This is a genomic window from Streptomyces sp. NPDC127106, assembly GCF_042677605.1.
In the GTDB taxonomy this organism is placed as follows: domain Bacteria; phylum Actinomycetota; class Actinomycetes; order Streptomycetales; family Streptomycetaceae; genus Streptomyces.
Genome location: NZ_JBHXTC010000010.1, coordinates 15,948 through 71,942, shown reverse-complemented (window position 1 = coordinate 71,942; position 55,995 = coordinate 15,948). Strand labels below are relative to the sequence as shown.

The 55,995-nt window shown below is 74.1% G+C and carries 51 protein-coding genes and 1 other RNA gene; 23 read left to right on the top strand and 29 right to left on the bottom strand.

Annotated elements, in window-relative coordinates; translation table 11 throughout:
* Positions 1-424: 424 nt before the first annotated feature.
* The 8 genes from ACFVGY_RS12550 to ACFVGY_RS12515 all read right to left on the bottom strand — a co-directional run bounded on the left by ACFVGY_RS12550 (position 425) and on the right by ACFVGY_RS12515 (position 9,530).
* Positions 425-784, bottom strand: a complete 360-nt coding sequence (locus ACFVGY_RS12550) for a hypothetical protein (protein WP_385675116.1) — start codon at positions 782-784, stop codon at positions 425-427.
* 416 nt (positions 785-1,200) lie between these two features.
* Positions 1,201-1,605, bottom strand: coding sequence for a transglycosylase SLT domain-containing protein (locus ACFVGY_RS12545; RefSeq protein WP_385675114.1), 405 nt, complete (start codon positions 1,603-1,605; stop codon positions 1,201-1,203).
* A gap of 316 nt (positions 1,606-1,921) precedes the next feature.
* Entirely contained in the window at positions 1,922-2,797 is an 876-nt protein-coding gene (locus ACFVGY_RS12540) for an ECF transporter S component (RefSeq protein ID WP_385675112.1), read from the bottom strand.
* Positions 2,794-4,668, bottom strand: coding sequence for an ABC transporter ATP-binding protein (locus ACFVGY_RS12535; RefSeq protein WP_385675109.1), 1,875 nt, complete (start codon positions 4,666-4,668; stop codon positions 2,794-2,796). The genes ACFVGY_RS12540 and ACFVGY_RS12535 overlap by 4 nt, the downstream gene beginning before the upstream one ends.
* A complete protein-coding gene (locus ACFVGY_RS12530) occupies positions 4,665-5,903 on the bottom strand; it encodes an energy-coupling factor transporter transmembrane protein EcfT (protein WP_385675343.1) in 1,239 nt (412 codons plus the stop codon). The genes ACFVGY_RS12535 and ACFVGY_RS12530 overlap by 4 nt, the downstream gene beginning before the upstream one ends.
* A gap of 74 nt (positions 5,904-5,977) precedes the next feature.
* Positions 5,978-6,757, bottom strand: a complete 780-nt coding sequence (locus tag ACFVGY_RS12525; protein WP_385675106.1) for an SCO2322 family protein — start codon at positions 6,755-6,757, stop codon at positions 5,978-5,980.
* Positions 6,757-8,025: a prenyltransferase/squalene oxidase repeat-containing protein gene (locus ACFVGY_RS12520; protein WP_385675104.1), complete on the bottom strand. Its 1,269-nt coding sequence runs from the start codon at positions 8,023-8,025 to the stop codon at positions 6,757-6,759. Before ACFVGY_RS12520 ends, ACFVGY_RS12525 begins: the two co-directional genes overlap by 1 nt.
* Before the next feature lie 488 nt (positions 8,026-8,513).
* Positions 8,514-9,530 carry an MBL fold metallo-hydrolase gene (locus tag ACFVGY_RS12515; protein WP_385675101.1) on the bottom strand — a complete coding sequence of 339 codons (1,017 nt, stop codon included), beginning with the start codon at positions 9,528-9,530 and terminating at the stop codon, positions 8,514-8,516.
* Between the two features lie 303 nt (positions 9,531-9,833).
* Between ACFVGY_RS12515 and ACFVGY_RS12510 the strand changes: the two genes are divergently transcribed.
* Together ACFVGY_RS12510 and ACFVGY_RS12505 are read left to right on the top strand one after the other, a co-directional pair.
* A complete protein-coding gene (locus tag ACFVGY_RS12510; protein ID WP_385675098.1) occupies positions 9,834-11,327 on the top strand; it encodes an aldehyde dehydrogenase in 1,494 nt (497 codons plus the stop codon).
* A gap of 17 nt (positions 11,328-11,344) precedes the next feature.
* Positions 11,345-11,581 carry a ferredoxin gene (locus tag ACFVGY_RS12505; protein WP_385675340.1) on the top strand — a complete coding sequence of 79 codons (237 nt, stop codon included), beginning with the start codon at positions 11,345-11,347 and terminating at the stop codon, positions 11,579-11,581.
* Positions 11,582-11,970: 389 nt separating this feature from the next.
* On the opposite strand, the gene ACFVGY_RS12500 is transcribed toward ACFVGY_RS12505, so the two are convergent.
* Positions 11,971-12,585, bottom strand: coding sequence for a TetR family transcriptional regulator (locus ACFVGY_RS12500; RefSeq protein ID WP_385675095.1), 615 nt, complete (start codon positions 12,583-12,585; stop codon positions 11,971-11,973).
* A gap of 183 nt (positions 12,586-12,768) precedes the next feature.
* Here ACFVGY_RS12500 and ACFVGY_RS12495 point away from each other — a divergent pair, with 183 nt between their 5' ends.
* The 4 genes from ACFVGY_RS12495 (at position 12,769) to ACFVGY_RS12480 (ending at position 16,760) form a co-directional block, all read left to right on the top strand.
* A complete protein-coding gene (locus ACFVGY_RS12495) occupies positions 12,769-14,073 on the top strand; it encodes a glycosyltransferase family 4 protein (protein WP_385675092.1) in 1,305 nt (434 codons plus the stop codon).
* A 57-nt stretch (positions 14,074-14,130) separates the two neighbouring features.
* Positions 14,131-14,865 carry a class I SAM-dependent methyltransferase gene (locus ACFVGY_RS12490; protein WP_385675089.1) on the top strand — a complete coding sequence of 245 codons (735 nt, stop codon included), beginning with the start codon at positions 14,131-14,133 and terminating at the stop codon, positions 14,863-14,865.
* Entirely contained in the window at positions 14,862-15,950 is a 1,089-nt protein-coding gene (locus tag ACFVGY_RS12485; protein ID WP_385675086.1) for a prenyltransferase, read from the top strand. Before ACFVGY_RS12490 ends, ACFVGY_RS12485 begins: the two co-directional genes overlap by 4 nt.
* A gap of 120 nt (positions 15,951-16,070) precedes the next feature.
* The gene (locus tag ACFVGY_RS12480; RefSeq protein WP_385675338.1) at positions 16,071-16,760 is read left to right on the top strand and encodes a hypothetical protein; all 690 of its coding nucleotides are present in this window, start codon (positions 16,071-16,073) and stop codon (positions 16,758-16,760) included.
* A gap of 56 nt (positions 16,761-16,816) precedes the next feature.
* On the opposite strand, the gene ACFVGY_RS12475 is transcribed toward ACFVGY_RS12480, so the two are convergent.
* From ACFVGY_RS12475 to ACFVGY_RS12455, 5 genes are all read right to left on the bottom strand, one after another.
* Positions 16,817-17,827: an LLM class F420-dependent oxidoreductase gene (locus tag ACFVGY_RS12475; RefSeq protein ID WP_385675083.1), complete on the bottom strand. Its 1,011-nt coding sequence runs from the start codon at positions 17,825-17,827 to the stop codon at positions 16,817-16,819.
* A gap of 116 nt (positions 17,828-17,943) precedes the next feature.
* Positions 17,944-18,747: a DUF5336 domain-containing protein gene (locus ACFVGY_RS12470; RefSeq protein ID WP_385675080.1), complete on the bottom strand. Its 804-nt coding sequence runs from the start codon at positions 18,745-18,747 to the stop codon at positions 17,944-17,946.
* 135 nt (positions 18,748-18,882) lie between these two features.
* Positions 18,883-19,848, bottom strand: coding sequence for an N-acetylmuramoyl-L-alanine amidase (locus ACFVGY_RS12465; protein ID WP_385675077.1), 966 nt, complete (start codon positions 19,846-19,848; stop codon positions 18,883-18,885).
* Between the two features lie 137 nt (positions 19,849-19,985).
* Positions 19,986-20,633: a class I SAM-dependent methyltransferase gene (locus ACFVGY_RS12460; RefSeq protein ID WP_385675074.1), complete on the bottom strand. Its 648-nt coding sequence runs from the start codon at positions 20,631-20,633 to the stop codon at positions 19,986-19,988.
* A gap of 138 nt (positions 20,634-20,771) precedes the next feature.
* Entirely contained in the window at positions 20,772-21,845 is a 1,074-nt protein-coding gene (locus ACFVGY_RS12455; protein ID WP_385675335.1) for a polyprenyl synthetase family protein, read from the bottom strand.
* Between the two features lie 256 nt (positions 21,846-22,101).
* Here ACFVGY_RS12455 and ACFVGY_RS12450 point away from each other — a divergent pair, with 256 nt between their 5' ends.
* Positions 22,102-24,303: an acyl-CoA dehydrogenase family protein gene (locus ACFVGY_RS12450; protein ID WP_385675071.1), complete on the top strand. Its 2,202-nt coding sequence runs from the start codon at positions 22,102-22,104 to the stop codon at positions 24,301-24,303.
* Between the two features lie 23 nt (positions 24,304-24,326).
* A complete protein-coding gene (locus ACFVGY_RS12445) occupies positions 24,327-25,520 on the top strand; it encodes a beta-ketoacyl synthase N-terminal-like domain-containing protein (protein WP_385675068.1) in 1,194 nt (397 codons plus the stop codon).
* A 114-nt stretch (positions 25,521-25,634) separates the two neighbouring features.
* Here the strand turns inward: ACFVGY_RS12445 and ACFVGY_RS12440 are convergent, their stop codons facing one another.
* On the bottom strand, positions 25,635-25,997 hold the full coding sequence (locus ACFVGY_RS12440; protein ID WP_385675333.1) for a DNA-binding response regulator: 363 nt from the start codon (positions 25,995-25,997) through the stop codon (positions 25,635-25,637).
* 289 nt (positions 25,998-26,286) lie between these two features.
* On the opposite strand from ACFVGY_RS12440, the gene ACFVGY_RS12435 reads away from it, so the two are divergent.
* The 3 genes from ACFVGY_RS12435 (at position 26,287) to ACFVGY_RS12425 (ending at position 29,304) form a co-directional block, all read left to right on the top strand.
* Positions 26,287-27,141: a MaoC/PaaZ C-terminal domain-containing protein gene (locus tag ACFVGY_RS12435; protein WP_385675066.1), complete on the top strand. Its 855-nt coding sequence runs from the start codon at positions 26,287-26,289 to the stop codon at positions 27,139-27,141.
* A 128-nt stretch (positions 27,142-27,269) separates the two neighbouring features.
* Positions 27,270-28,349, top strand: coding sequence for a Zn-dependent alcohol dehydrogenase (locus tag ACFVGY_RS12430; protein ID WP_385675063.1), 1,080 nt, complete (start codon positions 27,270-27,272; stop codon positions 28,347-28,349).
* Between the two features lie 13 nt (positions 28,350-28,362).
* Entirely contained in the window at positions 28,363-29,304 is a 942-nt protein-coding gene (locus ACFVGY_RS12425; RefSeq protein ID WP_385675060.1) for a 3-oxoacyl-ACP reductase, read from the top strand.
* Positions 29,305-29,340: 36 nt separating this feature from the next.
* Here ACFVGY_RS12425 and ACFVGY_RS12420 read toward each other — a convergent pair whose 3' ends face one another.
* Entirely contained in the window at positions 29,341-30,438 is a 1,098-nt protein-coding gene (locus ACFVGY_RS12420; RefSeq protein WP_385675057.1) for a hypothetical protein, read from the bottom strand.
* A gap of 306 nt (positions 30,439-30,744) precedes the next feature.
* On the opposite strand from ACFVGY_RS12420, the gene ACFVGY_RS12415 reads away from it, so the two are divergent.
* Genes ACFVGY_RS12415 through ACFVGY_RS12405 form a run of 3 tightly spaced genes read left to right on the top strand, consistent with a single transcriptional unit; the run spans position 30,745 to position 33,631 of the window.
* Positions 30,745-31,602: a Nif3-like dinuclear metal center hexameric protein gene (locus tag ACFVGY_RS12415; RefSeq protein WP_385675054.1), complete on the top strand. Its 858-nt coding sequence runs from the start codon at positions 30,745-30,747 to the stop codon at positions 31,600-31,602.
* A complete protein-coding gene (locus ACFVGY_RS12410; protein WP_385675330.1) occupies positions 31,599-32,342 on the top strand; it encodes a zinc ribbon domain-containing protein in 744 nt (247 codons plus the stop codon). The genes ACFVGY_RS12415 and ACFVGY_RS12410 overlap by 4 nt, the downstream gene beginning before the upstream one ends.
* Entirely contained in the window at positions 32,342-33,631 is a 1,290-nt protein-coding gene (locus ACFVGY_RS12405) for a bifunctional RNase H/acid phosphatase (RefSeq protein ID WP_385675051.1), read from the top strand. Before ACFVGY_RS12410 ends, ACFVGY_RS12405 begins: the two co-directional genes overlap by 1 nt.
* A 43-nt stretch (positions 33,632-33,674) precedes the next feature.
* Here ACFVGY_RS12405 and yaaA read toward each other — a convergent pair whose 3' ends face one another.
* Entirely contained in the window at positions 33,675-34,475 is an 801-nt protein-coding gene (yaaA, locus tag ACFVGY_RS12400; protein ID WP_385675048.1) for a peroxide stress protein YaaA, read from the bottom strand.
* 222 nt (positions 34,476-34,697) lie between these two features.
* On the opposite strand from yaaA, the gene ACFVGY_RS12395 reads away from it, so the two are divergent.
* Complete coding sequence (locus tag ACFVGY_RS12395; RefSeq protein WP_385675045.1) at positions 34,698-36,146, top strand: RNB domain-containing ribonuclease; 1,449 nt, start codon at positions 34,698-34,700, stop codon at positions 36,144-36,146.
* Here ACFVGY_RS12395 and ACFVGY_RS12390 read toward each other — a convergent pair.
* Entirely contained in the window at positions 36,133-36,978 is an 846-nt protein-coding gene (locus tag ACFVGY_RS12390) for a hypothetical protein (RefSeq protein WP_385675042.1), read from the bottom strand. The genes ACFVGY_RS12395 and ACFVGY_RS12390 overlap by 14 nt on opposite strands.
* The gene (locus tag ACFVGY_RS12385) at positions 36,975-37,727 is read right to left on the bottom strand and encodes a MerR family transcriptional regulator (protein ID WP_385675039.1); all 753 of its coding nucleotides are present in this window, start codon (positions 37,725-37,727) and stop codon (positions 36,975-36,977) included. Before ACFVGY_RS12385 ends, ACFVGY_RS12390 begins: the two co-directional genes overlap by 4 nt.
* A gap of 77 nt (positions 37,728-37,804) precedes the next feature.
* On the opposite strand from ACFVGY_RS12385, the gene rnpB reads away from it, so the two are divergent.
* Positions 37,805-38,204: RNase P RNA component class A (gene rnpB, locus ACFVGY_RS12380), an RNA gene on the top strand.
* 84 nt (positions 38,205-38,288) lie between these two features.
* Here the strand turns inward: rnpB and ACFVGY_RS12375 are convergent.
* Positions 38,289-39,035 (bottom strand): bifunctional DNA primase/polymerase, encoded by a 747-nt coding sequence (locus ACFVGY_RS12375; protein WP_385675036.1) that lies wholly within the window; start codon positions 39,033-39,035, stop codon positions 38,289-38,291.
* 232 nt (positions 39,036-39,267) lie between these two features.
* Complete coding sequence (locus ACFVGY_RS12370) at positions 39,268-39,885, bottom strand: TetR/AcrR family transcriptional regulator (RefSeq protein WP_385675033.1); 618 nt, start codon at positions 39,883-39,885, stop codon at positions 39,268-39,270.
* A 109-nt stretch (positions 39,886-39,994) separates the two neighbouring features.
* Between ACFVGY_RS12370 and ddaH the strand changes: the two genes are divergently transcribed.
* Positions 39,995-40,825: a dimethylargininase gene (gene ddaH, locus ACFVGY_RS12365; protein WP_385675030.1), complete on the top strand. Its 831-nt coding sequence runs from the start codon at positions 39,995-39,997 to the stop codon at positions 40,823-40,825.
* 12 nt (positions 40,826-40,837) lie between these two features.
* Here ddaH and ACFVGY_RS12360 read toward each other — a convergent pair whose 3' ends face one another.
* Together ACFVGY_RS12360 and ACFVGY_RS12355 are read right to left on the bottom strand one after the other, a co-directional pair.
* On the bottom strand, positions 40,838-41,848 hold the full coding sequence (locus ACFVGY_RS12360) for a small ribosomal subunit Rsm22 family protein (protein WP_385675027.1): 1,011 nt from the start codon (positions 41,846-41,848) through the stop codon (positions 40,838-40,840).
* A gap of 34 nt (positions 41,849-41,882) precedes the next feature.
* The gene (locus ACFVGY_RS12355) at positions 41,883-43,301 is read right to left on the bottom strand and encodes a multidrug effflux MFS transporter (RefSeq protein WP_385675024.1); all 1,419 of its coding nucleotides are present in this window, start codon (positions 43,299-43,301) and stop codon (positions 41,883-41,885) included.
* 109 nt (positions 43,302-43,410) lie between these two features.
* On the opposite strand from ACFVGY_RS12355, the gene ACFVGY_RS12350 reads away from it, so the two are divergent.
* The 3 genes from ACFVGY_RS12350 (at position 43,411) to ACFVGY_RS12340 (ending at position 45,767) form a co-directional block, all read left to right on the top strand.
* Entirely contained in the window at positions 43,411-44,181 is a 771-nt protein-coding gene (locus tag ACFVGY_RS12350; protein WP_385675021.1) for an SDR family oxidoreductase, read from the top strand.
* A 165-nt stretch (positions 44,182-44,346) separates the two neighbouring features.
* A complete protein-coding gene (locus tag ACFVGY_RS12345; RefSeq protein ID WP_385675018.1) occupies positions 44,347-45,213 on the top strand; it encodes a PhzF family phenazine biosynthesis protein in 867 nt (288 codons plus the stop codon).
* Positions 45,210-45,767 (top strand): GNAT family N-acetyltransferase, encoded by a 558-nt coding sequence (locus ACFVGY_RS12340; RefSeq protein WP_385675015.1) that lies wholly within the window; start codon positions 45,210-45,212, stop codon positions 45,765-45,767. The genes ACFVGY_RS12345 and ACFVGY_RS12340 overlap by 4 nt, the downstream gene beginning before the upstream one ends.
* A gap of 97 nt (positions 45,768-45,864) precedes the next feature.
* Here the strand turns inward: ACFVGY_RS12340 and efeU are convergent, their stop codons facing one another.
* The 6 genes from efeU to ACFVGY_RS12310 form a co-directional block, all read right to left on the bottom strand.
* Complete coding sequence (gene efeU, locus ACFVGY_RS12335) at positions 45,865-46,740, bottom strand: iron uptake transporter permease EfeU (RefSeq protein WP_385675012.1); 876 nt, start codon at positions 46,738-46,740, stop codon at positions 45,865-45,867.
* A gap of 28 nt (positions 46,741-46,768) precedes the next feature.
* Positions 46,769-48,019: an iron uptake transporter deferrochelatase/peroxidase subunit gene (gene efeB / locus ACFVGY_RS12330; RefSeq protein ID WP_385675009.1), complete on the bottom strand. Its 1,251-nt coding sequence runs from the start codon at positions 48,017-48,019 to the stop codon at positions 46,769-46,771.
* A gap of 37 nt (positions 48,020-48,056) precedes the next feature.
* Positions 48,057-49,208 carry an iron uptake system protein EfeO gene (efeO, locus tag ACFVGY_RS12325; protein WP_385675006.1) on the bottom strand — a complete coding sequence of 384 codons (1,152 nt, stop codon included), beginning with the start codon at positions 49,206-49,208 and terminating at the stop codon, positions 48,057-48,059.
* Between the two features lie 208 nt (positions 49,209-49,416).
* Positions 49,417-50,346 (bottom strand): heme ABC transporter ATP-binding protein, encoded by a 930-nt coding sequence (locus ACFVGY_RS12320; protein ID WP_385675003.1) that lies wholly within the window; start codon positions 50,344-50,346, stop codon positions 49,417-49,419.
* Positions 50,343-51,506, bottom strand: coding sequence for a FecCD family ABC transporter permease (locus tag ACFVGY_RS12315; protein WP_385675000.1), 1,164 nt, complete (start codon positions 51,504-51,506; stop codon positions 50,343-50,345). The genes ACFVGY_RS12320 and ACFVGY_RS12315 overlap by 4 nt, the downstream gene beginning before the upstream one ends.
* 1 nt (position 51,507) lies before the next feature.
* Positions 51,508-52,551: a hemin ABC transporter substrate-binding protein gene (locus ACFVGY_RS12310; protein ID WP_385674997.1), complete on the bottom strand. Its 1,044-nt coding sequence runs from the start codon at positions 52,549-52,551 to the stop codon at positions 51,508-51,510.
* Between the two features lie 113 nt (positions 52,552-52,664).
* Between ACFVGY_RS12310 and ACFVGY_RS12305 the strand changes: the two genes are divergently transcribed.
* From ACFVGY_RS12305 to ACFVGY_RS12295, 3 genes are all read left to right on the top strand, one after another.
* Positions 52,665-54,098 carry an HtaA domain-containing protein gene (locus ACFVGY_RS12305; RefSeq protein WP_385674994.1) on the top strand — a complete coding sequence of 478 codons (1,434 nt, stop codon included), beginning with the start codon at positions 52,665-52,667 and terminating at the stop codon, positions 54,096-54,098.
* Positions 54,099-54,210: 112 nt separating this feature from the next.
* Positions 54,211-55,716 carry an HtaA domain-containing protein gene (locus tag ACFVGY_RS12300; RefSeq protein WP_385674991.1) on the top strand — a complete coding sequence of 502 codons (1,506 nt, stop codon included), beginning with the start codon at positions 54,211-54,213 and terminating at the stop codon, positions 55,714-55,716.
* Between the two features lie 24 nt (positions 55,717-55,740).
* The coding region (locus ACFVGY_RS12295; RefSeq protein ID WP_385674988.1) for a PhzF family phenazine biosynthesis protein at positions 55,741-55,995 on the top strand (255 nt) is incomplete at its 3' end.

The window sequence follows — 55,995 nt, the reverse complement described above, 5'->3', positions numbered from 1 at the left end:
GAGCTTCTTCTTGACACTCATAGTCCGCTTCCTGGACACAGACACTCCTCGATCCGATGGACGTTCTCCCCCTTCGTCCTGCATACGGCCGACCTCCCGAGCAAGTTCAGCCTTGTCGCAGCCCCACGAATCCAGCCGTGAGGCCTCCCGGGGTGCGGTGCGGACGCGCCACAGATCTCCTGGAGCCTGAACCAGGCGCAAAGAAGCAGGTCACGCCCCTGACACGCGTGAGGCTCAACGCGTGTGCGGTGCCCACGCCGACGGTTTCGCTCAGCGCGGAGGCAACGAGACCACAGACAGTCTTAAGGTTCAGTTGATCTGCCCTTAACCACCCTGGGTCACAGGAACGCGGCGCGGGAGTGCCCCCGCCGACTCGCACGGCCGGCGGAGGCACTCCCGTACACGTTCCTGCTCTGGGAAGCGGTCAGCAGCGGATGTAGCTCATGGCCACACGGGTGATGGTCTGGCCGGAGGGGGCGTAGATGTTGACGGGCGAGGAGTCGCCCTTCGGGCCGGCCCAGTCGCTGTCCCGCCAGCCACCGCCGGACAGGTAGCCGCGGACGAACGGACAGCGGCCGTCCGACTTGGTGTCGTGCACGGTGCCGGAGACCGAGGTGTTGTTGTTGCACCACTTGCCGTTGGCGTAGCCCTCGCCGGAGGAGACCGACCAGTTGGCGGTGCAGGCGAGCGCGCCGGTGTCGCCGGCAGTGGCGGACGGTGCCGTCACCGCGAGGGCGGCGACGGCCAGCGCACCGGCGGCGAGAACGCGCGGCATGTGCCTCATCACGTGACCTCCGTGGAGTCCCAGGGGCCGCCCATCGACCCCTTGACGGACAGTCAAACTAGCCGTGGGCTCGGCGGAGCGAGCCTTTCCGCGGGGATCTCCTCCCACGCTCCCGGCATGTTGGCTCAGATGCATTACGGGCCCCCGGTGCCCCCGGTCCGGGCCTCCCCAGGTTGCCGGCCTCGCCCCGGCGCGGAAGCAATCCGTCCACCGCGGCGACCGCCGATCCGCCCGATGGCGCGATAATGCCGCGACGCGGCCCGGACTCCCCTTCGGGCTCCCGGAGCACGTACGAAGCAGCGGTGGGTGGGGTTCGGCGCCGGAGGAGCCGTCTTCCGGTGGTTGGTGGCCGGATACGCAAAGACGCTCGGCCGGGAAGGTCCGGCCGAGCGTCGTCGCGTGTGTCTGCTGGTGGCTTAGTACCAGTGGTTGGCCTGCCAGAAGTTCCAGGCCTCGACCGGGGAGCCGTAGCGCTCGTTCATGTAGTCCAGGCCCCACTTGATCTGGGTGGCCGGGTTGGTCTTCCAGTCGGCGCCGGCGGAGGACATCTTCGACGCCGGCAGGGCCTGGACCAGGCCGTACGCGCCGGAGGACGCGTTGGTGGCGGTGTGGTTCCAGCCGCTCTCATGGGAGACGATCTTGTCGAAGGCGGCGAACTGGGCCGGGTCCTTGATCATCTGCTGGGCGATCGCCTTGGCGCTCGTGGGTGCGGCCTGGGCCGGAACGGCGGCCAGCAGGGAACCGGCGGCGGCGAGGCCGATCACGGTACCCGCGAGGGTCTTCTTGGAGGCGGCGATGCGGCGGATGACGGCGTGGGACACGGAGGGCCTTCCGTAGGGGACAAGATCGGTCGCGAGCACGTCACAGACGTGCGTGAGCCACTCACGCGAGGGAGAGGGGTTCGTCCCGGCGGGGGGCTCTGCGCCCCGGCCGCCTCGGCGACAACACCAGTTAGCCAGGCCGCCGCCGCCCTGGCAAAGCCCCCCGTCTACTACGGGGCCTCGCAGGTCCGCGCCGCGGACGGGGTGCTGCGGGGGTCCCGTCCGGCGCGGGAGTCGGGGATCCGGGCCGGGTGTGTGGGGGTGCCGTGAGGGCTACTAGAGCGGGCCGTATGTGACCTGGGTCCTGTGGGGCGCCTCACCGCCGGAGGCCCGGAATCTCACTTTCTGTGGCGGCTCGTATCTTTTCCTGGGTGTGTCCCGGGCCACTTTCAGCCCCTGAATCGAAGGAGACGGGCGCGTCGAACGCCGCTTTCCGAGTGGCCCGCCGCAGCGCCCTCAGCAGCGTCCCGCCGAGGGCCAGGGTCAGGACGACGGTCAGCGCGGCCCGGCCCAGATCCCAGCCCAGCGAGGTCGCCAGGCAGTACGCGAGGAACCGCGCCAGATTGGCCGCGACCGGATCCCCCGGATGGAAGGACACGCCCTGGCCCATGCCCTGCAGCAGGACCCACCCCTGCAGGTTCATGACCGTCCCGTACGCGAACGAGCCCACGAACCCGTACGCCGCCAGCATCACCAGCTCCGCCCGGCCCCGGATCCGCCCCGCACCGGGCAGCAGCCCCGCGCCCAGCGCGAACCAGCCCAGGGCCAGCATCTGGAACGGCATCCACGGCCCGACCCCGCCGGTGAGCAGGGCCGACGCGAACATCGTCACCGAGCCGAGGACGAAGCCGAAGCCGGGGCCGAGGACGCGGCCGCTGAGCACCATCAGGAAGAACATGGGCTCCAGGCCGGCCGTCCCCGCGCCCAGCGGCCGCAGGGCGCCGCCCACCGCGGCGAGGACGCCGAGCATCGCCACCGCCTTGGCGTCCATGCCCTGGTCGGCGATGGTCGCGACGACCACGCCGACGAGGAGGGGGAGCAGCGCCGCGAAGAGCCAGGGGGCGTCCTGGGAGTGGGCGAGCCCGGACTGGCGGTCGGCGAGCAGCGGCCAGCCGAACGCGGCGACGCCGATCAGGGTGACGAGGACGAGGGCGGCCGCGGCCCGCGGACCGATCCGCACGGGCCGGTTCACGGTGCTCCCTCCGGTGCAGGTGCACCTGCACCCGGGGTGGCGGACCGCGGGGCCGCGGTCGCCAGGGCCGCGGCGACCTCCGGCACGGTGAGCCAGGGGCCGGGCGCCAGGACCTTCGCCACCTGCGGTGCGAAGGCCGGCGACGACACCACGACCTCGGCGGTCGGCCCGTCCGCGACGATCTCGCCGCCGGCCAGGACGACCACCCGGTGTGCCAGCTCCGCGGCCAGCTCCACGTCGTGCGTGGCCAGGACGATCGCGCGCCCCTCGGCGGCGAGCCCGCGCAGGATCCCGATCAGCCGTGCCTTGGCCGCGTAGTCCAGGCCGCGGGTCGGCTCGTCGAGCAGCAGCAGCGCCGGCCGGCCGGTGAGCACCAGGGCGAGGGCGAGGGCCAGCCGCTGCCCCTCGGAGAGGTCGCGGGGGTGGGTGCCGTCGGCCACCTCGGGCAGCAGCGCCGACACCAGGCCCCGGCACGTTCCGGGTGCCGCCCCGGCGTCGGCGTCGGCAGCCGCGCACTCGGCGGCGACCGTGTCCGCGTACAGCAGGTCGCGGGGCTCCTGCGGGACGAGCCCCACGCGGCGCACCATCTCGGCCGGCGGGGTGCGGTGCGGCGCCCGGCCGCCGACCGAGACCTCGCCGCCGGCGGGGGCGAGGGTGCCGACCAGAGCGGCGAGCAGCGTGGACTTGCCCGCGCCGTTGCGGCCCATGAGGGCCACCGTCTCGCCGGCGGCCACCGCCAGGTCGACGCCGTGCAGGACCTCCGCCCGGCCGCGGCGCACCGAGAGGGCGCGGGCCTGTGCCACCGGGGTGGGGGTGGGGGTGGGGGTTGAGGTCGGGTTCGTGGCGGGGCTGGTGGCCGGGTTCGTGGCCGGGTTCGTGGCCGGGCCGCCGGTGCGGCCGAGCAGGCGCGCCAGGAGTCCGGGCCGCCGGGTCGGGGTCGCCGTCGCCGTCCCGGAGGCGGGTGCGGGGCTTTCGCCGGAGGGCCGCGGGCGCGGGGGAGTCACCGCAGGAGCCGGGGGCGCCGCCGGAGGCGCAGACCTGGGAGGGAGCGGCCGCTCGGACAGGCGGGCGCGCAGCGGGGGCGCCAGGCGGCGGGCGTCGCGGACCGACAGGGGGAGCGGGGCCCAGCCGGCCAGTCGGCCCAGCGAGACCACCGGCGGGTGGACCGGCGAGACGGCCATGACGTCCGCCGGGGCTCCGATGACCGGAGCCGCGCCCGGCCCGGGCAGGAGCAGCACCCGGTCGGCGTACTGGACCACCCGCTCCAGGCGGTGCTCCGCCATCAGCACGGTGGTGCCCAGGTCGTGGACCAGCCGCTGGAGCACCGCGAGGACCTCCTCCGCGGCCGCCGGGTCCAGGGCCGAGGTGGGCTCGTCCAGGACCAGCACCTTGGGGTGCGTGGTCAGGACCGAGCCGATGGCGACCCGCTGCTGCTGCCCGCCCGACAGGGTGGCGAGGGGGCGGTCGCGCAGGTCGTTCAGGCCCAGCAGGTCCAGGGTCTCCTCGACCCGGCGCCGCATCACGGCCGGTGCCAGCCCCAGGGACTCCATGCCGTACGCCAGCTCGTCCTCGACCACGTCCGTCACGAAGTGGGAGAGGGGGTCCTGGCCGACGGTGCCGACGACATCCGCCAGCTCGCGCGGCCGGTGGGTACGGGTGTCCCGGCCGTCGACGGTGACGCGGCCGCGCAGGGTGCCGCCCGTGAAATGGGGGACGAGGCCGGACACCGCTCCGAGGAGCGTGGACTTGCCGGAGCCCGACGGGCCGACCAGCAGCGTCAGCTCTCCCTCGGGGACGACCAGGTCGGCGTCGCGGAGGGCGGGCTGCGGGGCGCCGTCGTAGGTGACCGACACCTGCTCGAAGCGGATCAATGCGACGCCTCCTTCTGCGGAACGTCCTTCGGGGGAGCGGGGCGGGGGTCGGAGACGGGGATGGGTGCAGGGCCGGCTGCGGCTGCGGGGGTGGCTGCGGGGCCGGGGGTGGGGCCGGAGGCGGGGGCGGCCAGCGGGCCGGGGACCGGTGCCACGACGGCCGGGAGCAGGCCGATCAGCACCGCGGCCGCCGGCCACAGCGGCAGTACCGGGGCCGCCAGCGGCACCACCCCCGGCCGCAGGGCTTGCGGATCGGCTCCGGAGGCGTACACGAGGGCCGCGGCGACGGCCGCCCCGGAGCCGGCGACCAGCCACGCGCGCACCCCCCACCGGTCGGGCCGGTAGCGGGTCCGGACGCTGCGCCGCCCGCCGAGCCGCAGTCCGGCGAGGGCGAGCGCGAGTCCGACGAGCAGGACGGGCAGACCGTACGCGGCCCCTTCGGCGGCGAGCAGTCCGTACGTGCCCGCGCACATGCCGAGCAGGCCGCCCAGGGTGAGCACGGTGGTGGTGTGCCGTACGACGGGCGGGACCTGCGCGGTGCGGCCGTACCCGCGCGCGTCCATCGAGGCGGCGACCGCGACGGACCGTTCGAGGGCGCCCTCCAGGACCGGCAGGCCGATCTGCAGGACGGCCTTCACCCCGCCGGTCGGGCGGCCGCGCAGCCGGCGGGCGGTGCGCAGCCGGGCCACGTCGGCGACCATGTTCGGCGCGAACGTCATGGCGACGACGACGGCGACGCCCGCCTCGTAGAGGGCGGCCGGGAGGGACTTCAGCAGGCGGGCGGGGTTGGCGAGGGCGTTCGCCGCGCCGACGCAGACGAGGAGGGCGGCCAGCTTGGCGCCGTCGTAGAAGGCGAAGACGAGCTGCTCGGCCGTGACGCGGCCGCCGAGGCGGATGCCCTGCGCCCACGCGGGGAGGGGGATCTCCGGGAGGGTGACCAGCACGTGCGTGCCGGGGATCGGTGAGCCGAGGAGCACGGAGAACAGCAGCCGCAGGCCGATCACGAACAGGCCGAGCTTGAGGAAGGCGGCGTACGAACGGGCCCACGGCGCGGCGGTGCGGCGCGCGGCGACGACGTAGCCGGCCACGGCGACGACCAGCCCGAGGAGGAGCGGGTTGGTGGTCCGCGAGGCGGCGGTGGCCAGCCCGAGCGCCCACAGCCACCACGCTCCCGCGTGCAGGGCGTTGCCGCGCCGGGCTTCCGGGGCGGTGTACCCGCGGGTGCGGGTGGCCATGCGGGTGCGGGTGGTGGTGGGGGTGGTGTTGTGGGGGGTGTTGTGGGGGGTGCTGTGGGGGCTGGTGGGGGGTGTCATCGGCGGCGTTGGACGGAGCGCCAGACGGCGGCCATCACCAGACCGGCCAGCACTGCCAGGCCGGCCAGGGGGCCCACCCACGGGCCCTCCTCCTCTTCCTTTCCTTCTTCCTCCGCCTCGTTCTTCTGGTTGTCGTTCTCGGCCGCGTCGCCGCTCTGCGGCGCCGACGCCCCGGGAGCCGTAGCGGCGGGGGCGCCGTCCGCGATCTGCTCGCCGCACCCCTGCTTGGGGTAGCCCGAGATCGCGCACAGCAGCGCCGCGCTGTTGTAGCGCAGCGGCTTGGCCACCTCCGCCAGTGCCTCCGCAGCAGTGGCCTCCGGGGCCAGCTGCGCGCAGGCCGTACGCGGGGCGTCCTGCGGCGGGGCGTCGCCGGCCGGGGCGTCCGCCGGGACACCGAAGTCGACGACCACGGCGACCCGCTTCCGACCCGGCGCCGCCGGGGTCGCGGAGCAGACCGCGTCGAAGTCCGCCGCCGCCCGCGGCCGGGCGGCCTCGGCGGCCGCGTCCTTGCTCACGGCGAAGCGGAAGCCCTGCACGGCGCCGTCGGCCGGGCGGGCCGTCGAGGGGCCCTGGGTCGCGTACGACCACTGACCGCCCGCGCCGTCCCAGTACGACCAGTAGCGGTACCCCGCCGCCAGTGCGGGCGAGGCCGCGAGGAGGGGGAGGGGGAAGGAGACGAGGAGTGCCAGCACGCCCAGGGCCAGGGGCACCCTCGTGCGGGTGCGGGTGCGGGTGCCGGTGGGGGTGCCGAGGGTGTGGGCGCGGAGGCTGTGCATCAGAGCTGGTTCTTCTTGCGGCGGCTGCTCAGCAGGAAGCCGATGCCCGCGCCGGCTGCGAGGCCCGCGCCGATCATCCACCAGATGTTCTGGTCGTCCGAACCGCCGTCGTCCTTCTTGTCCTGCTCGCCGTCAGGCTGCGCCGTCGCCACGGCCTGCGGGGCCGGGCCCGTGGCGTTCAGGGCCGAGACCAGGTCCGTGCCGCCGAAGGCCTTCGGATCGGTGCGCGTCGCGTGCGCCGCCAGGACCAGGGTGCCGAGGGCCGCCGGGCTGTCCTTGGCCCACTCCGCGGAGTTGCCCTTCAGCCACTCCAGCGCGCCGGCCGCCGACTGCCTGTGCCCGGCCGCGGCCAGGGCGATCACCGCGTCGACGGTGTTACCGATGTCCGGGGTCGGCTGGTCCGAGCCCGGGGTGACGGCCATGAGGTGGTCGCCACCCTTCTTCAGGGATTCGGCCAGGTGGCCGGCCGCAGCCTGGGCGGCGGCCTCGGGCTCGGCGGCCGCGGCGCAGCCCGACCCGCCAGCGGGGGTGTCCTTCGCCGCCGGGGCGACGACCGCGCCCTTGCCCAGGGCGGCCAGGGCCGCGGCGGCCGTCGCGTCCGCATTGGGGAGCAGCTTGCCGTCGGCAGGCTGGTACGCGAAGGCGCCACCGTCGGAGGGCGGCTGCGCGGCGCAGCCCAGCTGGAACGCGAGCAGGCCCTCGTACGCGGACTTGCCGGCCTTCGACGTCACCTCGGCCGGCTTCTCGCCCGCCACGGCCAGGGCGCTGATGACGACGGCGGTGGAGTTGGCGTCGCTCGGGGAGCCGGGAACGAAGGCCCAGCCGCCGTCCTCGTTCTGGACGGACTTCAGCCAGTCGACGCCCTTCTTCACCGCCGCGTCCTGGCCACCCAACGCCTTCAGGGCCTGGACGGCCATCGCGGTGGCGTTCGTGTCGTACATCGTCGTGGCCTCGCAGGCCGCGGCGGCGTCCGCGCGGAAGGAGGCGAAGCCGCCGTTCGCGCACTGCTGCCCAGTCAGCCAGGCAACGGCCTCCTTGGCGGGCTTGACGCCGACCGTGTGCTGGGCGAGCAGCGCGACGGACTGCCGCCACACGCCGTCGTAGGTGGGGTCCTTCTTGCCGTACAGGCCGGAGGGGACCACAGGGGGCGTCGAGGCAGCCGGGGAGGGCGCGGCGGGCGTGGAGGGCGCGGCGAAGGCCGCGGGGGCGGCACCCGCGCAGAGCACGGCGGAGGCGGCGAGCGCGGCGGCGCTGCGGCGGATGTTCATGCGGGCGGGTGCCTCTCCTGCTGGGGGAGCGGGAGGCAGGCACGCGCAGGCACCGGGCTCCGGCTCCGTTGACCTCGACGGTGCCGGCCGCCGGGGATCCCGGCGGCACGAGCCGCGCACCTTCGTGTACGGGGCAGTCCGGCTGCCGCCCGGTGGGGCCGGGGCGGGTCACGGTTGCGGGCCAGCGCCGGAATTGCACCGGCTTTCCCCCGTACGGAAGGGTGGACGACGGCTTCACTGTACCGGTCGGTATCGAGGGCGCTGGGGTCTGGGCCGGGGGCCTGCTGTCCCCTCTCGGGGTGCGCGGCATTCCTTCTCTCGGGGTGCGTGGCACCTCCTTCCCTCAGCGTGCGTGGCACCTCCTTCCCTCAGCGTGCGTGCCACGTCCTCCCTCACAGTGCGTGCCACGTCCTCCCTCACAGTGCGTGCCACGTCCTCCCTCACAGTGCGTGCCACGTCCTCCCTCACAGTGCGCGGTACGTCCTCCCTCACAGTGCGCGGTACGTCGTCGGGTCGCTGCCCGGTACCGGTTCGGCCCGGCCCTGTTTCACCAGGCGCCGCAGGTGCGCCTCCGCTTCCGAGACGGCGATGTTGCGGGAGCCGTACGGGATCTGCTCCCAGGGCCGGTTCCACTCCATGCGTTCCGCCAGCCCCCACGGGGTCAGCGGCTCGGCCAGCAGCTCCCACAGCCCGGCCAGCCGTTCCTCGTGGTGGCGCAGCAGCGCGCGGACCCGGGCCGGGGCGTCGGTGAAGGCGTGCTGGTGGGCGGGGAGCACCTCTGCCGGGTTCAGGCGGGCGATGCGTTCGAGGGAGTCGAGGTAGTCGCCGAGGGGGTCGGTGGTGCGGGTGTCCTCCGGGTCCGCCGGGTCCTCGTACAGGCCGATGTGCGGGGAGATCCCGGGCAGCAGGTGGTCTCCGGAGAAGAGGCGGCCGTTGCCGGGCAGGTTCGCCGGGTGCGTTTCCTCCAGGTGCAGGCAGACGTGGCCGGGGGTGTGTCCGGGGGTCCAGACGGCGCGGAGCCTGCGTCCGGGGAGGGGCAGCAGCTCGCCGTGGACGATCTCCCGGTCGGGGACGGCGGCGCGCAGGCCGGGCAGGGTCCGCATCCGGCCGCTCGCGCGGGCCGCTCGCAAGGGGGCGATGTGCTCGTCGGGGGCTCCGGCGGCGGCGAGCTTGGCGGTCATGTAGTCGAGCCAGACGGCGGGCTCGGCGGAGCGGGTCCGCAGGACGACCTCGGTGTCGGCGGCGTGCAGGGCGATCCAGGCACCGGAGGCGTCCCGGACCGCGCCGGAGAGGCCGTGGTGGTCGGGGTGGTGGTGGGTGACGACCACCCCGTGTACGTCGGAGACCGCGAGGCCGAGGGCCTCCAGGCCGGTGGTGAGGGCGTCCCAGGAGTGCGGGTCGTCCCAGCCGGTGTCGATGAGGACGGGGCCGCGGTCGGTGTCGAGGACGTGGACGAGGGTGTGGCCCAGGGGGTTGTTCGGGATGGGCACCTTGACGGCTGCCACGCCGCCGCCGTGGTCGATGACATCGGGGGGAGGGATAGGGGGAGGGGGAGGGGAGGGGGTGGAGGGGGCGGAGGGAGCGGGATTTGGGTTCGGGTCCGCCGTCGTCCTTTGTGCTGTTCGTCGGTCTGGCATGCCGTCTCCTCGCCCTGGATGAGAACGTGTTGCATTGGTAGCCCAAGTCGACCATTCGGGGGGCTTTCTGGCTAGCCGTTGGATCTTTTTCGGGGTTCCGTCCTGGTCGTGGACTCCTGGAACTAGAACTGGTATCAGTTCGAGAACGCCAAGCCGGAGGAGGCATCAGCCATGACCGAGCGCGTGGAACACGGACAGCTGTTCATCGGCGGGGAGTGGACGGATCCGCTGGGCACCGGGACGATCGAGGTCGTCTCCCCCCACACGGAGCAGGTCATCGGCAGCGTTCCGCACGCGTCCCGGGGCGATGTGGACCGGGCCGTCGCCGTCGCGCGCCGGGCCTTCGACGAGGGCCCGTGGCCCCGGATGCCGCTGGACGAGCGGATCGCCGTCGTGACCCGGATCAAGGACGCGATCGCCGTCCGGCACGAGGAGATCGCCCGGTCGATCAGCTCCCAGAACGGGTCCCCTTACTCCTGGAGCATCCTCGCCCAGGCGCTCGGCCCGATGATGGTCTACGACGCCGCGATCCAGGTCGCGCGCGCGTACGCGTACGAGGAGCACCGGCAGGGCGTGCTCGGGCCGATCCTGGTGCGCCGGGAGCCGGTGGGCGTGGTCGCGGCCGTCATCCCGTGGAACGTGCCGCAGTTCGTGGCCGCGGCGAAGCTCGCGCCCGCGCTGCTGGCCGGCTGCACGGTGATCCTCAAGCCGTCCCCCGAGGCGCCGCTGGACTCGTACATCCTCGCCGACATCGCCCGGGAGGCCGGGCTGCCCGAAGGGGTGCTGTCGGTGCTCCCGGCCGACCGCGAGGTGAGCGAGTACCTGGTCGGTCACGCCGGTGTCGACAAGGTCGCGTTCACGGGGTCGGTGGCGGCCGGGAAGCGGGTCATGGAGGTCGCGGCCCGCAACCTGACCCGGGTCACCCTGGAGCTGGGAGGGAAGTCCGCCGCCGTCGTGCTGCCGGACGCCGACCTGGAGGCCGCCGTCGCCGGGATCGTCCCCGCGGCCTGGATGAACAACGGGCAGGCGTGCGTCGCCCAGACCCGGATCCTCGCCCCGCGCAGCCGCTACGGAGAAGTGGCCGAGGCCCTCGCCGCGGCGGCCGCCGCGCTGGTGGTCGGCGACCCCCTCGACCCGGCCACGCAGCTCGGCCCGCTCGTGGCGCGGAGGCAGCAGCAGAGGTCGCTGGACTACATCCGGATCGGGCAGGAGGAGGGCGCCAAGCTTCTGGTGGGCGGCGGCCGCCCGGCCGGGCTGGAACGGGGCTGGTACGTCGAGCCGACGCTGTTCGGGGACGTGGACAACGGGATGCGGATCGCCCGGGAGGAGATATTCGGGCCGGTGGTGTGCGTGATCCCCTACGCGGACGAGCGGGAGGCGCTCGGGATCGCGAACGACTCCGAGTTCGGCCTGAGCGGGAGCGTCTGGACGGCCGACGTCGAGCACGGCATCGACTTCGCCCGGCAGGTGCGGACGGGCACGTTCAACGTCAACACGTTCAGCCTGGACATGCTGGGGCCGTTCGGCGGCTACAAGGACAGCGGGATCGGGCGGGAATTCGGGCCCGAGGGGCTGGGCGAGTACCTGGAGCACAAGATGATCCACCTGCCGGGTGGGTACGAGGCCGGGACCGGGGCCGGTGTCGGGGCCGGGGCCGGGGCCTAAGGGTGGTTTCGGTGCCGGTGACGGGCGACAGGTGGCAGGTTCAGGTGGATCGGGGCGTCTGCATCGGGTCCGGGATGTGCGTGAACCACGCCCCGGAGGGCTTCGCCCTGGATTCGGCGCGTCAGTCGCATGCCCGTAAGGCGGAGATCGATGCGAACGAGCCGATTCTGGCAGCGGCGGAGGGGTGTCCCGTGGAAGCGATCATGATCACGCTGGCCGGGAGCGGGGAGGCGGTGTTTCCGCCCGAGGAGTAGGGAGGGGGCGGGGCGTCGGGCTTCCCGGGAGGAACGGTCAGGGGGTGGCGTTCGAGGGGCGGGGACGGTGGAGATGCACGGCCTGGGCTCCGCCGGCCTTTGCCTTGCCTGCCCCGGAGGATCTCGGCCCCGCCCGGGAGCCGCCTCGGGCTGCCTGGGAAACCGCCTCGGGCTGCCCGGGAACCGCCCTCGGACGGCCGGAGGGCTGCCTCGGGCCGGCCGGAGGCGCCTTGAGCCGGCCGTGAGGCGCCTTGGGGCCGCGGTCGCCTCGGGTCGCGGTCGCCCTGGGGGCCGGGGCTGCCTTGGGGGCCGGGGCTGCCTTGTGCTTCGGGGTGTCCTGGGGCTCGTGCCGATGGGGGTGTGCTGCCGCGCCGGTCGGGGCGGTGGGATCAGGACTTTTCCGGAGCCGTGAGGTCGATCAGGCGGCAGACCGTTTCGATGTCGATCTTGACCTGGGCGATCGAGGCGCGGCCCGACAGCCAGGTGATCAGGGCCGAGTGCCAGGTGTGCTCGATGACGCGGACCGCTGACAGCTGCTCCGCGGTGGGCGGGGCGTCCAGGCCCATCGCGTCCAGGATGATGGCGGTCGTCAGGCGGGAGACCGTGTCCACCTCGGGGCTGACACTGCGGTCCGCGAAGGTCAGGGCGCGCACCATGGCGTCCGCGAGGTGCGGTTCGCGCTGGAGGGCGCGGAAGGCGCGCATCAGGGTTTCCGCGACGCGGGCGGCAGGGTCCTCGGCGGCCGGGGGGCGCTTGCGGAGGGTCGTGTGCATGTGCTGGAGCTGGTCCTGCATGGTGGCGACCAGCAGGTGCACCTTCGAGGGGAAGTAGCGGTACAGGGTGCCCAGCGCGACGCCGGCCGCCTCGGCGACCTCGCGCATCTGGACGGCGTCGAAGCCGCCGCGGCTGGCCAGCTGGGCGCTGGCGTGCAGGATGCGGCGGCGACGGGCCTCCTGGCGCTCCGTCAGAGGAGGGGATGCCGAGGTGTTCGGTTGCGCTGTCATGTGCCCCGTTCCATGCGTCCTGGCAGGCGACGCAGTCGTGGCGCGAATCACCTGCTCCGCCTCTTACGGTGTGGTTTCCGGCCGGTAGATTCAATGGTCTTCGACGGATCAAGTCTGAAACTTGTTCTACATTATCCGAGCGGTTACGCTCCGGCGAAAGTTGCAGGGAGAAGGGGGCCGAGAGTGACCGCAGAGGCCATGGTGACGAGCCCTTTCGCAGGGTCCGTGACGGACGGTGACCGGCCGTTGCGCATCGCGCTCCTGACCTATAAGGGGAACCCGTTCTGCGGTGGGCAGGGCGTCTACGTGCGCCATCTGTCCCGTGAGCTCGTCCGGCTCGGGCACTCCGTCGAAGTGATCGGCGCGCAGCCCTATCCCGTGCTCGAAGGCGGGGCCACGCTCACCGAGCTGCCCAGCCTCGACCTGTACCGCCAGCCCGACCCGTTCCGCACGCCCAAGCGCGAGGAGTTCCGGGATTGGGTCGACGCCGTCGAGGTCGCCACCATGTGGACCGGCGGGTTTCCCGAGCCGCTGACCTTTTCCCTGCGCGCCCGCAGGCATTTGGCCGCCAGGGCCGGTGAGTTCGACGTCATTCACGACAACCAGACCCTGGGATACGGGTTGTTGGGCGGGCTGGGCGCGCCGCTGGTGACCACCATTCACCATCCGATCACGGTTGACCGGAAGCTCGAGCTCGATGCCGCCCAGGACCGGCTGCGGCGGCTGTCCGTGCGGCGCTGGTACGCCTTCACGCGGATGCAGGGGCGCGTCGCGCGGCGGCTGCCGTCCGTGCTGACCGTCTCCGGCTCGTCGAAGCAGGAGATCGAGGAGCACCTGGGGGTGCGCGGCGAGCGGATCCACGTCGTGCACATCGGTGCGGACACGGATCTGTGGTCGCCCGACCCGTCGGTGGCCGAGGTGCCCGGGCGGATCGTGACGACGTCGAGTGCCGACGTTCCGTTGAAGGGGCTCGTGTACCTCGTCGAGGCGCTGGCGAAGCTGCGTACCGAGCAGCCCGGTGCTCACCTCGTGGTCGTCGGCAAGCGGGCCGAGGAAGGGCCCGTTGCGCGGGCGATCGAGGTCTACGGGCTGCAGGACGCCGTGCGGTTCGTCAAGGGCGTCACGGATGCCGAGCTGGTCGACCTCGTGCGGAGTGCGCAGGTCGCGTGCGTGCCGTCGCTGTACGAGGGGTTCTCGCTGCCGGCCGCCGAAGCCATGGCCACCGGCACGCCGCTGGTCGCCACCACCGGCGGTGCCATTCCCGAGGTCGCCGGTCCTGACGGCGAGACCTGCCTCGCGGTGCCGCCCGGTGACGCGGGCGCGCTGGCCGCGGCGCTGGGCCGGCTGCTGGGCGACGCGCAGCTGCGGGCCCGCCTCGGTGCCGCCGGACGGGAGCGGGTGCTGACCCGGTTCACGTGGGCCAAGGCCGCCGAGGGCACCGTCGCGCACTACCGGGCCGCCATCGAACGGGCGCGCCGGGTCCGCTGACTCCGTGTTTTTCATCGTTCCCACCGTTCATCCCCGCGACTGCGAAGGCAGGACCCCGTGCTGACCGTCGATTTCTCCCGGTTCCCGCTCGCCGCAGGCGACCGCGTACTCGATCTGGGCTGTGGCGCGGGCCGCCACGCCTTCGAGTGCTACCGGCGCGGCGCCCAGGTCGTCGCGGTCGACCGCAACGGCGAGGAGATCCGCGAGGTCGCCAAGTGGTTCGCCGCCATGAAGGAGGCCGGCGAGGCCCCGGCCGGTGCGACCGCCACGGCCATGGAGGGCGACGCCCTGGCCCTGCCCTTCCCGGACGACTCGTTCGACGTCGTGATCATTTCCGAGGTCATGGAGCACATCCCCGATGACAAGGGCGTGCTCGCGGAGATGGTGCGCGTGCTCAAGCCGGGCGGGCGCATCGCCGTCACCGTGCCGCGGTACGGGCCGGAGAAGGTGTGCTGGGCGCTGAGCGACGCCTACCACGAGGTCGAGGGCGGCCACATCCGGATCTACAAGGCCGACGAACTGATCGGGAAGATACGGGCCGCGGGGCTGAAGCCGTACGGCTCGCACCACGCCCACGCGCTGCACTCCCCGTACTGGTGGCTCAAGTGCGCGTTCGGCGTGGACAACGACAAGGCGCTGCCCGTGCGCGCCTACCACAAGCTGCTGGTCTGGGACATCATGAAGAAGCCGCTGGCGACGCGGCTGGCGGAGCAGGCGCTCAACCCGATCCTGGGCAAGAGCTTCGTGGTGTACGCGACCAAGCCGCACCTCCCCGTCGGCGCGGCCCAGTGAGCTCCACCGGGCGCACCGAACGCCTGGCCCTGGACGGTGTACTGACGGCCGAGGAGGCCGCGGCGACGGTGGCCGGGATCCTCGCCGCGCAGCGCTCCGACGGCGCGATCCCGTGGTTCCGCGGGCACCACCTGGACCCGTGGGACCACACCGAGGCCGCGATGGCGCTGGACGCGGCCGGCGAGCACGAAGCCGCCGAGCGGGCGTACCTGTGGCTGGCCCGGCACCAGAACGCGGACGGTTCCTGGCACGCGGCCTACGCGGACCGGCCGGACGGTGTGGACACCGCCGAGCCGCAGGACGCCGGGCGGGAGACCAACTTCGTCGCGTACGTGGCCGTCGGCGTGTGGCACCACTACCTGGCCACCGGCGACGACCGGTTCCTGGAGCGGATGTGGCCCGTCGTGTACGCGGCGGTGCAGTTCGTCCTCGGACTGCAGCAGCCGGGCGGCGAGATCGGCTGGAAGCGCGAGGCGGACGGTACGCCCGTCACGGACGCGCTGCTGACCGGCTCGTCCTCCATCCACCAGGCGCTGCGCTGCGCCCTGGCGATCGCCGAGCACCGGGAGGACCCGCAGCCGGACTGGGAGCTGGCGGCGGGCGCGCTCGGGCACGCGATACGCCGGCACCCGGAGCGGTTCCTGGACAAGGACCGCTATTCGATGGACTGGTACTACCCGGTCCTGGGCGGGGCGGTCACGGGTGCGCAGGCGCAGCAGCGGATCGACGGGCGGTGGGACGAGTTCGTCGTCCCGGGCCTCGGGGTGCGGTGCGTGCTGCCGAACCCGTGGGTGACCGGCGGGGAGTCCTGCGAACTCGCGCTCGCGCTGTGGGCGATGGGTGAGTCGGACCGGGCGCTGGAGATCCTGCGGTCGATCACGCACCTGCGGGCCGACAACGGCATGTACTGGACGGGCTACGTCTTCGAGGACGAGGCGGTGTGGCCCGTCGAGCAGACGACCTGGACCGCCGGTTCGCTGCTGCTGGCCGTGGCCGCGCTCGGCGGTGACGAGGCCACGACGGCGGTGTTCGGCGGGCAGGAGCTGCCGGCCGGGCTGGAGCCGGACTGCTGCACCGGCGGATGATGCGGGCGGGGCGGCGGCCGCGCCAGTCGGGTGACCCGGACGGGTGGCCCGAGTGGCGGGGCCGGTGCCCCGGGGTGACGCTGCGGGGGACACCTCACTCCCCCGGAGGAAACCGTGTCCATACGCAGAACCGTCCGATTCCGCCGCGCCGTCACGGCGCTGACGCTGTCCACCGCACTGCTCGCCGGGGCCACTGGATGCAGTGGCGGCGGCAGCAGTGGGGCGAGGGCCCAGGGTGCGCACCTGTCCCTGCCCGCGGCGGCGCAAGCGGAGCAGATCGAGACCGTGGAGCTGCAGGCCGCGCTGGCGCAGATGCGGGCGGAGGCCGCCTCCCTGGGGGCCGCTTCCGTGGATGCCGTTCCCGTGGTCGTGGCCGAGCCGACGCCGACCACGACGGCGGAGCGGCAGAAGTTCGCCAAGACGCGCTTCGTCCTCAACGCCGGGCTCGCGGCCGGGGCGACGTACCAGTGGATCATCAAGCCGTACCGTGCGGGCAAGTTCAAGAAGGGTGCGAGCGGCCGCACGTTCGCGCTGGTCAAGGCGGGCCTGGCGGGTGCCTTCGCGTACAACCGGCTGAAGGCGGCGGTGAACAACGCCAAGGGTGACCCGCTGCTGTCCAAGGCGCTGGTCCCGCTCACGGCGGGCATCGAGTCGCTGAAGGGCCTGGGCACCAAGCTGCGTTCGGGTCAGGCCGGCGATGCCGACATCAGCTCGTTCGAGGGCGTCATCAACGGGGTGAAGGACGCCGGCAAGAGCGCGGGCGCGCCGGTGACCGACCAGGTTCCGAGCCTGTCCCAGCTGGGCGGGTAGTCCGCACGGGGCCGGCCTGCCGCGGTGTGGGCCGGCCCCGGCGCGGGCGGCGCCCGTCAGGTGTTGAGGTCCGCCAGGACGCGTAGGGTGGGCGGGTCCGGGGCCGTGACGAGGAGGTCGGTGACCGGGCCCTTGCGCCACAGGTCCAGGCGTTCGGCGATCCGCTCGCGGGGGCCGACCAGGCTGATCTCGTCGGCGAACGCGTCGGGGACGGCGAGGACGGCCTCCTCGCGGCGCCCGGCGAGGAACAGGTCCTGGATGCGGCGGGCCTCGTCGGCGTAGCCCATGCGCGCCATGAGGTCGGCGTGGAAGTTGCGGGCCGCGTGGCCCATGCCGCCGATGTAGAAACCGAGCATCGCCTTGACGGGCAGGAGCCCCTCGGCGATGTCGTCGCAGACCTTCGCCCGGGCCATCGGGGCGATCAGGAAGCCCTCGGGGAGGCCGGAGAGGGAGGCCCGGTAGACGTCGGTGCGGGTCGGCGACCAGTACAGCGGGAGCCAGCCGTCCGCGATCCGGGTGGTCTGGGCGATGTTCCGCGGGCCCTCCGCGCCGAGCAGGACCGGCAGGTCGGAGCGGAGCGGGTGGGTGATGGGCTTGAGGGCGCGGCCGAGGCCGGTGCCGTCCGGGCCGCGGTACGGGTGGGTGTGGAAGCTGCCGTCCAGGGTGACGGGGGCTTCGCGGCGCAGCACCTGGCGGACGACGTCGACGTACTCGCGGGTGGCGGTGAGCGGGCTCGCGGGGAAGGGGCGCCCGTACCAGCCCTCGACGACCTGGGGGCCGGACAGGCCGAGGCCCAGCATCATGCGGCCGCCGGAGAGGTGGTCGAGGGTGAGGGCGTGCATGGCGGTGGCGGTCGGGCTGCGGGCGGCCATCTGGGCGATGGCGGTGCCCAGGCGGATCCGGGAGGTGTGCGCGGCGATCCAGGTGAGCGGGGTGAAGGCGTCCGATCCCCAGGCCTCGGAGGTCCACACCGAGGTGTAGCCGAGCCGCTCGGCCTCGGTGGCGAGGGCGAGGTGCGCGGGGTCGGGGCCGCGGCCCCAGTAGCCGAGTGCGAGTCCGAGGCGCATGGCGCCTCCTTCCGCCGAACATTATTGACGATGCGTCAGATGACGGGGTGACTGTAGGACAACGGCCCCCCGCCCGGAAGGGGCGGGGGGCCGTCCTGTGCCCGGCAGGGGCGGGGTCAGCCGCGCTGGATGCCGGAGGTGTCGTTCAGGACGCCGCGGCGGCCGTCCTGGGTCTGCGCGATCAGCGTGGAGGGGCCGCGCTGGTCCACCGCCAGGTACCAGGTGCCCGGGGCGAGTTCGGCGATCGGGGTGGGGGAGCCGTCCTCGGCGAAGAGGGGGCGGGCCACCGGCACCGCGAACCAGAACGGGGCGAAGTCCGCCGCCGGGGCGGCGGGCGCCGCGTCCTGCGGGCCCGGACCCGGGGCGGGGGTGCCGCCGTACGGCGGGACCGGCTGGGGGGTGGCGCCGTAGCCGGGCTGCGCCTGGCCGCCCGGGTAGCCGTACCCGCCGGGCTGCGGCTGACCGCCGAACGGCGCCGGCGCGGCGGGCCGGGACTCCGGCACCAGCGGTCCGGTGAGCGCCGGGACCTTCGCGCCGGCGACCGCGACGCCGGCCAGCACGAGGGTGGCGAGGAAGGCGATGATGCAGCCCGCGCCCAGGTCGGCGCCGCTCGGGCTGGTGATCAGCGACCAGAGGGAGGACCAGGCGGCCGCGACGGCGAGCACCGTCCCCCACCCGGCCAGCGGCAGACCCGCCAGCTTGCGGGACTCCGGCAGGAACCGGCCGCCGACGATCAGGCCGGCGGCGATGAAGCCCAGCAGGAAGATGGTGGGCAGCGCCAGGCGGTAGACGTCGGTGTCCCACACGCTCGGCAGGTCCAGGCCGGTCGCGGAGTAGAAATCGAGGAACGAGGCGATGAACAGCAGCACCGCTGCTCCGATCACCACGCCGTCGCCTCGAGTGAGGGAGCGGATGTTCACGTCTTAGGTGTCCTTCTCGGTCTCGGTCGTCTCGTGGTGCCGCGGTCGCGCATCCAGGAGCGGGGGCGGGCTGGACCATGGTACGGAGGTTTCCCGCAACCGAGAGGATCGGGGCGGGCGGGCGTCCTCTCGGGACTACCCGCCCAGGAAGCCGACGATGCCGTCCGCGATGCCCTGAGCGGCCTTCTGCCGCCACTCCGGACTGGTCAGCAGCGCCGCGTCCTTGCTGTCACGCATGTTGCCGCACTCGATGAACACCTTCGCCCGCGTCGAGAGGTTGAGGCCGCCGAGGTCGTCGCGGACGACCAACCCGGTACCGCCGCCGAGGTAGTTGGCGGGCGCCGAACCGGTGGTCCGGGCGAAGTTCCCGGCGATCCGCTCGCCGAGGGTCCGGGACGGGCCGACGATCGCAGCGGTGTCCGCCGCGCCGGCCTTGACCTTGGCGGGGAGGATGATGTGGTAGCCGCGGCTGCCCTCGGAGACGCCGTCCGCGTGGATGGAGACCACGGCGTCGGCCTTCGCCTCGTTGCCGATGCGGGCGCGTTCGTTGATGCAGGGGCCCCAGGGGCGGTCGCCGTCGTGGGTGAACACCACCTTCAGGCCCTTGGTTTCGAGGGCGGTGCGCAGCCTTCGGGCCACGTCGAGGGTGAACTCTGCTTCTTTATAACCGGAGTTGGTGGTGGTGCCGGTGGTGTCGCACTCCTTGGTGTTGGTGCCGATGTCCACCTTCTTGTTGATCTCGGCGGTGTGCTTGAAGTTGCCGGTGTTGTGTCCGGGGTCGATGACGACCGTCTTGCCGGCGAGGGCGCTCTCGACGGCGGTGCCGGGCGTCGTACCGGGCGAGGCGGAAGTCGCGGGCGATGCCGGCGGGGTGAGCGAGGCGCTCGTGGCGCCGGCCGCCGGCATCACGATCCGCGGCGGCCGTGCGTCATCGGCCCCGGCCCCGGTGGTCACCTGAACCAGGACCCATCCGGCCAGGGTGGTCGGGGCGAGGACGGCCGCCGCGACGGCCAGGGAGGAGCGGCGCGCGAACCGGCGCCGGTCCGGGCTGACCGCGGAGGCGGACTCGGGGAGCGGGGGGCTGTCGTCGTCGTAGCGCACGCCGCGAGCCTAGACCGGGTGCCCGCCGGGAAGCGGGCACTGCGCCATCCGAGGGCGTGGTGCGATAGTCGTCACATATGTCCCGAAAGGTGGTCCGTCCGGGCCGCGCCCTCAGGTCCGTTGCGGCGCCCGGGGCGTCACAGACCCGGGCCGGTCCGGCGCAGGACGCGCAGGGAGTCGGTCACCGAGACCTCCTCGAAGGCGCCGGAAGCCATGGCGCGCAGGTAGATCCGGTACGGGGCCTGGCCGCCGTCGGCCGGGTCCGGGAACACGTCGTGGATGACGAGGGTGCCGCCCACGGCGAGGTGCGGGACCCAGCCCTCGTAGTCGCCGGTGGCGTGCTCGTCGGTGTGGCCGCCGTCGATGAAGACGAAGCCCAACTCGCCGCCCCACACCGCGGCGACCTGCGGGGAACGGCCCACGATCGCGATGACGTGCTCCTCCAGCCCGGCCCGGTGCAGGGTGCGGCGGAAGGTGGGCAGGGTGTCCATCAGGCCGACCTCGGGGTCCACGACGGACGGGTCGTGGTACTCCCAGCCGGGCTGCTGCTCCTCGCTGCCGCGGTGGTGGTCGACCGTGATCGCGCTCACCCCGGCCTCGCGGGCGGCGTCGGCCAGCAGGACCGTCGAGCGCCCGCAGTACGTCCCCACCTCCAGCAGCGGCAGACCCAGGCTCGCCGCGGCGGCCGCGGCCCCGTACAGGGCGAGTCCCTCGGTCGCGGGCATGAACCCCTTGGCGGCCTCGAAGGCGGCGAGGGTCTCCGGCTTGGGGGTGGCGGGGGCCATGGGTTCCTCCTGAGCTGCGCGTGAGCGGCCCATGCTGCCCTACCGCCCGGTAGGACGCCACGCCCGGGGTCGCGCGGTGCGCACGGGTCGGTCGGCGTGTCCGGGTCGCCGTGTCCGGGTCGGTCGGCGCGCGGACGGCTAGACCGGCAGTGCCGAGGCCGTACGGGCCGGGACGGGCTCCGGATCCGGCGCCCGGTCCGGGGCCGACCGGAGCAGCATGGCGGCGGCGTGGTCCACGAGATGCCGTAGGACCGGCAGGTACCGCTCGTCCCCGCCCAGTACGCCGAGAATGCGATGGGCGTCGGCCCGGAAAGCCTCCAGATCCGCACGGTAGCGGTGGAGCGCGGCCGGGGAGAGCAGGATCCGGGCGAGTTCCGCGCGGGCCGGTCCGGAATTCCGGGCGGCGGCGCACAGGGCGAGGATGCGTTCCCGGGCGCCGGGCTCGTGGGAATCCTCCAGGGTGCAGGTCAGCAAGTACGTCGCCGTCCCGTTGAGGAGGTCCTCGTTGCGGCCGGAGAGGATGTCCTCCTGGTCGTTGAAGATTTGCCAAAGTATGCCGAAGGCGTAGCCGAACTCGCGCCAGAGCCCCACTCTTGCGCTGTCGGCCCCCGCCAATACCGCCGCCATGGCGGTGATCATCGAGAAAGGCCCGCCGGATTTGCCGCGGTAGACCGTGATGACCGACTGCGGGGTGGCGCGGGCGGGATCGGAGCCGATGTCCGTCAGCTGGCCCTCGGTGCCCACGGCCCAGCCGGTGGCGATCTCGGCCGTGAGCAGGTCGTGCACGGCCGACGGTACCGGCAGCGACTCGACGATCCGCAGCGGCAGGACGGTGCCGCTGAGGACGGACGCCAGCAGGGCTTCGTTCCGGTCGATGGCTGGAGGCGGGGCGGGGGCGGCTTGTGGGTCGGACTGCGCGGCGTGGGCGTCGACCAGGTCGTCGAGATAGCAGGCCGAGGTCCACCAGAGCACGTGCAGGGCGGACAGCGGGACGGCGGGGGTGGTGTTTCCCGTCTCGATTCCGTGCACCAGCATCGGGAGCACGGAGAGCGGATGCTTCAGCTTTTGATGGCGCAGGAGTTTGGTGACCGCGCTCTTGGCCGCACTTTTGGCCGGGCTCGATCCGGACGCGGGGAGGAGTCCTGCGATGGCGGCCTGTATTTCCGCCTCGATGTCCAGTGATACCTGGCGGTGCAGGTCCGCGTACGTCATGGAATTCACGGGTGATTTCCGTCCTGGAGTGGAATTGTAGGGGTGGCGCGAACGCCCCAGATTCGATCATTCCGGGCGGAGGTCAGCTAGAGCGTTTTTCGGACGTGGCCGGTTCGCGTTCGACGTCCGCGCATCCCTCATCTGACCTTCCGTCAGAATGAAACGTGTTCTACTCTGCCCGCGATCAGGGACCGCCGGGCGCCCGCGCCCCGGGCCGGCGGCCACCGGGGGACGTGGAGAGGCGGCAGGGATCCGTATGGGCATCGCCATCACGAAGGAGCAGGGGGACCTCGCCGAAGCCGTGCGCGGCTGGGCGGCCCGGACCGTGCCGCCCGAGGAAGTCCGCAAACTCCTCGACGGACCGCCCCGGACCGGGGTCCGGCCCGCCTGGTGGGACGCGCTCGCCGCCGCCGGGCTCCTCGCGCCCCATCTGGACGGCGGAACCCTCCCCGACCTCGCCGTCGCGGTCGAGGAAGCCGCCCGCGCCGCGCTGCCCGGGCCGTACCTGCCCGGCGTCCTCGCCTCCGTCCTGCTGCAGCGGGCCGGAGCCGCCGGGCTCGCCGGCGCGCTCGCCGACGGCACCCGGATCGGGGCCGTCGCCCTCGGGCCCGGCGGCCTGACCGCCACCCCGACCCCCGGCGGCGGGCACCTGCTCGACGGGCTCGCGCCGCCCGTCCTCGGCGCCGGGGAGGCCGACCTGGTGCTGCTCGCCGCGCCCGCCGACGGCACGGCCGCCGCCGACGACGACGGGAGCGCCGGCGGCGTCCCCGCCGACGGAACCTCCTGGTACGCCGTGGACGCCGCCGACCTGGAGATCCGTCCGCACGCCGCCGCCGACCCGACCCGGCCCACCGCCGAGGTCCGGGCGCGCGCCGTCGCCGTACCGGCGGACCGGCGGCTGGCCCTGGACGGGGAGCTGGTCCGGGACCTGGCCTGCGTGCTGTTCGCCGCCGACGCCTGCGGCACCGCCGCCTGGGCCCTGCACACGGCCACGGAGTACGCGAAGGTCCGGGTGCAGTTCGGCCGGCCCATCGGGCAGTTCCAGGCGGTCAAACACCTGTGCGCCGACATGCTGGTCCGCCTGGAACAGGCCCGGGCCCTGGCCTGGGACGCCGCCCGGGCCGCGGACGGGCCCGCCGGGCCGCGCTCCCTGGCGGCCGCCCTCGCCGCCGGGGCCGCGCTGGACGCCGCGTACACGTGCGCCAAGGACTGCATCCAGGTGCTCGGCGGGATCGGCTTCACCTGGGAACACGACGCACACATCCACCTGCGGCGGGCCCTCGTCGCCCGGCAGCTCCTCGGCCCCGGCGACGAGCACCGGCTGCGGGCCGTGCGGCTGGCGTCCGCCGGGGTCCGGCGCGAGCTCAGGCTGGAACTCCCGGAGCAGGCCGAGGCGTACCGGCCGGCCGCCCGCCGCGCCGCCGAGCTCGCCCGCGGCCAGGGCCCGGCCGCCGCCCGCCGCACGCTGGCGCCGACCGGCTACGCGGCCCCCCACCTGCCGCCCCCGTACGGGCTCGGCGCCGGCCCCGTCGAACAGCTCGTCGTCCAGCAGGAGCTGGCCCGGGCCGGGGTGCGGCTCGCCGAGCTCGGGATCGCCACCTGGGTCGTGCCCTCACTGCTCGCCTACGGGACCCCCGAGCAGCAGCAGCGGTACCTGCTGCCGGCGCTGCGCGGGGACACCGCCTGGTGCCAGCTCTTCTCCGAGCCGGGCGCGGGCTCGGACCTGGCCGGGCTGCGGACCAGGGCCGAGCGGTCGGAGGAGGACGGCACCTGGCGGATCAACGGACAGAAGGCGTGGACGAGTTCCGCCCACAGCGCCGACTTCGGAATCCTGCTGGCCCGCACGGACCCGGACGCCCCCAAGCACCGCGGCCTCGGCTACTTCGTCGTCGACATGCGCAGCACCCCCGGCATCGACGTGCGCCCGCTGCGGGAGATCACCGGTGAGGCCCTGTTCAACGAGGTCTGGTTCGACGACGCCGTCCTGCCCGCCGACGCCCTGGTCGGGGCCCCCGGCGACGGCTGGAAGGTCGCCCGCAACACCCTCGGCAACGAGCGCGTCCACATGGCCGACCAGGTGGCCTCCGCCTCCGGCGTCGAAGCCCTCCTCGACCGGGCCGCCGACCTCGGCGAAGCCCACCGCGCCCGCATCGGGGTCCTCGCCGCCGAGGCGCACGCCCTCGCCTGCATGGGGTTGCGCACCACGCTCCGGCAGGTGTCCGGGCTGGAGCCGGGCGCCGGAGCCTCCGTACGCAAGCTCGTACAGACCCCGCACCAGCAGCGGACCGCGGAGCTCGCCCTCGAACTGCTGGGCCCGGCGGGCGCCGTACGGGAGGGGGCGGGGGAGCGGGCGGTGCACGGGCTGCTGATGTCCCGCTGCCTGACCATCGCCGGCGGCACCACCCAGGTCCAGCTCAACGTCGTCGCCGAGCGGATCCTCGGCCTCCCCAGGGACTGACGGACGCAAAGGAGTTGTGGGGCATGAAGTCGTACATCGTGGGCGTCGGCATGACGCGGTTCGAGAAGCCGGAGTCCCGGGACCGGCAGTACTGGGACATGGCGAAGGAGGCCGGCGGGGCGGCGCTCGCGGACGCGGGCATCGGCTACGAACGGGTCGAGCAGGTGCCGGTGGGCTACTGCTTCCAGGCCTCCACGGCCGGCCAGCGGGCCGCGTACGGGCTCGGGCTGACCGGGGTCCCCGTCTACAACGTGAACAACAACTGCGCGACGGGCGCGACCGCGCTGATGATGGCCCGGCAGTTCGTGGCGGGCGGCCTCGCCGACTGCGTGCTCGCGATCGGCTTCGAGAAGATGAAGAAGGGCGCCCTCGGCGGCGGGTCCGACGGCGGCGACTTCGCCGCCTCCCCGGTCGCCCGCCACTACGGGATCATGGCCGCCCGGCACGGCTTCGCGATGTCGCCGCCCACCGCCCAGATCTTCGGCAACGCCGCACGCGAGCACATGGAGCGGTACGGGACCACGCCCGCGCAGCTCGCGGCGGTCGGCGCGAAGAACCACCGGCACTCGGCGAACAATCCGAACGCCCAGTTCCGGGACGTGTACACGGTCGAGGAGGTCCTCGCCGCGAAGCCGGTCCACCCGCCGCTGACCCGGCTGCAGTGCTCGCCGACCTCGGACGGGGCCGCGGCGGCGGTGGTCGTCTCGGAGCGGTTCCTCGTCCGGCACGGCCTGCACGCCAGGGCGGTGGAGATCGCCGGCCAGGCGATGGCCACGGACACCGCGGAGTCCTTCGCCTCCGGCTCCTGCATCGACGTCGTCGGCAAACCGATGAGCGCCGCCGCGGCCCGGCAGGCGTACGCGGCCTCCGGCCTCGGCATCGAGGACGTCGACGTGATCGAGCTGCACGACTGCTTCTCCGTCAACGAGCTCCTGACGTACGAGGCGCTCGGCATGTGCGCGGACGGGGCGTCCGGGAAGCTCGTCGAGTCCGGGGCGACGACGTACGGCGGCCGGTGGGTGGTCAACCCGTCCGGCGGCCTGATCTCCAAGGGGCACCCGCTGGGTGCGACGGGCCTCGCGCAGGCCGCGGAGCTGGTCTGGCAGCTGCGCGGCGAGGCGGGCCCCCGCCAGGTCGACGGGGCGCGGGTGGGCCTGGCCCACAACATCGGCCTGGGCGGGGCCGCGGTGGTGACCCTCCTGCGCCGCGACGCCTGAGCGCGCCGCGGGACGTGCGGTAGCCGGCCGACCCGGGGGCCGTCCGCGGCCGGTCGCGCAGTTCCCCGCGCCCCTGACAGGACGCGGCACCCCACCGGACGTCCCCGGGTCCGCTCAGGAGCCGGTGCGCAGGGCCGGGTCGACCACCGTCTCGCCCTGTGCCGCGCGGCGGATCGCGTCCGCCAGGTCGTCGGGCGGGCCGTCGCGCAGGACCAGGCCCGAGGCGCCGGAGGCGAGGACCGCGTCCAGCAGGCCGGGGTGGGCGGAGCCGGTGGTGACGAGGACGCGGCACTCGGGGTCGTCCGCCATCACCTCGGCGACCGCCGGGACGTCGTCCACCACGGCCACCGCGGGGCGCTCCAAGGGGGAGGACACCACCTCGATGTCCGGCTGGAGCCCCAGCAGGACCGCGAGGGCCGGGTCCGGTGGCCAGAGGAGGACCCGCAGGGAGCGGGACGGGCGGTGCGAGCGGGGCATTTCGTCCACCCGGCCCAGGGTAGGGGCGGAGCGGTCGGAAACCGGGTAGGACGCTTCACCCGAAGGGATCTGACGTGATGTCAGGAGCCTTCACAAGTGCTGGGGCGTGCGTTATACATTCCCTCACCGGTTTCTGGAACGCGTTCTAGAACGCCCGGCCGGGGCGGTGGCCCCGAAGCCTTTTCCGGAGCGTCCGAGCGTCCCGGGCCGGTCCGCACGCGACCTCGGTGCGGCCGACGGTGCGGACGACCGCGCCGAGGTCTTCCACGGACAAGGGAGCAGCACCCTCATGCCGATCGATGCCGCCAGGGCCCTGGCCGCCGATCCCCGCCTCGGGGACATCGCCTGGGACCACAAGGACGTCCAGCTCTACCACCTCGGCCTCGGGGCCGGGATCCCGGCCACCGACCCGGACGAGCTGCGCTACACCCTGGAGTCCCGGCTGCACGTCCTCCCCAGCTTCGCGACCGTCGCCGGCGCCGGCATGGCCATGCTGGGCGGCCTCGCCGCACCGGGGATCGACGTGGACCTCGCCGCCGTCCTGCACGGCGGCCACTCCATCGAGCTGCACCGGCCCATCCCGGTCACGGGGCGGGCCCGGTCCAGCAGCAAGGTCGCCGCCGTGTACGACAAGGGCAAGGCCGCGGTCATCGTGCTGCGCTCCGCGGTCGCCGACGCCGACGGCCCGCTGTGGACCAGCGACGCGCAGATCTTCGTCCGCGGCGAGGGCGGCTTCGGCGGCGACCGCGGGCCCTCCGCCCGCTCCGAGACCCCCGAGCGGGAGCCCGACCGGGTCGAGGAGCGCCTCATCCGCGAGGAGCAGGCGCTGCTGTACCGGCTCTCGGGCGACTGGAACCCGCTGCACGCCGATCCCGAGTTCGCCGAGAAGGCCGGCTTCGACCGGCCCATCCTGCACGGCCTGTGCTCGTACGGGATGACCCTCAAGGCGGTCGTCGACACCCTGCTCGGCGGGGACGTGTCCCTGGTCCGCGCCTACCGCACCCGCTTCGCCGGGATCGTCTTCCCCGGGGAGACCCTGCGGATCCGGATGTGGCGGGAGCCGGGCCGGGTCCGGGTCGAGGTGGGCGCCGCGGACCGGGACGACGCGCCGGTCCTCGCCGACACGGTCGTCGAGCACGCCTGACCCGCAGGGGACGACGCTCGACCCCGAGCCCCCCGAGCCCGCCGAGCCCGCCAAGCCCCGAGCCGCGAAGCCCCGACCCCCGACCCCCGAGCCGCGAAGCCCGAAGCCCCAAGCCAAGGAGCCGCACCGTGCGCGCAGCGCTGCAGAGCGAGATAGGCCAGGACAAGCTGGAAGTCGTCGACGACATGGAGGCCGCGGGCTTCGGCCCCGGGAAGGTCCGGATCCGGATCAGGGCCACGGGTCTGTGCCACTCCGACCTCTCCGCGATGAGCGGCGTCCTGCCGCAGCCCGCCCCCTTCATCCCCGGCCACGAGGGCTCCGGCGAGATCACCGACGTCGGGGACGGTGTGACCACCCACGCCGTCGGCGACCGGGTCCTGGTCTGCTGGCTGCCGCCGTGCGGGCACTGCCCGGCCTGCAAGCGCGGCCAGGGCCACCTGTGCCTGGAGGCCTTCGGGAACGCCGCCACCCCCAACTTCCGCCGCACGGGCGGCGGGGAGGTCTTCGGCTTCGCCGGCACCGGGACCTTCGCCGAGGAGATGGTCGTCCCGGCCGCCTGCGCCGTGAAGATCCCCGACGACCTGCCGTACGACATCGCCGCCCTGATCGGCTGCGGCGTCACCACCGGGCTCGGCGCCGCCATCAACACCGCCAAGGTGGAGCCGGGCTCCTCGGTCGCGGTCATCGGCTGCGGCGGCGTCGGCATCTCCGTCGTCCAGGGCGCCAAGGTGCAGGGCGCTGCGCAGATCGTCGCCGTCGACCCCGTGGAGTCGCGGCGCGAGGCGGCACTGCGGTTCGGGGCGACCGAGGCGGTCGCGCCGGAGGCCTTCGCCGACGCCAGGAACCGGATCACTGCCGGCGAGGGCTTCGACTACGTCTTCGAGGTCGTCGGCAAGTCCACCACCGTGCAGAGCGCGTACGAGATGACCCGGCGCGGCGGCTCGGTCGTCGTGGTCGGCGCGGGCGCCCTCGACGACACCTACTCCATCAACATGTTCTCCCTCTTCTTCGACGAGAAGAAGATCCTGCCGTCGATGTACGGGGGCGGGGACGTGCTGCGGTCGTACGAGCGGACCATCGCCCTGTGGCGGGCCGGGCGGGTGGACCTGGCGGGCCTGATCACGCACCGGGTACAGCTCGGTGAGATCAACGACGCCCTGGACCAGATGCGCACCGGCGTCGCCCTGCGCACCTGCATCGACATCTGAGAGGAACCCGCACATGACGCTCCCACTGGAGGGACTGTCCGCCATCGTCACGGGCGCCGGCCGCGGGCTCGGCCGGGCCGAGGCGGTCGAGCTGGCCCGGCTCGGCGCGAGCGTGGTCGTCAACGACTTCGGCCAGCCCGGCCGCGACGGCTCCGGCGAAGCCTCTGCCGGGCCGGCGCAGGAGGTGGCCGAGGAGATCCGGGCCGCGGGCGGGCGGGCGGTCGCGCACACCGGCGACGTCGCGGACTTCGGGCAGGCGCGCGGGCTCGTCGAGCTGGCCGTGAGCAGCTTCGGCAAGCTCGACGTCCTGGTCAACAACGCGGGCATCCTGCGCGACCGGATGGTGTTCTCGATGTCGGAGGAGGAGTGGGACTCGGTGATCCGGGTCCACCTCAAGGGGCACTTCAACACCACCCACTTCGCCGCCGTGCACTGGCGCGAGCGGTCGAAGGCGGCGGGCGGCCCGGTCCACGGCCGGATCGTCAACACCTCTTCCGAGGCCTTCCTCGGCGGCTCGGCCGGGCAGCCGAACTACGCGGCGGCCAAGGGCGGCATCGTGGGCCTGACCACCTCGACCGCGCTGGCCCTGGCCAAGTACGGGGTGACGGCCAACGCCATCTGCCCGCGGGCCCGCACCCGGATGACGCAGGACGTCTTCGCCGGCTTCCGGGAGCCGCAGGACGGCGGGCTCGACCCGCTGGCCCCCGAGCACGTCTCCCCGCTGGTCGGCTACCTGGCCTCGCCGGCCGCGGCCGGGGTCAACGGGCAGCTGTTCGTCGTCCACGGCGGGATGGTGGCCGTGATGGAACGCCCCAAGGTGGCGGCGAAGTTCGACACCGCCAAGGAGGCCTTCTCGTACGAGGAGCTCGACTCCCTCCTCACCCCGCACTACGCGGCGCGCCCGGCGAACGAGACCTTCGCCGCGCCCGAGGTACTGGGCCTGGGGCGCGGCTAGCGGGCCGGATGCCCGCGGCCCGCCCCGGATCCGGGATCAGACCCGAGCGGGCTGCGGCAGCGGCGCCTGCGGCAGCGGCGCCTGCTGGAGCGGGACCGGACGTGGCGCGGCCGCCGGCGGCGGGTCGAGCCGGACCTCGGGCGGCGCCGCCGCAGGCATGGTCAGCCCGGCGATCCCGCACGGCACCTCGGCGGTGGAGTACGGCAGGCGCAGCCGCCCCTCGGGGCTCCACAGGCCGGTGCCGAGCCAGCCGACGGGCGCGGGAAGGCGGAAGACGCGCCGGTCGGCGGGGCGCCACAAGCCGAGGCTGCCGTCCTCCAGCCGCAGTGCGACCGCGCAGCTCTCCGGCATCAGGGCCTGGCCGGGCTGGACCGCGAACGGCGCCCCGGCCTCGCCGCGCAGGCACTCCGGGAAGCGGACCGGCAGCGAGCTGCCGAGGACGCCCCAGCCCAGGCGGGGCGTGCCGGGGGCGTCCGAGCGGATCAGCAGCAGCCCGCTGTCGGGGTCGGCCAGCAGCAGCCGGTCGTTGCTGCCGTCCGCGATCTGCAGGAGCGGGGAGGCCGCCCCGCCCCCGGCCAGGTCCACCGCGACGGCCTTGACGATGCCGTCCAGCTCCCGGTCCAGGGCCAGCATCCGGCCCCCGCGGTCCAGCCAGACGCCGCCCGTGCACCGGCCCGCGATCCTCGCGGCCGGCCCGAAGGGGCCGCCGGCCACCCGCCAGACGGTGGTTTCGGTGCCCGAGACGGCCAGGGCGAAGGCGTCCCGCCCGTCCGGGGACGGGGGCAGCAGGGACACCCGTACGCCCTGCCCGCCGGGCTCCACCGAACCCAGCGGGAGCTCCCCGGTCCGCCAGCCGGCCCCGGTGCTGCCGGTCGGGTACAGCAGGGCGAAGGCGTGCCGCTGCGCGACCCGGCGGTGGATCAGCACCCGGCCGTCGGCCAGCGGCTGGACCTCGCTGTCCGCCTCCTCGGGCTGGGCCAGCGGCAGCGGCACCGCGTACGGCTCGGGGCCCGCGAGGGTCCAGCGCTCCGGATAGCGCGCCTCGCCGGCGCCGGCCAGCCGGGCAGCGTACGACCCGTCCGCGGCGATGGTGAACGGGGCAGCCGTCGTGATCTCGATGGCACAGACAGTCATCCGTGCGTCACCTCCGGTGAGGAAGCTAGTTTTCGCAATTCCAGGCGAACAACGCGACCCCCGGTGCTTCACACGTACGGGTGGCCGGCCGGCGGTTCTGCCGTGGTGGAGGGAGAGCCTGTGCCTGTGCGGGTCCCGCGGGCGTACCCGGGGGGCGCAGGGGCGGTCCGGGGTGCGGGCGGGGACACGAGCGAGGACGCGGGCGGGGACGCGGGCAGGGGGCGAGTTCGGGGTGCGGGCCGGGGGTGCGGGCGGGGCGGGGCCGGGGCGACTCCCGCCGTCCCGCACGGACGGTAGCCTTGGCCTGTGCCACGTCTCTCTGAAGTCATCGCCGCGCTGGACGCTCTCTGGCCCCCCTCGCGGGCCGAGGAGTGGGACGCGGTCGGAACCGTCTGCGGTGACCCCGACGCCGGGGTCACCCGGGTCCTGTTCGCCGTCGACCCGGTCCAGGAGGTCGTCGACGAGGCGGTGAAGCTGGGCGCCGACCTGCTCGTCACCCACCACCCCCTCTACCTGCGCGGCACCACCACGGTGTCGGCCGGCACCTTCAAGGGCCGCGCCGTGCACACGCTCATCAAGAACGACATCGCGCTGCACGTCGCCCACACCAACGCCGACACCGCCGACCCGGGCGTCTCCGACGCCCTCGCCGGCGCCCTCGACCTGCGCATCACCGGCCCGCTCGTGCCCGACCCGACGGACCCCGAGGGCCGCCGCGGCCTCGGCCGGATCTGCGAACTGGACCACCCCGAGACGCTGCGCGAGTTCGCCGCCCGCGCCGCCGCCCGGCTGCCGCGGACCGCGCAGGGCATCCGCGTCGCCGGCGACCCGGACATGACGATCCGTCGGGTCGCCGTCTCCGGCGGCTCCGGCGACAGCCTGTTCGCGCAGGTCCGGGAGGCGGGCGTCGACGCCTTCGTCACCGCCGACCTGCGCCACCACCCGGCCTCCGAGGCCCGCGAGCAGAGCCCGCTGGCCCTCGTCGACGCCGCCCACTGGGCCACCGAGTGGCCCTGGTGCGAGCAGGCCGCGGCCCAGCTCGACGCCATCTCGGAGCGCCACGGCTGGGGCCTGCGCACCCACGTCTCGCGCACCGTCACCGACCCCTGGACGGCGCACGCGCCGTCCGCCGACTCCCCGACTACCCCTGGAGCCCCCAACTGAACGCCGAGCCCGCCGACCAGATCCGACTCCTCGACGTCCAGGCGCTGGACGTGCGGCTGTCCCAGCTCGCCCACAAGCGCGCCTCGCTGCCCGAGCACGCCGAGGTCGACTCCCTGACCAAGGACCTGAGTCAGCAGCGCGACCTGCTCGTGGCGGCGCAGACGCAGGCGAGCGACGCCGCCCGCGAGCAGACCAAGGCGGAGCAGGACGTCGACCAGGTCCGCCAGCGCGCTGCCCGCGACCAGCAGCGGCTGGACTCCGGCGTCGGCATGTCGGCCCGCGACCTGTCGAACCTGCAGAGCGAGGTGGTCTCCCTCGCCAAGCGCCAGGCCGACCTCGAGGACGTCGTCCTGGAGGTGATGGAGCGTCTGGAGGCCGCCCAGGAGCGGGTCGCCGAGAACACCGAGCGCGTCTCCGCCCTCGAAGCCAAGCTCGCCGACGTCACCGCCCGCCGCGACGCTGCCACCGGCGAACTCGACGCCGAGAGCGCGAAGGCCACCAAGGACCGCGAGGTCGTCGTCGCCTCCATGCCGGCCGACCTGATGGCCCTGTACGAGAAGATCCGCCTGAAGCAGGGCGGCATCGGCGCGGCCCGCCTCTACCAGCGCCGCTGCGAGGGCTGCCGCCTGGAGCTCGACATGTCCGAGATCAACGAGATCAAGGCCGCGGCCCCCAACCAGGTGGTCCGGCACGACTCCTGCGGCCGCATCCTGGTCCGTACGGCGGACTCGGGCATCTGATGCCGCGGTTGGTCGTGGAGGCGGACGGCGGTTCCCGGGGCAACCCGGGGCCCGCCGGCTACGGCGCGGTCGTCCTCGACCCGGCGACGGGCGAGACCCTGGCGGAACGCGCCGAGTACATCGGCATCGCCACGAACAACGTGGCGGAGTACAAGGGACTCATCGCCGGCCTCGCGGCCGCCCACGAACTGGACCCCGACGCACAGGTCGAGGTCCGGATGGACTCCAAGCTCGTCGTCGAGCAGATGTCGGGCCGCTGGAAGATCAAGCACCCGGACATGAAGCCGCTCGCGGCGGAGGCGGCCCGGATCCTGCCCCGCGCGCAGGTCTCGTACGAGTGGATCCCGCGCGAGCAGAACAAGCACGCCGACCGGCTCGCCAACGAGGCGATGGACGCGGGCCGGCAGGGACGGCAGTGGGAGCCTTCGGCCTCCACCGCCGCCCTGGACGCCTCCGCCGCGCGCGCCCTGGCCACCCCGCCGCCGTCCGGCCCGCCCGGGGACGCGGCGGTCGGCGCCGCCGCGGTCCGCGCGGCACTCGCCACGACGACGGCCCCGGGCGGCACCCTGCCCGCCCCCGCTGCCCCGTCCGCCCCTGCCGCCCCTGCTGTTCAACCGGCTGCGGGACCGTCCAAGGGCGGAACCCAGGGCTGGGGCCCGGACATGGGCCCGCCGGCCACGTTCGTCCTGCTCCGCCACGGTGAGACCGCCCTCACCCCGCAGAAGCGCTTCTCCGGCAGCGGCGGCAGCGACCCCGAACTCTCCCCGGCCGGCCGCCGCCAGGCCCACGCCGTGGCCGAGGCGCTGGCCGCGCGCGGCACCATCCAGACCGTCATCAGCTCCCCGCTGCGCCGCTGCCGCGAGACCGCGCAGACCGTGGCCGACCGCCTCGGCCTCGACGTGACCGTCGAAAAGGGCCTGCGCGAGGTGGACTTCGGTGCATGGGAGGGCCTGACCTTCACCGAGGTGCAGGAGCGGTTCCCCGAGGACCTCCAGGCCTGGCTGGACTCCCCGAAGGCCGCCCCGACCGGCGGCGGCGAGAGCTTCGCCGCCGCCACCCGCCGGATCTCGGCCACCCGTGACCGGCTCCTGGCCGCACACGCGGGCCGCACGGTGCTGCTGGTCACCCACGTGACCCCGGTGAAGATCCTCGTCCGGCTGGCCCTCGGCGCCCCGCCGGAATCCCTGTTCCGCATGGAGCTCTCCGCGGCCTCCCTCACGGCGGTCGCGTACTACGCCGACGGCAACGCCTCGGTACGCCTCCTGAACGACACGTCCCACCTCCGCTAGCCACCGCGCCCCGGGCCACGCGCCCGGGGCGGTCGAACGGCGGTCAGTGGATCTGGGTGACGATCACGTCGAGGGACCACGCCTTGGCCGGCTTCGCGGGGGCCTCGGCCTCGACGGCGTACCCCAGGTCCCGCAGTGCGGTCACCAGCTCCGCCGGTCCCTCCGGCACCGCCCCGGCCATCAGCAGGTCCCGCACCAGCCGCCCCTTCGTGGCCTTGTTGAAGTGGCTCACCACGGACCGCTTCTCGACCCCGTCGACGACCTGCGCGTGCAGCACCCGCACCGTCGCCGTGCGCCCGGCCGTCTCCCCCTTCGGCTTCCACGCCGCCGCGTACGCCGCCGACCGCAGGTCGAGGACCAGGCCGTCCCCGGCGGCTTCGGGCATCACCTCCGCCATCGGCGTCCGCCAGTGCGCCCCGAGTGCGCCGAGCCCGGGCAGCTTGACGCCCATGGAGCAGCGGTAGGAGGGGATCGCGTCCGTCACGCGGACGGCACCCCACAGCCCGGAGAACACCAGCAGCGACCGCTCGGCCAGGGCCCGCGCCCCGGCGGGGAGGTCGGCCAGCCCCAGGGCGTCGTACAGCACGCCGGTGTAGACCTCCCCGGCCGGCCGGGCGGCAGCCGTCCGCAGCGAGGCGTTCTTCGCGACCTCGCCGCGCAGCCCCTCGCTGAGGCCCAGCACCTCGCGCGCCTTCGGCTCGTCCGCCGAGCACAGCTCGACCAACTCGTCCAGGACGGCCGCCCGGGCCCGGGCCAGTCCGGGCAGGGAGAGCCCTTCGGGGCGCAGGGGTGCGCCGGAGCCGCCGGCGGCCTTTCCTTCGGACGGCGGCAGCAGCACGAGCACGGTGGTTCTCCTTCTTCGCTTCGAGCGCGGGGGTGCGGCCCCGGCATGCCAGCCTAAGCGCTCCGCGGGACGTGCCGTGAGGGGCCGGCGTCGTCTGCGGGCCCGTCGTGGCGGGTAGCGCAGGTTCCCGCGCCTCCTTCGGGGCGCTGCCGAACCGCAGCCGCCGCCCCGGCCGGCCCCGCTCGCCGCGCCGGTCGGGAGCCGCCGGCCTACGCTCGGGACATGCCTCGTCACCTCATGCACATGTCCGACGCGGCCGCGGAGGCCCTGCGCGCGGCCCTGAAGCAACTCCGGACGGAGCTGGAGGTCCCCCCGGACTTCCCCGCGCCCGTGCTCGCCGCCGCCGATGCCGCCGTGGCCGCGCCCCGGCTGCCCGACGAGGACGCCACCCACCTGCCGTTCTTCACGATCGACCCGCCGGCCTCGAAGGACCTCGATCAGGCCATGTACCTGGAACGGCGGCCGGGCGGCGGCTTCCGCGTCCACTACGCCATCGCCGACGTGGCCGCCTTCGTCACGCCCGGCGGCGCGCTGGACGCCGAGGCCCACGAGCGGGTCGAGACGCTGTACTTCCCCGACGGCAAGGTGCCCCTGCACCCGCCCGCGATCTCCGAGGGCGCGGCCAGCCTGCTGCCGGACCGGACCGTCCCCGCCCTGCTGTGGCAGCACGACCTCGACACCCACGGCGAGGTCACGCACTCCCACGTGCGCCGGGCCCTGGTCCGCAGCCGGGCCAAGCTGAACTACGCGGGCGTCCAGCAGGCCTTCGACGCGGGCACCGTCGAGGAGCCGGTGGCCCTGCTGCGCGACATCGGCATCCTGCGGGAGGCCGTCGAGGTCGCGCGCGGCGGCATTTCTGTCACCCTGCCGGACCAGGAGGTGACCCTGGAGGAGGGATCGTTCCGGCTGAGCTACCGGGAACCGCTGGCCGTGGAGGGCTGGAACGAGCAGATCTCCCTCATGACCGGGATGGCCGCGGCCCGGATGATGCTGGACAGCGGTACGGGAGTCCTGCGGACCCAGCGGACGGCCAAGCCGGACGTGGTGACGCGGGTGCGCGCGATCGCCCGGGTGCTGGGCATCGACTGGCCGCACCACGTCTCGTACGCCGATCTGGTCCGCCGCCTCGATCCGCGCGACCAGAAGCACGCGGCCTTCCTCAGCGAGGCCACCGCCGTGCTGCTCCGGGCGGAGTACACGCCCTTCCGTGACCACCGCTTCCCGGAGCACACGGTCCACGCGGCGATCGCGGCCCCCTATACGCACTGCACGGCTCCGCTGCGGCGCCTGATCGACCGGTACACCGGCGAGCTGTGCGTGGCGGCCTGCGCGGACCAGGCCCCGCCGGACTGGGTGCTCACCGCCCTGTACGGCCTCCCGTGTGACATGGCACGGGGGAAGGGGAGCAGGGCGGACCGGCGCTCCGTGGACCTGGCGGAGGCGGCGGTGCTCATGAACCGGGTGGGCGAGGTCTTCGACGCCGCGGTCATCAACACCGACAAGGAGGCCGGCAGGCCGCGCGAGGGCATGCTGCACCTGGCGGACCCCGCCGTGCTGGGCAAGGCCACGTCCAGCGCCGACCTCCGTCTGGGCGAGAGCGTCCGGGCCACGCTCAAGCGGGCGGACCCCGAACACCCCGAGCAGGACAAGGTCCTCTTCAGCGTGCCGTAGCGGCCTCCCGGCCGGCCCGCACCGCCGCGACGAGCGCGGCCGGGTCGTCGGCGTGGAAGCGCAGGCCGCAGGCCTCGCCCCAGGCACCCAGCGGTCGGACGAACGGCAGCGGCCGAGCGAGCTCCACGGTGACCGTCGTCTGGCTGCCGACGATCAGGTCCAGCACGCCGTCCTCCCCGAGCCGCACCAGCCGGCCCTCCGGGTAGCGCCGGTCCACCCGGACCGAGGCGATCGCGTCCGCGGGCACCCGCAGGTCGAACAGGGCGCCGTACCGGACGCGCAACGAGCCGTCGGCGGACACGACGTGCGGCCGGGTCACGCAGGCCGCGTGCAGGGCCAGCATCAGCAGCACCCCGTACACGTCGATGACCAGCACCACGCGGTGCACGGCGGGCCAGGGGATCAGCACCGACAGGGCGATGGTCTCGATCACCGACACGAAGACGAACCCGTACATCATCGCCGTCTGCGGGCCGGTGTACGGCGCGGCGTGTTCCCCGGCCCCCACCCCGTGCCGCCGTCGGGTGATCCACAGCGCCAGCGAGGCCCCGGCCCGCAGTTCGTGCACGAGCAGCCGGCGCACCTGCACCGGCACCACGGTCCGTACGGCGCCCCGCAGAGCCGGGCCGCGCCCGGCGCCGCGGGCGCGCCCGGCGGCGTACAGTCCGCGCAGCACCCACGCCTCCAGTACGAGCACGCCCAGCACCGCCGTCTCGGCGGCGACCGCCGCCCACGGCGGGATCCGCATCCCGGACGCCAGGCACAGCACGAGCAGCAGCTCGGCCGGTATCACCGCGGCCACCGCCAGCCGCGCCGCACGCACCCCGCTCATCCACGACCCCTTTCCATGAACGCCTCCATCACCCGGCGGACCACCTCGGCCTGCGCGGGTTCGTACTCGGCCAGCAGGGCCTCCTTGAAGCCGGGGGCCACCGGCCCGCCGGCCGGGATCACCGCGAACACCTCGTCCGGCACGGCCGCCACCAGGTCCTCGGCGAGCTGCGGGATCCGGGGGTCGTCGGCGGCCGCCCCGTGCAGGGCGTCGAGCCGCTCGTACAGGGCCAGTACGGCGGGGTCCGCGGCCAGCGGCCCGAGCGCCGCGTACAGCGCCTCGCCGCCGCCCGCCGCGTCGAGCAGTTCCAGGTGCTCCCGGTCCTTGCGGGCCGCCGGCGAGCCGGTCTCCGGTGCCTTCGCCAGCAGTGCGGCGAGCCCGGGCGAGAGCACCCCGCCCGGCGCAACCTCGTCCCCGGCTCCGGGCTGCGTCGCGGCGAGCAGCGCCGCGAGCCGCTCCCGGCGCGCCCGGATCTCCGCCTCCTGCCGGGCCAGGTCCGCGTCCAGCTCTTCCAGTACGTCGGCCAGGTCGCGGCCCGCGTCGTCGCCGAGCACGTCCCGGACCTCGTCCAGGCTCAGGCCGAGCTCGGTGAGCCGGCGCACCCGGGCCAGCAGGACGGCGTCCCGCACCGTGTAGGCACGGTAGCCGTTGGCCAGCCGCTCCGGCTCCGGGAGGAGTCCGACATGGTGGTAGTGCCGGATCGCCCGGGGGGTGACCCCGACGACCGCGGCGATCTCTCCGATCCGCATGGGGCCCAGTAGAAACCCTGCCGCTGCGGCAAGGTCAAGCGGCGCCGCGGCGGCGGGTAGCATGGTCATTCGCAGAACAACGCCGGCGGACGGCCGCGTCGGGGCTCCGGCCCCGCCGAGGAACGTCCGGGCTCCACAGGGCAGGGTGGTGGGTAACGCCCACCCGGGGTGACCCGCGGGACAGTGCCACAGAAAACAGACCGCCGGGGGCTTCGGCTCCCGGTAAGGGTGAAACGGTGGTGTAAGAGACCACCAGCGCCTGGGGTGACCCAGGCGGCTAGGTAAACCCCACTCGGAGCAAGGTCAAGAGGAGTCGTCTCCGGACGGCTCTGCGCGGACGATCGAGGGCTGCCCGCCCGAGTTCGCGGGTAGACCGCATGAGGCCGGTGGCAACACCGGTCCTAGATGGATGGCCGTCTCCCCGGCGACCGTGAGGTCACCGGGTGACAGAACCCGGCGTACAGCCGGCGTTGTTCTGCACCGGACGTGGCTCGGGCCCCGCACACGCGTGTGCGGGGCCCGACCCGTGTGCAAGCCCGTTCCGGCGGGGTCGACGGCTGGTCAGTGGTGGGGCCAGGCGACGGACGCGGGGCTTCGGCCCGCGGAGCCGGCGTATTCGGCGCAGGCGTCCGTGAGGGTCTCCAGCAGCGTGAGCGGGTCCGGCAGGGCGTGTTCCATGCCGCGGACCCAGGTCACCGCGTGGTCACCGGGCAGCACCGCCGGCGGCACCAGCACGTAGCTGCCGCGGCAGTGCCACCGCAGCCCGGGGTGCTCGTCCATGGTCTCGGGGTGGCAGTCCAGCTCGCAGGGCCACCACTCGTCCTCGTCCTCGGGGGTGCCGCGCGTCGCGGTGAAGAAGAGCATGCGGGCCTGGTCGCCGGTGCCGCCGGACTCGGCGACGGGGCCGACGTCGACGCCGGCGTCGAGGAGCCGGCCCAGTGCGCGGGTTCCGGCCTCCAGCGGGACGTCGAGCACGTCGTGGAGCATGCCGGTCGCGGTGATGAAGTTGGCCTGGGGCTGGTTGCGGGCCCAGCGTTCGATCTGCGCGCGGTCGGTGGTCGACTGGGTCTGCCAGGCGAAGGAGAGGGGGTGCCGCGCGGGAGTGGGACAGCCGATGCGGTCACAGGAGCAGCGGTAGCCGGCGGGGTGGGCGGCCGGGGCGAGCGGCAGGCCGGCGGCGGCGACGGACAACAGGAGTTCCTCGCGTACCCGGACGGGGTCTTCGGGCGAGGGTTTCGAACGCCGGCGCAGCCACTGCGAAATCCTGCTCTGCTCGCCGCGTTTGACGCGGCCGGACTCGGACCCCATCTATCCCCTCACCTCACCGTTGGCCACCGGCAGACCCTCACATCGTCCCACCATCCTGAGGTCCGGATGACCGCTCTCCCCCACCGGGGGGTGGGGGTGAAGACTGTGCGAACGGCAGCCGAACGGCAGGAAAACCGCCATATGTCATGGGAAATCGGGCGATTGTTTGCACCGGTCGCGGTCCAGTGGGGCTGCGGTGACCTTCGCCACCCCGGCCCGCCGGAGACGGAGGTCAGGCCCGCACGCCGGACAGCACGCCGTCCACCAGGGCGTCGGCGTACGCGTGGGTCAGCGGCGCGGTGCGCAGCAGCCAGCGGTACGTGAGCGGCCCGACCAGCATTTCCACGGTCAGCCGGAGGTCCGCGTCGGGCGCGAGCTGGCCGGCCTCCTGAGCGGTGCGCAACCGTGCCTCGTACAGGGCGAGCTGCGGTTCCAGCAACTGTTCGGTGAACCGGGCGCCGAGCTCGGCGTCGGTGGCCCCGGCGGCAGTGAGGGCGCGTGCGGGGGCGGCGTACTTCTCGTCGTTGAACTCGTCCACGGTTGCCCGCAGTACGGTCTTCAGGTCGGCGGCGAGGTCCCCGGTGTCGGGGAAGCCGGCCCAGCCGCCCTCCGTCTCCGCGTCCCCGGCGAGGGCGAGCGAGGCGTCGAGCAGCACCGCGGCCTTCGACGGCCACCAGCGGTAGATCGTCTGCTTGCCGACGCCGGCGCGGGCGGCGATCGCCTCGATGGTCAGCCTGTTGTAGCCGACCTCCCCGACAAGGGTGAGTGCCGCGTCGAGGATGGCCCGCCGCGAGCGGTCGCTGCGCCGGCTGGCGTCGGGGGCCTTCACGTCCGGGTTCTTGCTGCTCATTCGGACAAATTACCAACCGAAACGTCTCGTCTTTGAGTCATTCCGCAAACCACCCGGACAGTTCACTGCGCGGTTCCCCCGGGGGAGAGACGATTCTCTCCACAAGTCCGTGAGTCGTGAGGAGCCTTCTTTGCGCAGAGACGCCACACCCCGGCGCTACCTGATGTGCCCACCGGCACACTTCAAGGTCACGTACTCCATCAACCCGTGGATGGATCCCACGAAACCGGTGGACCTGCCCCTCGCACACGCCCAGTGGGAAGACCTCAAGGACCGCTACCTCTCCCTCGGCCACACCGTCGAAACGCTCGAACCGGACCCCGGGCTTCCCGACATGGTCTTCGCCGCCAACGGCGCCCTCGTCATCGACGGCCGGGTGCTCGGCGCCCGGTTCGCCCACCCGGAGCGGGCCCCCGAGGCGGAGATCCACCTCGACTGGTTCCGCTCCCACGGCTTCCGCGACGTCCACGAGCCCGCGCACGTCAACGAGGGCGAGGGCGACTTCGCCGTCACCACCAGCTGGATCCTGGCCGGGCGCGGCTTCCGTTCCAGCCCGCTCTCGCACGACGAGGCCCAGGAGTTCTTCGGCCGCCCGGTGATCGGCCTGGACCTGGTGGACCCGCGCTACTACCACCTGGACACCGCGCTGTGCGTGCTCGACGGCGACGAGGTGATGTACCACCCCGAGGCGTTCTCGCCCGGCAGCCGGGCAGTGCTGCGGAGGCTGTTCCCGGACGCGCTGCTCGCCGACGACCGGGACGCGGCGGCGCTCGGCCTGAACGCGGTGTCCGACGGCCACCACGTCCTGTTGCCGCAGGCGGCGACCGGGCTACTGGGACCCCTGCGCGACCGCGGGTTCGAGCCGATCCCGATGGACCTGGGGGAGCTGCTCAAGGGCGGCGGCAGCGTGAAGTGCTGCACCCAGGAGCTGCGGATGTAGCGGCTGCCGGGGTTACGGGGCCGACGGGTCGGCCGGGGGCCACTGGTCGCCCCACTCCGCGTCCCGGGCCGCCTTGTACAGGTCGCCGTGGCGCTTGGTCACGGTGGACCGGGTCAGCCCCTCGTCCTGCGGACCGCACAGGTCCAGCAGGACGAGCCCCTTCCGGATCTGTGGCTTGCGCGTGATCCGGAAGGGGACCGGCTCCGCCGGGAACCGGGTCGCGGCGACGTAGCTGAACTTCTCGTCCTCGTACGCCAGCGAGCCGCCCTTGACCTGCCGGTGCAGGGAGGACCGGCTGACCCGCGCCGAGAAGTGGCACCAGTCCTGCCCGACCTCGATCGGGCAGGTCCCGTCGTGCGGGCAGGGCGCGGCGACCCGCAGCCCGGCCTCGATCAGCTGGTCCCGGGCCTCGCGGATGCGCAGGTACCCGTCGGGTGTGCCCGGCTCGATCAGGACCACGGCCTGGCCGGCCCGGGCGGCCTCGGCCACCACGGCCCGGCGGGCGTCGGGCGTGAGCTCTCCCAGTACGTAGGACACGGTCACGAGGTCGGCCTCGGGCAGGCTGATCCCGGAGCCGATGACGGCCCGCCGCCACTCGGCGGACCGCAGCACCCCAGAGCCGGAGGCCCCGGCCAGCTCCCGGCCGAGGGCGAGGGCGGGCTCCGCCCAGTCGAGGACCGTGGTCGTGCGGGGGCCGTCCCAGGTGGCGTCGACCGCCCAGGTCGCCGCGCCGGTGCCGCCGCCCACGTCCACGTGCGAGGCCGGGGCCCACTGCGGGGCGGCCCAGGCGAGTCCGGCCAGGGCCCCCCGTACGGCCTCGAAGGTGGCCGGCATCCGGTACGCCGCGTACGCCGCCACGTCGGAGCGGTCGCGCAGGACGGGCGCGTCGGTGGGCGTGCGCCCCCGGTAGTTGGCGATGAGCCGCTCGACGGCGGCCGCGGCCTGCTTCGGGGGGAGGCCGTCGAGCAGCCCGGCCAGAGCGGACCGGAGGGCTTCGGCGGTGGTGGGGGCGGAGGCGTTCACCTCCGAAGTTTACGGCGCGCCCGGGAAGCGCCGGTCAGGCGTCGCCCGTCGCGCCTGCGTCGCCCGTGGCGCCCTGCCGGCGCCAGGGCCGGCACATGCCGAGGAAGCAGCCCGCCGCGAGCAGCGAGCAGGCGACCTGGACCACGGCCATCGGTACGGCCGTGTCCTCGCCCGCGATCCCGACCAGCGGCGAGGCGATCGCCCCGACCAGGAAGGAGGCGGTGCCGAGCAGGGCCGAGGCCGATCCGGCGGCGTGTGGGGTGCGCATCAGGGCCAGCGCGTTGGTGTTCGGCAGGACCAGGCCCATCGCCGACATCAGCACGAACAGCGCGGTGGCGACCGGAACCAGGCCCACCCGCCCGAACACCCCCGTGGACATCAGCAGCAGCGCCACCGCGGCGGCCGTGACGACGGCGAGCCCGACCGCCAGCACCTTGTCCAGGCTGACCCGGCCGACCAGCAGCTTGCCGTTGACCTGCCCGGCCAGGATCAGCCCGACGGAGTTGAGGCCGAACAGCAGGCTGAAGGTCTGCGGGGAGGCCCCGTAGATCTCCTGCACCACGAAGGGGGAGGCGGATATGTACGAGAAGAGCGTGGCGAAGGCGAAGCCGCCCGCCAGGGTGTACCCGGCGAAGACGCGGTCGGCGAGCAGGCCCCGCATGGTCCGCAGCGCGGTCCCCACACCCCCGGTGTGCCGCCGCGCGGGCGGCAGCGTCTCGCCGAGGTTGCGCCACACCAGCAGGGTGAGGACGAGGCCGACGCCGGCGAGCACGGCGAAGACCCCGCGCCAGTCGGCGAAGCGGAGCACCTGGGCGCCGATGAGCGGGGCGACGATCGGGGCCACGCCGGAGATGAGCATCAGGGTGGAGAAGAACCGGGCCATCTCGACCCCGTCGTACAGGTCGCGGACGACGGCGCGGGCGATGACGATCCCGGCGGACCCGGCCAGACCCTGGAGGAGGCGGAAGCCGATCAGGAGCCCGGCGCTCGGGGCGAAGGCGCAGACGGCGGTGGCGATCACGTAGAGGACCATGCCGGCCAACAACGGTCCGCGGCGTCCCCACTTGTCGCTCATCGGCCCGATGACGAGCTGGCCCAGCGCCATGCCGGCGAGGCAGGCCGTGAGGGTGAGCTGGATGGTGGCGGCCGGGCTGTGCAGGGCTGCGGTGACCTCCGGCAGGGCCGGCAGGTACATGTCCATCGACAGCGGGGCCAGGGCACTGAGGCCGCCCAGGACGACGGTGACGAGGAGCCCGGTGCGGCGCGCGGCGGCCGTCGGGGTGTCCGTGGCTTCGGCCTGGGCCGGGACGGAGACGGAGGCGGAGGCGGAATCGGGGGCGGAATCGGGGGCGGAATCGGAGGGGGCCCGTGGGGTGGATGCGTTCGGTGCGGTGGACCGCGTCTTCGGCGACGCCTCGTGCGAAGCGGCCGTCGCAGGGCCTGTCTCCGGCATGCGGGACTCCTGTCTCTTTCGTCGTCTTTTCACACCCCTGACCGCCCCATGCTCTCAGCTGGCGGAACGTCCGTGGACGCCCGCGGCATGTGACGTACCCTGCGGGCCCATGGACGCAAGTGGGAAGAAGATCGCCGTCGTCACCGGGGCCGGCTCCGGCATCGGCCGTTCCGTCGCCCTCGCCCTCGCCGGCGCCGGCTGGTCGGTGGCCGCCGCCGGCCGCCGTACCGAACCGCTCCAGGAGACGGCCGAAGCGGCCGAAGCGGCCGGACCCGGCGCGGACGTGCTGTGCGTCCGGGCGGACGTGAGCGACCCGGACGACGTGGCCGCCCTCTTCGCGGCGGTGCGCGAGCGATACGGCCGCCTCGACCTGCTGTTCAACAACGCGGGCACCTTCGGCCCGGGCGCCGTCCCCCTGGAGGACCTCCCCTACGAGGCCTGGCGCTCGGTGGTCGACGTCAACCTCACCGGGGCCTTCCTGTGCGCGCAGGCGGCGTTCCGGCAGATGAAGGAGCAGGACCCGCAGGGCGGCCGGATCATCAACAACGGCTCCATCTCCGCCCACGTGCCGCGGCCGCACTCGATCGCCTACACCGCGACCAAGCACGCCGTGACGGGCCTGACCAAGTCGCTGTCGCTGGACGGGCGCCCGTACCGGATCGCCTGCGGCCAGATCGACATCGGCAACGCGGCCACCGAGATGACCGAGCGGATGCAGCAGGGGATCCTCCAGCCCAACGGGCAGCTGGCGGTGGAGCCGGTGATGGACGCGGCCGACGTGGCCCGGACCGTGGTGCACATGGCGCAGCTGCCGCTGGAGGCGAACGTGCAGTTCGCGACGGTGATGGCGACCGCGATGCCGTACATCGGGCGCGGCTGAGCGGAGGCCGGAAGGGGCGGCTGAGCGGAGGCCCGGAACGGGCGGCCGGGTGCGGCCGGGGACGGGCGGCCGGGTGCGGCCGGGGACGGGCGGCCGGGCGCGGCCGGGGACGGGCGGCCGGGCGCGGCCGGGAATGACCGGGCCCCGGCCCGGGTTGGGGCGATCATGACGACCGAGGTACTGCGCTACACCGCCTTCTCCGACGACCCCGCCGGCGGCAACCCCGCCGGGGTCGTGCTCGACGCGAGCGCCCTGGACGACGCCGCGATGCTCCGGATCGCAGCCGGACTCGGCTACAGCGAGACGGCGTTCCTCACCGGCCCGCCACCGGGGCTCGACGGTGCGCCCGGCCGGGCGTTCACCCTGCGGTTCTTCAGCCCCAAGGCGGAGGTGTCCTTCTGCGGGCACGCCACGGTGGCCGCTTCCGTGGCCCTCTCGGAGCGGATCGGCCCCGGCGAGCTGCTCTTCGCCACCCCCGCCGGCACCGTCCCCGTCTCGGTGACCGGGACCGGCGCCGGGGGCCTGCGGGCCGTCCTGACCAGCGTCGCGCCGCACACCGAGGAGATCGCGGACGCCGACCTCACCGAGGCGCTCGCCGCCCTGGACTGGCCGGCCGCCGACCTCGACCCGGCGTTCCCGCCCCGGATCGCCTTCGCCGGAGCCCGCCACCTGGTGCTCGGCGCGGCCACCCGGGCCCGCCTCGCGGACCTCGACTACGACTTCGCCCGGCTGGAGGCGCTGATGCGCCGCCTGGACCTGACCACGGTTCAGCTGGTGCACCGGGCCGGCCCGGACACCTTCCACGTCCGTGACCCGTTCCCGGTCGGCGGTGTCGTCGAGGACCCCGCCACGGGAGCGGCGGCCGCCGCCTTCGGGGCGTACGCCCGCGAGCTCGGACTCGTCCCCGAGGAGGCCGTGCTCACCCTCCAGCAGGGCGAGGACATGGGCCGCCCGGGGGTCCTCACCGTGGAACTGCGGGCGGGCGACCCGCGGGTGCGGGTCGGCGGCGCCGGCGTCCGCATCCCCGGATGAGGCTCGTCACCTACCCCGAGGCGGACCTGCCCGCGGAACTCGCGGCGCAGGTCGTCGAGCTGGAGGAGCAGGCCTGGCCCGGCAACCGCCACGGCCACGATCCGGAGCTCGCACCGCTGATGATGCTGCTGCTGGACGCCGACGGGGCGGTGGCCGCCTCGCTGGCCCTGCTGCACAAGCCGGTCCGGCACGCGGGGCGCACGTACCGCGCGGCCGGGCTGAGCACCGTGGTCACCCGCCGGGCGGCACGGGGTCGCGGCCACGGCGGCCGGCTGGTGGCCGCGGCCCGGGCGGCGCTGGCCGCCGACCCGGCCGTGGACGTGGTCCTGTTCAGCTGCGACCGGCCGCTGGTCGGCTTCTACGAGGCGGCCGGCTTCACCCGGCTGCCCGGTGCGGTCCTGGTGGGCGGCACGCCCGAGGCGCCGCTGGCCAGCGACGCGCCCGGGTTCGCCAAGGAGGTCCTCGGGGACTTCCCGGCCGGGCGCGCCGAGGCCGCCACGTTCGCGGGGACCCGGATCGCCCTGTACCCGGGGCTCGTCGACCGCCTCTGGTGATGCCGCCGGCGGTACGCCCGCCACCCGCTCGCCGCCCGTACGCGGGGACGGCCCGGACACACGGTCCGGGGCCTTCCGCGCGTACGGGCGGGGCGGTCTACGCGCCGGGCCGGGCCTCCGCCGCCGGGTCCGCGGCGACCCCCGGGGCCGGGGCCTGCGCGGGCCGCGCCGGGCGCCGGGCGCCCTGCGCGAGGAAGAGGGCCAGCGTGGGCACGAGGTAGAGGACCCATACCGCGACCTGGAGCCAGGTCGGGTCCGGCTGGAAGTTGAACGTGCCCTTCAGCAGGGTCCCGTACCAGCTGTCCGGCGGGACGGCCCCGCTGATGTCGAAGGCCCTGTCCGTCAGGCCGGGCAGGAACTCGGCCTCCTGGAGGTCGTGCACGCCGTACGCGAGCACGCCCGCGGCGACCACGACCAGCATCGCGCCCGTCCACGTGAAGAACCTGGACAGGTCGATCCGCAGGGCGCCGCGGTAGAACAGCCAGCCGAGCAGGACCGACGTGCCGAGGCCCAGCAGGACGCCGATCAGGGGTGCGGAGCCGTCACCCGCGGCGTGCACCGACCGCCACACGAACAGCGAGGTCTCCAGCCCCTCGCGGCCGACGGCCAGGAACGCCGTCGCCACCAGGGCGCCCGTGCCCATGGCGAGGGCCGCGTCGAGCTTGCCGTGGAGCTCGGCCTTCAGGTGCCGCGCGGTGCGCTTCATCCAGAAGACCATCCACGTCACCAGGCCGACCGCGACGATCGACAGGCTGCCGCCGATCGCCTCCTGTGCCTGGAACGTCAGTTCCGAGGTGCCGAATTCGAGCGCGGCCCCGAAGGCGAGGCTGATCGCGGCCGCGAGGCCCACGCCCAGCCACAGCGGGGGCAGCTTGTCCCGGTTCTCCGTCTTGACCAGGTACGCGACGAGGATGCAGACGACCAGGCTGGCCTCCAGCCCCTCGCGCAGGCCGATCAGATAGTTGCTGAACACGTCGGTTCTCCTCGTCTGCGGACCCGTGTCAGGCGAACAGGGTCCGGCCCCACCAGTCGTCCTCGTCGCGGACGCCCGGCGGGACGGCGAAGACCGCCGAACCCACGTGCTGGATGTACTCGTTGAGGACGTCGGACTTCGCCAGCTGCCGCTGGATCGGGATGAAGCCCTTGCGGACGTCGCGCTGGTAGGCGATGAAGAACAGGCCCGCGTCGAGGCGGCCCAGCCCGTCCGTTCCGTCGGTGAAGGAGTAGCCGCGGCGCAGGATCGTCGCCCCGCCGTTGCTGTCGGGGTGCGCGAGGCGGACGTGCGCCTCCGGTTTCATCGCCTTCAGGAACGGCTCGTCGCGCTCCTTGGACCTGCCGACCGGCGCGCCCTCGCCCTTGTCGCGGCCGAAGATGTCCTCCTGCTCCTGCAGGGGGGTGCGGTCCCAGGTCTCGATGTTCATGCGGATGCGGCGGGCGACCAGGTACGAGCCGCCCGCCAACCAGGGGCTGCCGTCCTCCGCGCCGACCCACACGTGCTCGTCGAGGGCGGCCCTGTCGGTTCCGGAGATGTTCCGGGTGCCGTCCTTGAAGCCCATCATGTTGCGCGGGGTCTGCGCCTCGGGGGTGGTCGAGGAGGTCTTGCCGAAGCCGAGCTGCGACCAGCGCATCGCGACCTTGCCGAAGCCGATGCGGGCGAGCTGGCGGATGGCGTGCACGGCGACCTGCGGGTCGTCCGCGCAGGCCTGGACGCACAGGTCGCCGCCGGAGCGGGTCGGGTCCAGGTTGTCGCCGGGGAACAGCTCCAGGTCCACCAGGGCCTGCGGGCGCTCGCCCTCCAGGCCGAAGCGGTCCTTGGCGAACAGGCCCGGGCCGAAGCCGACGGTCAGCGTCAGCCGGGACGGCTTGAGGCCGAGGGCCTCGCCGGTGTCGGTCGGCGGGGCCTCGGGCCGGCCCTCGTAGGCGTCGCCGACCGGACGGCCCGCCGTCATCAGGCGGGCCGCCGCGGTCCAGTCCTTCAGCAGCTCGACCAGCTCGGCGCGGTCCTTCGTCTTCACGTCGAAGGCCGCGAAGTGCAGGCGGTCCTGGACCGCGCTGGCGATACCGGCCTGGTGGGCGCCGTGGAAGGGCACCGCCCCACCCGCCGACGCCGCCGGGGCCAGGTCGGCGGAGGGGGCGAGGGCAGCCGCCGCGCCACCGACCGCGGCGGCGCCGAGCGTCAGCCCGGCCCCGCCCCAGCCGAGCACGGAGCGCCGCGAGGGGCGGCCGGCCTGGGCCGGCGCAGATTCAGTCATTCCGGGTTCTCCCGCCTGCTGTTGACCGTTGCCGGGACTACTTGGCGACCGCGGCGGCCAGCTTCGAGAGCGGCTCGGCCAGCGCGTTGACGCCGTCCGACAGCTCCTTGCGCTCGGTCTCGCCGACCTTGTCGTAGGAGGTGAACTCGTAGGTGTTCTTGTCCGCGCGGTACTTGTCCAACAGCGCGTTCAGCGCGGCGAACTGGGTGTCGAGCTGCTTGGCGAGCTCGGCGTCGTTCTTCGCCGCGACCGGCTTGAGCAGCTCGTACGCCTTCTGCGCGCCCTCGACGTTGGCCTTGAAGTCGACCAGGTCGGTGTGGCTGTAGCGCTCCTCCTCGCCCGTCACCTTGCCGGTGGCGACCTCGTCGAGGAGCTCCTTGGCGCCGTTGGCGATGGAGGTGGGGGTGATCTCCGCCTGGCCGACCTTCTTCTGCCAGTCGGTCAGGTCGGTGATCAGCTGGTCGGCGAGCTTCTTCTCCTCGTCGCCGATCCTGCCGTCGGCCCACAGCGCCTTCTCCAGGCGGTGCCAGCCGGTCCAGTCCTTCGCCGGGTCCTGGCCGGCCTCCAGGCCGTCCTCGCGGACGTCGACCTTCGGGTCGATGTCGCCGAAGGACTCGGCGACCGGCTCGGTGCGCTCCCAGCCGATGCGGGAGGGGGCGTAGGCCTTCTTCGCGGCCTCCAGGTCGCCGGACTTGACCGCGTCCGCGAACGCCCTGGCCGCGGGGAGGGTCTCGTCGGCCTGCTCCTGCACGTACTTGCGGTAGCCGGCGACCGCGGCGTCCAGCTCGGGGCTGCGCTTCTCGGCGGCGCCGTTGCCGGTGGCCTTGACCTTCTGGCGGATGCCGTCGCCCTTCATGCCGGGCTTGCAGGCTATCTCGTAGTCGCCGGCCTTGACTTCGGCGGTGATGGTGGCCTTGGTGCCGGGGCCGATGTTCTCGCGCTCGGTGACGATCCGGTCGTCCGGGAAGAGGACGTACAGCTCGGTGACCTTCGAGCCCTTGTTCTCGACCTCGATCGTGACCTTGCCCGCCGGGAACTCGGTCGTGGAGACCTCGCACGCGGTGTCGGAGGCGGCGACCTTGACGGTCTTGCCGTCTGCCGAACCGCCCTTCTCTGCGCAGCCGGTGACGGCCGTGAGCGCGGCCGTGACGGCGGCCGCGGTGAGGACGGTGAGGCGAGCGGGACGCATGGGGGCTCCTGGGGTCAGGGGGTCAGGGGGTCAGGGGGTCGGGGACGGCGTGCGGCAGGCGGCCGTCCGGGGTGGGGCGGCTGGCGAGGCGGACCTTGGTCAGCTGAGCCTTACTTAGCTCATACCGGTCCGTCCAGTGGTGTGACGCACACCTTTCGGCTCCGGGTACGGAGCCGTCACGGGGCCCTCACCAAGGCCCGTGGGAGGGTCAAGCGGACGTCAAACCGAAGTGGCCGTTCCGTACGGTGGGCCGGTCTGCGTCGCGCACCGGGAGCACCATCGGAATCCCGGATTGCGGATGTGGCAGGACTTCCACGGGCTGCCGGTAGACCTGGCTGAGCAGATCCGCGCGCAGCACCTTCGCCGGTGGTCCGTCCGCCGCGATCCGCCCGCCCTCCAGGACGGCGATGCGGTCGGCGTAGGCCGCGGCGAGGCCCAGGTCGTGCAGGACCGCGACCACCGCGTCCCCGGCCGCGGCCCGCTCCCGGCAGATCCGCAGCACCAGCTCCTGGTGGCGCAGGTCCAGGGCCGCCGTCGGCTCGTCGAGCAGCAGCAGCGGGGCCTGTTGGGCCAGGACGCGGGCCAGCGCCACCCGGGCCCGTTCCCCGCCGGACAGCGCGGTGAAGGGGCGGTCGGCGAAACCGGACACCTCCGTAGCGGCCATCGCCCGGGCCACCGCCTCCCCGTCGGCGTCGGCGTCGGCGTCGGCCGCGCCGGCCGCGCCGGCCACGCCGGTGCCGGCCCAGGGCGCGCGGCCCATCGCCACGACCTCCGCCACGGTGAACGGAAAGGACAGCTCCGCGGCCTGCGGGAGCACCGCGCGGCGCAGGGCCAGTTCCGGCGCCGCCCATGCGCCGGCCGGGCGCCCGTCGATCCGTACGGTGCCGGACGCGGCGGGCAGGTCGGCGGCGAGCGCGGCCAGCAGCGTGGACTTGCCGGCGCCGTTCGGGCCGACCAGGGCGAGCACCTCCCCGGCCCGCGCGGCCAGGTCGATCCCGGCGAGGACCGCGCGCCCGCCGAGGCGGACGTGCAGGCCGACGGCCTCGGCGACGGCGGTGCCGGCGGGGCGGCGTTCGGGGACGGTGGGCCGGCGCCGGCGCAGGAAGCGGTGGCGGGCGGATCCCGTGGTGGCGGTCATGCCCAGCCTCCTTGCCTGCGGCGGGTGCGGCGCAGCAGCCAGAAGAAGAACGGGCTGCCGATCAGCGCGGTGAGCACCCCGAGCGGCAGCTCGGCCGGGGCCGCCGCGGTCCGGGCGGCGAGGTCGCCCGCGAGCAGTACCGCCGCGCCGGCCAGGGCGCTGCCGGGGACCAGGAAGCGGTGGCCGGGGCCGTTCGCCATGCGCAGCAGGTGCGGGACGAGCAGCCCGACGAAGGTGATGACGCCGGCCACGGCGACGGCGGCTGCGGTCAGCAGGGCGACGACGACGATGAGCGCGAGCCGCAGCCGCTCGACGTCCACGCCCAGGTGGCGGGCGGACCGCTCGCCGAGGGAGAGCAGGTCCAGCCGGCGGGCGTAGCAGGGGGCGAGGACCAGTCCGGCGGCGGCGCAGGGCAGGACGGCGAGCACCTTGGGCCAGGTGGCCTGGGCGAGGGAACCGAGCTGCCAGAAGGTGATCTGGTTGACCTGGCCGCTGTCCGCGAAGAAGACGAACAGGCCGATGAGGGCGCCCGCGAAGGCGTTGACGGCGATGCCGGTGAGGACGAGGGTGACGACCTCGGTCCGGCCTCCGGTCCGCGACAGCAGGTACACGGCACTGACGGTGACCAGCCCGGCGGTGAACGCGCAGGCGGTAACCGTCCAGTTGCCGAGGAAACCGAGGCCGAGGCCGATGGCGGCGACCGCGCCGACGGCGGCGCCCGCGGAGATGCCGATGACGCCCGGCTCGGCGAGCGGATTGCCGAACACCCCCTGCATCAGGGCTCCCGCGCACCCCAGGCTGGCTCCGACGAGCAGCGCGAGGGCGACGCGGGGGAGGCGTACGTTCCACAGCACGCTCTCGCCGACCCGGTCGAGCGCGGCCCCGCCCAGGCCCAAGTGGTGCTGCACGGAGCCGATCACGTCCCCGAGGGGGATCTCGTACGCCCCGACCCCCGCGGAGGCGAACGCGAGCAGGACGAGCCCGGCGGCGAGCCCGGCGGTCAGCCGGCCGCTGCGCCCCCTGCCCCCGCCCGACGGGGTGGTGACGGTGACGGTGAGGGCGGTCGCAGTCGCAGTCGCAGTCGCAGTCGCGGTCGCGGTCGCCGGTTCGGGTGCGGGCGTCGCCGTTTCCGCGGCGGGGTCCGTGGTGCGGTCGCCCATGTCAGGCCTTGCCGTAGAGCTGGGCGACGAGGGAGGTGAGCACCTGGTCGGTGCGGGGGCCGTAGTTGAGGAGGACGCCGTCGTCGATGCTGATCACGCGGCGGTCCATGCCGGCCGGGGTCTGGGCGACGCCCGGGATCTTCACCAGGCCGTCCGGGCCGCCGACGGACTCCAGGCCCTTGGACATGACGAGGAGGGCGTCGGGCGCGGCGGCCGCGAGGGCCTCGCTGGTGATCGGGGTGAAGTCCTTGCCGAGGCCGGATTCCTTGCCGGTGTCGACGGCGCCCGCGGCCTCCAGCAGCGAGGACGCCCCGGAGTCGGAGCCGCCCATCAGGTACACGGACGCGGTACCGCGCAGGTACAGGAACGCCACCCGGGGCCGTTTGCCGGGTGCGGCCCGCGCCGGGACGGCCGCACGGGCCGCGGCGATCCGCTCGGCCGTGCGCTGGTTCAGCCGGGTCCCGGCGTCCTTGACGCCGAGCGCGGCGGCCACGGCGTCGATCCGGCGGGGTACGTCGTCCAGGGACTTGGCCGGGGCGACCACGAGGAGCGGGATGCCGGCGTCGCGGATCTGCCGGACCGCCTCGGCGGGGCCGGTGGTGGTCTCGGCCAGCACCAGCGTGGGGCGCAGGGACAGCACGCTCTCGGCGGAGACCTCGTGGCCCCGGGTCACCACGGGGAGCTGCGCGGCCTGTTCGAAGGTGGCGGTGATGTCGCGGGCGACGACCTGCGGGCCGAGGCCGAGGGTGTGGACGATCTCGTTGAGGCTGCCGGTCAGCGGGACGACGCGATCGGCGGAGGTGACCGTCACCTGGCCGCCGTCGGCCGAGGGCACGGTCACCGGGAGGGCGGGGGCCGGGGCGGGGGAGAGCGGTTCCACCCGGTCCGGGGGCGCGGCGGCGGCGCCGCGGGCGGCCGGGCCCGCGCCGGGGGAGTCCGTGCTCGCGCAGCCGGTCACGGCGGCTGCCGCCAGGGCACAGAAGGCGAGGGCGAGGCGGCCGGGGGAGCGGCGGCGCAAAGGGGAGGCCGCGGCGGGCGTAGGCACGAAGGCACCGTCCTGGTCGTCCGACTGATGGTCCGTCGGGCGGGGGTTCCGCTCCCGACCGAGATAGCTTAGGTTAGCCTAACCTTACCGACCAGGTCCTGGAGGGGACATCGATGTCCGCACGCCCCGTCCGCCCGTTCGCCGTCGCCCTGGTGGCGACCCTGGCGGCTCTGCTCGCGGCCCTGCTCCCCGCCGCCGGAGCCCACGCGGCGAGCCGTACCGTGCAGGGCGGCAGGCTCGACTGGGGCGTCAAATCGTCCTTCCAGAGTTATGTCACCGGGCCCGTCGCAAAAGGCGGTTTCCAGCTGAAGAACGGCGCCGCCACGGTCGGCGGCAGCCTGTTCCGCTTCCACTCGGCGACCGGCTCCTACGACCCCGACACCGGCGCCTTCGAGGCGGCCTTCAGCGGCGGCGTCGCCTTCCACGGCCACCAGAAGCCCGACGGCGGCAACGAGCTGGACCTGACGATCAGCCGGCCCGCGATCCGCATCGAAGGCGGCAGCGGCACCCTCTACGCCGACGTCGTGGGCAAGGCCAAGGACACCGGCCAGGTCACCAGCCGCTCCCGGGTCCCCTTCGCCGCCCTCGGCCTCGGCGGCATCAACATGAAGGGCGGCGGCAGCCCCCTCGCCCTCACCAACGTCCCCGTCACCCTCACCGAACAGGGCGCCCAGGCCTTCGCCGGCTACTACCCGGCCGGCACCCCGCTCGACCCCCTCACGCTTTCCGTCGACGTCCAGTCCGCCCCGGCCGCAGCGTCCTCGCCGTCCCCGAGCGCCGCGGCCGGGGCCCCGCCCGGCACGCAGACCCCCGCCGGACAGGGCTCGTTCGCCGACGCGGCCGTCGACTGGGGAGTGCGGCGCACCTTCCGCGAGTACGTCACCGGCGCCGTCGGCCAGGGCAGGTGGACCCTCGCCGAGGGCGCCCAGGACGGCGGGGCGCTGTTCCGCTTCCCGCAGGGCAAGGGCCTGTACGACGGCCAAAAGGGCACCCTCGACGCCGCCTTCGCGGGCACGGTCCACTTCACCGGCGCCCACCTCGACCTCAAGCTCGGCAGGGTCGCCGTCAAGGTGGAGGGCGGCAAGGGCGTCCTCACCGCCGACGTCACCACCGGCGGGGCGACGAAGGCCGCCGTGCCGCTCGTGGAGTTCGACGCGGCCGGCCTGAAGGCCGAGGGCGCGCTCGCCACCCTCACCGAGGCCCGCGCCACCCTCACCGAGGGCGGCGCCCAGGCCTTCAACTCCCTGTACAAGGCCGGCACCGAGATGGACCCCGTCTCGCTCGCCGTCGCCCTCGACGCCACCGTCCGGCTGCCCGCCCTGCCCGACCTGGGCTCCGCCCCCACCGCGCCCGCCCCGCAGACGACCGACTCCCCGGCCGCCGGGCCGTCCGCCCCCGCCGCGCAGTCCGGCGGACCGTCGGACACCGGGCTGTACGTCGCCCTCGCCGCGGCCCTCCTGGTCCTGGCCGGCGGCGCCGCCTGGCTGCTGGTGCGGCGGCGCCGTACGCGGGCGGCCGCCTCCGGCGAACAGCCGGGCCGCCCCTGAGCCGGACCAGCCGGGCCGCCCCTGAGCCGGACCAGCCGGGTCCCCGAGCCACCGTCCCGCACGCCGCACGCGGCTGCTTGCCACCCCCATTTCCCTTCAGGAGAACCAGCCCATGTCCTCATCCACCCCCCGCCGCTCCCTGTCCCTCGCGGCGGCCGTCGTCACCGCCGCCGCGCTCGGCGCCACCGCCTTCGCCCTGCCCGCCACCGCCGTGGGCGCCGCGCCCGCCGCGCCGGCCGCCGTCACCGCCGCCGCACCCGTACCGATCGTCAACGGCACCCTCGACTGGGGCGTCCTGGCGCGCTACCGGGCGTACGTCACGAACACGGCCGAGGGCACGATCACCCCGGCCGACGGCGCCGCGGTCAACGCGGACGGCACCTTCCGCTTCACCTCCGCCACCGGTGCGTACGACAAGGACGGCGGCCACGTCCTGACCGCCGCCTTCAAGGGCAGCGTCACCTTCGAGTCGACCGCCCACGGCTTCAAGGTGACCCTCGCCAACCTCCGCATCAACACGGGCACCAAGAAGCTCACCGCCGACGTCACCAAGAACGGCGCGCTCACCCGCGACGTCCCGCTGGCGGACGTCGCCTTCACCGGCCGCGCGATGGACAAGCTCGCCACCACCCTCACCAAGGAGGCCGCCGACCAGCTCGGATACGCCGGGTACGCGGGCATGGCCGGCGACCCGCTCACCGCGGCCCCGGAGTTCGGCAGCACCACGCCGTCGTCGTCCGCGCCCGCGCCGTCCACCTCGACGGCGCCCTCCCCGTCGGCGCCGAACGGCGGGCCCGCCCCGACGCCCGCTCCCTCGTCGTCGGCGAGCTCCCCGTCCGCGAGTTCCCCGTCGTCGTCCGGCCCGCAGCAGTTGCTGGGTGGCCGGCTGACCTGGGGCATGAAGGAGTCGTTCCGTACGTACGTCGTGCGGGGCGGCGGCTCCGTCACCCCGGCCGGCGGGGCGCTGGCCGCCGGAAACACCTTCTCCTTTGCCTTCGGCAAAGGCGAACTCGACGCGGCCAAGCAGAAGCTGAACGCCTCCTTCGCCGGCAGCCTCCGCTTCCAGCAGCCCAGCCACCGCATCGACCTGACTTTCACCAACCTGCGCGTCAACACCGAGGGCAAGAAGGGCACCCTGGTCCTGGACGTGACGACGCCCAAGGCGACCAAGGCGGACGTCCCCTTCGCCACCCTCGACCTGTCGAAGACCGACTACCGCACCAACGGTGGCGTGCTCACCCTCGCGTCCGTCCCGGCCGCCTTCACCGCCGAGGGCGCCGCCTCGATCGGCTACTCGCACACCGACTACGCCGAAGGCAAGCCCACCGACCCGGTCACCCTGTCGGTCACCGTGGACAAGGACGCCGTCCTGCCCAGCACCGCGCCCACGACGGGCCGGACCGGCAGCACCACGACGGGCGGCACCACCGGCACCAGCGGCAGCACCGGAACCGGCAGCACGGTCGGCGGCGGCACGGGCGGCTCCACCGGCGGGCAGCTCGCCGCCACCGGCGCCGACGTCCCGGCCGGGGCCCTGCTCGCCACCTCCGGCGCGGCCGTCGTGGTCGGTGCGGGTGCCCTGTCCCTCGCCCGCAGGCGGCGTACCGCCCGCCCCTGACCCGGGCCGTGTTTGAATGCCCGCGTGAACGATCTCGACGTACTCAGGGTCTTTTGCGCGGGCGACGGCCGGTTCGGCAACCTGCTCGGCGTCGTACGCGACGGCCGGACCTTCCCCGACGACGCGTCCCGGCAGGCCCTGGCCGCGGAACTCGGCTACAGCGAGACGGTGTTCGTCGACGACCCCCTGCCCGGGGTCGTCGACATCCCCACCCCCCGCACGCGGAAGTGCCTGGCCGGGCATCCGCCCCTGGGTGTCGCCGGGGTGCTGGACCAAGAG

Excerpts from the sequence above, each read along its gene's own strand:
- ACFVGY_RS12305 (WP_385674994.1), top strand. The coding sequence starts at position 52,665 with ATGTCCGCACGCCCCGTCCGCCCGTTCGCCGTCGCCCTGGTGGCGACC.
- ACFVGY_RS12435 (WP_385675066.1), top strand. The coding sequence starts at position 26,287 with ATGCCGATCGATGCCGCCAGGGCCCTGGCCGCCGATCCCCGCCTCGGG.
- ACFVGY_RS12300 (WP_385674991.1), top strand. The coding sequence starts at position 54,211 with ATGTCCTCATCCACCCCCCGCCGCTCCCTGTCCCTCGCGGCGGCCGTC.
- ACFVGY_RS12320 (WP_385675003.1), bottom strand. The coding sequence starts at position 50,346 with ATGACCGCCACCACGGGATCCGCCCGCCACCGCTTCCTGCGCCGGCGC.
- ACFVGY_RS12550 (WP_385675116.1), bottom strand. The coding sequence starts at position 784 with ATGAGGCACATGCCGCGCGTTCTCGCCGCCGGTGCGCTGGCCGTCGCC.
- ACFVGY_RS12440 (WP_385675333.1), bottom strand. The coding sequence starts at position 25,997 with ATGCCCCGCTCGCACCGCCCGTCCCGCTCCCTGCGGGTCCTCCTCTGG.
- ACFVGY_RS12355 (WP_385675024.1), bottom strand. The coding sequence starts at position 43,301 with ATGCCGGAGACAGGCCCTGCGACGGCCGCTTCGCACGAGGCGTCGCCG.
- ACFVGY_RS12375 (WP_385675036.1), bottom strand. The coding sequence starts at position 39,035 with ATGGGGTCCGAGTCCGGCCGCGTCAAACGCGGCGAGCAGAGCAGGATT.
- ACFVGY_RS12315 (WP_385675000.1), bottom strand. The coding sequence starts at position 51,506 with ATGGGCGACCGCACCACGGACCCCGCCGCGGAAACGGCGACGCCCGCA.
- ACFVGY_RS12520 (WP_385675104.1), bottom strand. The coding sequence starts at position 8,025 with ATGAACATCCGCCGCAGCGCCGCCGCGCTCGCCGCCTCCGCCGTGCTC.
- ACFVGY_RS12395 (WP_385675045.1), top strand. The coding sequence starts at position 34,698 with ATGCCTCGTCACCTCATGCACATGTCCGACGCGGCCGCGGAGGCCCTG.
- ACFVGY_RS12510 (WP_385675098.1), top strand. The coding sequence starts at position 9,834 with ATGACCGAGCGCGTGGAACACGGACAGCTGTTCATCGGCGGGGAGTGG.
- ACFVGY_RS12475 (WP_385675083.1), bottom strand. The coding sequence starts at position 17,827 with ATGCGCCTCGGACTCGCACTCGGCTACTGGGGCCGCGGCCCCGACCCC.
- ACFVGY_RS12340 (WP_385675015.1), top strand. The coding sequence starts at position 45,210 with ATGAGGCTCGTCACCTACCCCGAGGCGGACCTGCCCGCGGAACTCGCG.
- ACFVGY_RS12530 (WP_385675343.1), bottom strand. The coding sequence starts at position 5,903 with ATGGCCACCCGCACCCGCGGGTACACCGCCCCGGAAGCCCGGCGCGGC.
- ACFVGY_RS12460 (WP_385675074.1), bottom strand. The coding sequence starts at position 20,633 with ATGGCCCCCGCCACCCCCAAGCCGGAGACCCTCGCCGCCTTCGAGGCC.
- ACFVGY_RS12385 (WP_385675039.1), bottom strand. The coding sequence starts at position 37,727 with ATGCGGATCGGAGAGATCGCCGCGGTCGTCGGGGTCACCCCCCGGGCG.
- ACFVGY_RS12350 (WP_385675021.1), top strand. The coding sequence starts at position 43,411 with ATGGACGCAAGTGGGAAGAAGATCGCCGTCGTCACCGGGGCCGGCTCC.
- efeO (WP_385675006.1), bottom strand. The coding sequence starts at position 49,208 with ATGCGTCCCGCTCGCCTCACCGTCCTCACCGCGGCCGCCGTCACGGCC.
- ACFVGY_RS12525 (WP_385675106.1), bottom strand. The coding sequence starts at position 6,757 with ATGCACAGCCTCCGCGCCCACACCCTCGGCACCCCCACCGGCACCCGC.
- efeB (WP_385675009.1), bottom strand. The coding sequence starts at position 48,019 with ATGACTGAATCTGCGCCGGCCCAGGCCGGCCGCCCCTCGCGGCGCTCC.
- ACFVGY_RS12345 (WP_385675018.1), top strand. The coding sequence starts at position 44,347 with ATGACGACCGAGGTACTGCGCTACACCGCCTTCTCCGACGACCCCGCC.
- ACFVGY_RS12425 (WP_385675060.1), top strand. The coding sequence starts at position 28,363 with ATGACGCTCCCACTGGAGGGACTGTCCGCCATCGTCACGGGCGCCGGC.
- ACFVGY_RS12445 (WP_385675068.1), top strand. The coding sequence starts at position 24,327 with ATGAAGTCGTACATCGTGGGCGTCGGCATGACGCGGTTCGAGAAGCCG.
- ACFVGY_RS12455 (WP_385675335.1), bottom strand. The coding sequence starts at position 21,845 with ATGACGTACGCGGACCTGCACCGCCAGGTATCACTGGACATCGAGGCG.
- ACFVGY_RS12405 (WP_385675051.1), top strand. The coding sequence starts at position 32,342 with ATGCCGCGGTTGGTCGTGGAGGCGGACGGCGGTTCCCGGGGCAACCCG.
- ACFVGY_RS12420 (WP_385675057.1), bottom strand. The coding sequence starts at position 30,438 with ATGACTGTCTGTGCCATCGAGATCACGACGGCTGCCCCGTTCACCATC.
- ACFVGY_RS12390 (WP_385675042.1), bottom strand. The coding sequence starts at position 36,978 with ATGAGCGGGGTGCGTGCGGCGCGGCTGGCGGTGGCCGCGGTGATACCG.
- ACFVGY_RS12370 (WP_385675033.1), bottom strand. The coding sequence starts at position 39,885 with ATGAGCAGCAAGAACCCGGACGTGAAGGCCCCCGACGCCAGCCGGCGC.
- ACFVGY_RS12500 (WP_385675095.1), bottom strand. The coding sequence starts at position 12,585 with ATGACAGCGCAACCGAACACCTCGGCATCCCCTCCTCTGACGGAGCGC.
- ACFVGY_RS12450 (WP_385675071.1), top strand. The coding sequence starts at position 22,102 with ATGGGCATCGCCATCACGAAGGAGCAGGGGGACCTCGCCGAAGCCGTG.